The sequence below is a fragment of the Actinomadura sp. 3N407 genome (assembly GCF_052245875.1).
Taxonomy (GTDB): Bacteria; Actinomycetota; Actinomycetes; order Streptosporangiales; family Streptosporangiaceae; genus Spirillospora.
The window spans coordinates 111,841-167,287 of the sequence record NZ_JBQQBP010000012.1 but is presented as its reverse complement, the minus strand read 5'-3'; the positions used below and the strand labels follow the sequence as shown (position 1 = coordinate 167,287).

58 protein-coding genes and 1 pseudogene (2 of these 59 running past the window's edge) are annotated in these 55,447 nt (G+C 69.0%); 29 read left to right on the top strand and 30 right to left on the bottom strand.

From position 1 onward, the window contains the following. From ACTWPP_RS28310 to ACTWPP_RS28220, 19 genes are all read right to left on the bottom strand, one after another. Positions 1–410 carry the 5' portion of a hypothetical protein gene (locus ACTWPP_RS28310; protein WP_443107432.1) on the bottom strand. It extends 337 nt beyond the left edge of the window, so only the first 410 of its 747 coding nucleotides appear in the window; its start codon is at positions 408–410; the stop codon falls past the left edge of the window. Positions 411–574: 164 nt separating this feature from the next. Continuing rightward, entirely contained in the window at positions 575–1,030 is a 456-nt protein-coding gene (locus tag ACTWPP_RS28305; protein WP_443107431.1) for a DNA methyltransferase, read from the bottom strand. Beyond that, complete coding sequence (locus tag ACTWPP_RS28300; RefSeq protein WP_443107430.1) at positions 1,027–1,416, bottom strand: hypothetical protein; 390 nt, start codon at positions 1,414–1,416, stop codon at positions 1,027–1,029. The genes ACTWPP_RS28305 and ACTWPP_RS28300 overlap by 4 nt, the downstream gene beginning before the upstream one ends. A gap of 23 nt (positions 1,417–1,439) precedes the next feature. After that, positions 1,440–1,961: a DEAD/DEAH box helicase family protein gene (locus ACTWPP_RS28295; RefSeq protein ID WP_443107429.1), complete on the bottom strand. Its 522-nt coding sequence runs from the start codon at positions 1,959–1,961 to the stop codon at positions 1,440–1,442. Between the two features lie 111 nt (positions 1,962–2,072). Then, positions 2,073–3,557, bottom strand: a complete 1,485-nt coding sequence (locus ACTWPP_RS28290) for a hypothetical protein (protein WP_443107428.1) — start codon at positions 3,555–3,557, stop codon at positions 2,073–2,075. Continuing rightward, positions 3,557–4,828, bottom strand: coding sequence for an Eco57I restriction-modification methylase domain-containing protein (locus ACTWPP_RS28285; protein ID WP_443107427.1), 1,272 nt, complete (start codon positions 4,826–4,828; stop codon positions 3,557–3,559). Before ACTWPP_RS28285 ends, ACTWPP_RS28290 begins: the two co-directional genes overlap by 1 nt. After that, positions 4,825–5,748, bottom strand: coding sequence for a hypothetical protein (locus tag ACTWPP_RS28280; RefSeq protein ID WP_443107426.1), 924 nt, complete (start codon positions 5,746–5,748; stop codon positions 4,825–4,827). Before ACTWPP_RS28280 ends, ACTWPP_RS28285 begins: the two co-directional genes overlap by 4 nt. Continuing rightward, a complete protein-coding gene (locus ACTWPP_RS28275; RefSeq protein WP_443107425.1) occupies positions 5,741–6,397 on the bottom strand; it encodes a hypothetical protein in 657 nt (218 codons plus the stop codon). Before ACTWPP_RS28275 ends, ACTWPP_RS28280 begins: the two co-directional genes overlap by 8 nt. Then, on the bottom strand, positions 6,394–7,170 hold the full coding sequence (locus ACTWPP_RS28270; RefSeq protein WP_443107424.1) for a ParB/RepB/Spo0J family partition protein: 777 nt from the start codon (positions 7,168–7,170) through the stop codon (positions 6,394–6,396). Before ACTWPP_RS28270 ends, ACTWPP_RS28275 begins: the two co-directional genes overlap by 4 nt. 60 nt (positions 7,171–7,230) lie before the next feature. Continuing rightward, entirely contained in the window at positions 7,231–8,466 is a 1,236-nt protein-coding gene (locus tag ACTWPP_RS28265; RefSeq protein WP_443107422.1) for a DUF5131 family protein, read from the bottom strand. Then, the gene (locus ACTWPP_RS28260) at positions 8,466–9,260 is read right to left on the bottom strand and encodes a hypothetical protein (RefSeq protein WP_443107421.1); all 795 of its coding nucleotides are present in this window, start codon (positions 9,258–9,260) and stop codon (positions 8,466–8,468) included. Before ACTWPP_RS28260 ends, ACTWPP_RS28265 begins: the two co-directional genes overlap by 1 nt. Then, entirely contained in the window at positions 9,260–9,667 is a 408-nt protein-coding gene (locus tag ACTWPP_RS28255; RefSeq protein ID WP_443107420.1) for a hypothetical protein, read from the bottom strand. Before ACTWPP_RS28255 ends, ACTWPP_RS28260 begins: the two co-directional genes overlap by 1 nt. 53 nt (positions 9,668–9,720) lie before the next feature. Further along, positions 9,721–10,971, bottom strand: a complete 1,251-nt coding sequence (locus ACTWPP_RS28250) for a DUF4326 domain-containing protein (protein WP_443107419.1) — start codon at positions 10,969–10,971, stop codon at positions 9,721–9,723. Between the two features lie 3 nt (positions 10,972–10,974). Beyond that, positions 10,975–11,259, bottom strand: a complete 285-nt coding sequence (locus ACTWPP_RS28245; protein ID WP_443107418.1) for a hypothetical protein — start codon at positions 11,257–11,259, stop codon at positions 10,975–10,977. Between the two features lie 267 nt (positions 11,260–11,526). Continuing rightward, positions 11,527–11,988: a DUF6248 family natural product biosynthesis protein gene (locus tag ACTWPP_RS28240; protein WP_443107417.1), complete on the bottom strand. Its 462-nt coding sequence runs from the start codon at positions 11,986–11,988 to the stop codon at positions 11,527–11,529. Next, a complete protein-coding gene (locus ACTWPP_RS28235) occupies positions 11,985–12,953 on the bottom strand; it encodes a DNA cytosine methyltransferase (protein WP_443107416.1) in 969 nt (322 codons plus the stop codon). The genes ACTWPP_RS28240 and ACTWPP_RS28235 overlap by 4 nt, the downstream gene beginning before the upstream one ends. Beyond that, positions 12,950–13,198, bottom strand: coding sequence for a hypothetical protein (locus ACTWPP_RS28230; RefSeq protein ID WP_443107415.1), 249 nt, complete (start codon positions 13,196–13,198; stop codon positions 12,950–12,952). The genes ACTWPP_RS28235 and ACTWPP_RS28230 overlap by 4 nt, the downstream gene beginning before the upstream one ends. Beyond that, complete coding sequence (locus ACTWPP_RS28225) at positions 13,195–13,764, bottom strand: hypothetical protein (RefSeq protein ID WP_443107414.1); 570 nt, start codon at positions 13,762–13,764, stop codon at positions 13,195–13,197. Before ACTWPP_RS28225 ends, ACTWPP_RS28230 begins: the two co-directional genes overlap by 4 nt. Continuing rightward, the gene (locus ACTWPP_RS28220) at positions 13,764–14,096 is read right to left on the bottom strand and encodes a hypothetical protein (protein WP_443107413.1); all 333 of its coding nucleotides are present in this window, start codon (positions 14,094–14,096) and stop codon (positions 13,764–13,766) included. Before ACTWPP_RS28220 ends, ACTWPP_RS28225 begins: the two co-directional genes overlap by 1 nt. 360 nt (positions 14,097–14,456) lie before the next feature. Here ACTWPP_RS28220 and ACTWPP_RS28215 point away from each other — a divergent pair, with 360 nt between their 5' ends. Next, positions 14,457–14,657 (top strand): hypothetical protein, encoded by a 201-nt coding sequence (locus ACTWPP_RS28215; protein WP_443107412.1) that lies wholly within the window; start codon positions 14,457–14,459, stop codon positions 14,655–14,657. Between the two features lie 330 nt (positions 14,658–14,987). Here ACTWPP_RS28215 and ACTWPP_RS28210 read toward each other — a convergent pair whose 3' ends face one another. Beyond that, the gene (locus tag ACTWPP_RS28210; protein ID WP_443107411.1) at positions 14,988–15,569 is read right to left on the bottom strand and encodes an NUDIX hydrolase; all 582 of its coding nucleotides are present in this window, start codon (positions 15,567–15,569) and stop codon (positions 14,988–14,990) included. A gap of 84 nt (positions 15,570–15,653) precedes the next feature. Here ACTWPP_RS28210 and ACTWPP_RS28205 point away from each other — a divergent pair, with 84 nt between their 5' ends. Both ACTWPP_RS28205 and ACTWPP_RS28200 read left to right on the top strand, forming a co-directional pair. Further along, positions 15,654–16,220, top strand: a complete 567-nt coding sequence (locus tag ACTWPP_RS28205; protein ID WP_443107410.1) for an IS607 family transposase — start codon at positions 15,654–15,656, stop codon at positions 16,218–16,220. Continuing rightward, a complete protein-coding gene (locus ACTWPP_RS28200) occupies positions 16,217–17,437 on the top strand; it encodes an RNA-guided endonuclease InsQ/TnpB family protein (protein ID WP_443107409.1) in 1,221 nt (406 codons plus the stop codon). The genes ACTWPP_RS28205 and ACTWPP_RS28200 overlap by 4 nt, the downstream gene beginning before the upstream one ends. A gap of 88 nt (positions 17,438–17,525) precedes the next feature. Here ACTWPP_RS28200 and ACTWPP_RS28195 read toward each other — a convergent pair whose 3' ends face one another. Continuing rightward, positions 17,526–17,927: an ATP-binding protein gene (locus tag ACTWPP_RS28195; RefSeq protein ID WP_443107408.1), complete on the bottom strand. Its 402-nt coding sequence runs from the start codon at positions 17,925–17,927 to the stop codon at positions 17,526–17,528. A gap of 18 nt (positions 17,928–17,945) precedes the next feature. Then, the gene (locus ACTWPP_RS28190; RefSeq protein ID WP_443107407.1) at positions 17,946–18,434 is read right to left on the bottom strand and encodes a hypothetical protein; all 489 of its coding nucleotides are present in this window, start codon (positions 18,432–18,434) and stop codon (positions 17,946–17,948) included. Between the two features lie 198 nt (positions 18,435–18,632). On the opposite strand from ACTWPP_RS28190, the gene ACTWPP_RS28185 reads away from it, so the two are divergent. From ACTWPP_RS28185 to ACTWPP_RS28160, 6 genes are all read left to right on the top strand, one after another. Next, on the top strand, positions 18,633–19,406 hold the full coding sequence (locus ACTWPP_RS28185; protein ID WP_443107406.1) for a sigma-70 family RNA polymerase sigma factor: 774 nt from the start codon (positions 18,633–18,635) through the stop codon (positions 19,404–19,406). 6 nt (positions 19,407–19,412) lie between these two features. Beyond that, positions 19,413–20,246, top strand: coding sequence for an integrase (locus tag ACTWPP_RS28180; protein WP_443107405.1), 834 nt, complete (start codon positions 19,413–19,415; stop codon positions 20,244–20,246). An 8-nt stretch (positions 20,247–20,254) separates the two neighbouring features. After that, positions 20,255–21,097 carry a sugar phosphate nucleotidyltransferase gene (locus ACTWPP_RS28175; RefSeq protein ID WP_443107404.1) on the top strand — a complete coding sequence of 281 codons (843 nt, stop codon included), beginning with the start codon at positions 20,255–20,257 and terminating at the stop codon, positions 21,095–21,097. Between the two features lie 136 nt (positions 21,098–21,233). Next, positions 21,234–21,662 carry a hypothetical protein gene (locus ACTWPP_RS28170; RefSeq protein ID WP_443107403.1) on the top strand — a complete coding sequence of 143 codons (429 nt, stop codon included), beginning with the start codon at positions 21,234–21,236 and terminating at the stop codon, positions 21,660–21,662. Next, the gene (locus tag ACTWPP_RS28165) at positions 21,659–22,939 is read left to right on the top strand and encodes a hypothetical protein (RefSeq protein ID WP_443107402.1); all 1,281 of its coding nucleotides are present in this window, start codon (positions 21,659–21,661) and stop codon (positions 22,937–22,939) included. Before ACTWPP_RS28170 ends, ACTWPP_RS28165 begins: the two co-directional genes overlap by 4 nt. Positions 22,940–22,977: 38 nt before the next feature. Continuing rightward, positions 22,978–23,394 carry a hypothetical protein gene (locus ACTWPP_RS28160; protein ID WP_443107401.1) on the top strand — a complete coding sequence of 139 codons (417 nt, stop codon included), beginning with the start codon at positions 22,978–22,980 and terminating at the stop codon, positions 23,392–23,394. 359 nt (positions 23,395–23,753) lie between these two features. Here ACTWPP_RS28160 and ACTWPP_RS28155 read toward each other — a convergent pair whose 3' ends face one another. After that, a complete protein-coding gene (locus ACTWPP_RS28155) occupies positions 23,754–23,900 on the bottom strand; it encodes a hypothetical protein (protein ID WP_443107400.1) in 147 nt (48 codons plus the stop codon). A 783-nt stretch (positions 23,901–24,683) separates the two neighbouring features. On the opposite strand from ACTWPP_RS28155, the gene ACTWPP_RS28150 reads away from it, so the two are divergent. The 8 genes from ACTWPP_RS28150 (at position 24,684) to ACTWPP_RS28115 (ending at position 35,002) form a co-directional block, all read left to right on the top strand. Next, positions 24,684–25,607 carry a hypothetical protein gene (locus tag ACTWPP_RS28150; protein ID WP_443107399.1) on the top strand — a complete coding sequence of 308 codons (924 nt, stop codon included), beginning with the start codon at positions 24,684–24,686 and terminating at the stop codon, positions 25,605–25,607. A gap of 219 nt (positions 25,608–25,826) precedes the next feature. After that, a complete protein-coding gene (locus ACTWPP_RS28145) occupies positions 25,827–26,132 on the top strand; it encodes a hypothetical protein (protein ID WP_443107398.1) in 306 nt (101 codons plus the stop codon). Beyond that, on the top strand, positions 26,129–27,298 hold the full coding sequence (locus tag ACTWPP_RS28140) for a conjugal transfer protein (RefSeq protein ID WP_443107397.1): 1,170 nt from the start codon (positions 26,129–26,131) through the stop codon (positions 27,296–27,298). Before ACTWPP_RS28145 ends, ACTWPP_RS28140 begins: the two co-directional genes overlap by 4 nt. Before the next feature lie 58 nt (positions 27,299–27,356). Beyond that, on the top strand, positions 27,357–27,671 hold the full coding sequence (locus tag ACTWPP_RS28135) for a hypothetical protein (protein WP_443107396.1): 315 nt from the start codon (positions 27,357–27,359) through the stop codon (positions 27,669–27,671). 3 nt (positions 27,672–27,674) lie between these two features. Next, the gene (locus ACTWPP_RS28130; protein ID WP_443107395.1) at positions 27,675–28,409 is read left to right on the top strand and encodes a hypothetical protein; all 735 of its coding nucleotides are present in this window, start codon (positions 27,675–27,677) and stop codon (positions 28,407–28,409) included. 18 nt (positions 28,410–28,427) lie between these two features. Beyond that, positions 28,428–30,974 carry an ATP-binding protein gene (locus tag ACTWPP_RS28125; protein ID WP_443107554.1) on the top strand — a complete coding sequence of 849 codons (2,547 nt, stop codon included), beginning with the start codon at positions 28,428–28,430 and terminating at the stop codon, positions 30,972–30,974. Between the two features lie 5 nt (positions 30,975–30,979). Next, the gene (locus ACTWPP_RS28120) at positions 30,980–33,469 is read left to right on the top strand and encodes a type IV secretion system protein (protein ID WP_443107394.1); all 2,490 of its coding nucleotides are present in this window, start codon (positions 30,980–30,982) and stop codon (positions 33,467–33,469) included. A gap of 1,215 nt (positions 33,470–34,684) precedes the next feature. Continuing rightward, a complete protein-coding gene (locus ACTWPP_RS28115; RefSeq protein ID WP_443107393.1) occupies positions 34,685–35,002 on the top strand; it encodes a hypothetical protein in 318 nt (105 codons plus the stop codon). A gap of 277 nt (positions 35,003–35,279) precedes the next feature. On the opposite strand, the gene ribD is transcribed toward ACTWPP_RS28115, so the two are convergent. Next, entirely contained in the window at positions 35,280–36,146 is an 867-nt protein-coding gene (gene ribD, locus ACTWPP_RS28110) for a bifunctional diaminohydroxyphosphoribosylaminopyrimidine deaminase/5-amino-6-(5-phosphoribosylamino)uracil reductase RibD (RefSeq protein ID WP_443107392.1), read from the bottom strand. A gap of 32 nt (positions 36,147–36,178) precedes the next feature. Next, complete coding sequence (locus tag ACTWPP_RS28105; RefSeq protein WP_443107391.1) at positions 36,179–37,321, bottom strand: helix-turn-helix domain-containing protein; 1,143 nt, start codon at positions 37,319–37,321, stop codon at positions 36,179–36,181. 203 nt (positions 37,322–37,524) lie between these two features. Between ACTWPP_RS28105 and ACTWPP_RS28100 the strand changes: the two genes are divergently transcribed. Next, positions 37,525–38,100: a hypothetical protein gene (locus tag ACTWPP_RS28100; RefSeq protein WP_443107390.1), complete on the top strand. Its 576-nt coding sequence runs from the start codon at positions 37,525–37,527 to the stop codon at positions 38,098–38,100. After that, a complete protein-coding gene (locus ACTWPP_RS28095; protein WP_443107389.1) occupies positions 38,097–38,480 on the top strand; it encodes a hypothetical protein in 384 nt (127 codons plus the stop codon). Before ACTWPP_RS28100 ends, ACTWPP_RS28095 begins: the two co-directional genes overlap by 4 nt. 82 nt (positions 38,481–38,562) lie before the next feature. On the opposite strand, the gene ACTWPP_RS28090 is transcribed toward ACTWPP_RS28095, so the two are convergent. After that, positions 38,563–38,805, bottom strand: a complete 243-nt coding sequence (locus tag ACTWPP_RS28090) for a hypothetical protein (protein WP_443107388.1) — start codon at positions 38,803–38,805, stop codon at positions 38,563–38,565. 401 nt (positions 38,806–39,206) lie between these two features. Between ACTWPP_RS28090 and ACTWPP_RS28085 the strand changes: the two genes are divergently transcribed. The 3 genes from ACTWPP_RS28085 (at position 39,207) to ACTWPP_RS28075 (ending at position 43,229) form a co-directional block, all read left to right on the top strand. Then, complete coding sequence (locus ACTWPP_RS28085; protein WP_443107387.1) at positions 39,207–41,645, top strand: hypothetical protein; 2,439 nt, start codon at positions 39,207–39,209, stop codon at positions 41,643–41,645. Positions 41,646–41,655: 10 nt separating this feature from the next. Continuing rightward, positions 41,656–42,621 carry a replication-relaxation family protein gene (locus ACTWPP_RS28080; RefSeq protein WP_443107386.1) on the top strand — a complete coding sequence of 322 codons (966 nt, stop codon included), beginning with the start codon at positions 41,656–41,658 and terminating at the stop codon, positions 42,619–42,621. A gap of 185 nt (positions 42,622–42,806) precedes the next feature. Then, positions 42,807–43,229 (top strand): hypothetical protein, encoded by a 423-nt coding sequence (locus ACTWPP_RS28075; protein WP_443107385.1) that lies wholly within the window; start codon positions 42,807–42,809, stop codon positions 43,227–43,229. Positions 43,230–43,546: 317 nt separating this feature from the next. On the opposite strand, the gene ACTWPP_RS28070 is transcribed toward ACTWPP_RS28075, so the two are convergent. The 4 genes and pseudogenes from ACTWPP_RS28070 to istA form a co-directional block, all read right to left on the bottom strand. Beyond that, positions 43,547–44,053, bottom strand: a complete 507-nt coding sequence (locus ACTWPP_RS28070; RefSeq protein WP_443107384.1) for a helix-turn-helix domain-containing protein — start codon at positions 44,051–44,053, stop codon at positions 43,547–43,549. A 25-nt stretch (positions 44,054–44,078) separates the two neighbouring features. Next, positions 44,079–44,402 carry a hypothetical protein gene (locus ACTWPP_RS28065; RefSeq protein WP_443107383.1) on the bottom strand — a complete coding sequence of 108 codons (324 nt, stop codon included), beginning with the start codon at positions 44,400–44,402 and terminating at the stop codon, positions 44,079–44,081. A 3-nt stretch (positions 44,403–44,405) separates the two neighbouring features. Next, on the bottom strand, positions 44,406–45,221 hold the full coding sequence (locus ACTWPP_RS28060) for an ATP-binding protein (RefSeq protein WP_443107382.1): 816 nt from the start codon (positions 45,219–45,221) through the stop codon (positions 44,406–44,408). Between the two features lie 206 nt (positions 45,222–45,427). Further along, a pseudogene (istA, locus tag ACTWPP_RS28055) lies at positions 45,428–46,972 on the bottom strand (IS21 family transposase); the annotation flags it as partial. 295 nt (positions 46,973–47,267) lie between these two features. Between istA and ACTWPP_RS28050 the strand changes: the two are divergent. The 7 genes from ACTWPP_RS28050 to ACTWPP_RS28020 all read left to right on the top strand — a co-directional run. Next, positions 47,268–48,557: a ParB/RepB/Spo0J family partition protein gene (locus ACTWPP_RS28050; RefSeq protein ID WP_443107381.1), complete on the top strand. Its 1,290-nt coding sequence runs from the start codon at positions 47,268–47,270 to the stop codon at positions 48,555–48,557. A gap of 242 nt (positions 48,558–48,799) precedes the next feature. After that, the gene (locus ACTWPP_RS28045; RefSeq protein WP_443107380.1) at positions 48,800–49,666 is read left to right on the top strand and encodes a DUF4417 domain-containing protein; all 867 of its coding nucleotides are present in this window, start codon (positions 48,800–48,802) and stop codon (positions 49,664–49,666) included. 8 nt (positions 49,667–49,674) lie between these two features. Then, the gene (locus ACTWPP_RS28040; protein ID WP_443107379.1) at positions 49,675–49,998 is read left to right on the top strand and encodes a hypothetical protein; all 324 of its coding nucleotides are present in this window, start codon (positions 49,675–49,677) and stop codon (positions 49,996–49,998) included. Then, positions 49,998–52,574 (top strand): hypothetical protein, encoded by a 2,577-nt coding sequence (locus ACTWPP_RS28035; RefSeq protein WP_443107378.1) that lies wholly within the window; start codon positions 49,998–50,000, stop codon positions 52,572–52,574. The genes ACTWPP_RS28040 and ACTWPP_RS28035 overlap by 1 nt, the downstream gene beginning before the upstream one ends. 2 nt (positions 52,575–52,576) lie before the next feature. Continuing rightward, positions 52,577–54,769: a hypothetical protein gene (locus ACTWPP_RS28030; protein ID WP_443107377.1), complete on the top strand. Its 2,193-nt coding sequence runs from the start codon at positions 52,577–52,579 to the stop codon at positions 54,767–54,769. A 27-nt stretch (positions 54,770–54,796) separates the two neighbouring features. Beyond that, positions 54,797–55,273 (top strand): hypothetical protein, encoded by a 477-nt coding sequence (locus tag ACTWPP_RS28025; RefSeq protein ID WP_443107376.1) that lies wholly within the window; start codon positions 54,797–54,799, stop codon positions 55,271–55,273. A gap of 114 nt (positions 55,274–55,387) precedes the next feature. Next, on the top strand, positions 55,388–55,447 hold the 5' end (the start) of the coding sequence (locus tag ACTWPP_RS28020) for a hypothetical protein (protein WP_443107375.1). Its footprint extends 444 nt past the window's final position; the window shows 60 of its 504 coding nt (coding positions 1–60); it begins with the start codon at positions 55,388–55,390; the stop codon falls past the right edge of the window.

Below are 55,447 nucleotides of genomic sequence, written 5' to 3'. Positions count from 1 at the left end.
GTGTGCCGCGCCACCGTCGTCCAGTAGGCGTGGAACCGCGGCATGTCGGTGCGGCGTGCCTCCGACCGGTACCGGGGGATGCCGTTGTCTTCAAGGGTCCAGCGCGTGAGCGCGTCGGCTGCCTGTTTCGCCGCGCTGATGAGGGTGTTGCGGTGGGGCCGCTCGGCGGCGGTCAGCAGTGTTTCGACGGCGGCGTGCCAGCCGCACGCGTACCGTTCGTCAGCGTCCCGGCCCTGATACATCGCCCGCCACGTGATGGCGATACGGGTGATGTGATCAAGGTCGCGTAGCGTGTACCCGTACCGGACATTGCCAGCTGGGGCCTCGCCGTCATCCGCGCAGGCGGTGGCGGTGGTGTCAGCAGCGCTGTGCAGTGCCACACCTGGCGGATAGTAGGTCAGTTGAGTCACGGGCCAGTTCCTTCCGCAGCGGCGCTGTCGCTGCCGAACAGGAGCACCTGGTCTGCGGGAGTGCTGGTGAGCGCATCGCGTTCGGCCCGGTTGCGTTTCCGTAGCGTGGCGGCGACCTTCGGATCGTCACCCTCGATCGGTGTGAACGCGGCGTCCGGGATCCCCTATGCCAGCAGCGCCGGGGTGGTTCCGAGCAGGGCGTTGCCGTGCTTGATCCGGTGATCCAGGAGCGGGTTCGGTGCGTTCTGGGCGGCGGCCTCGGCGGACAGGCACAGGCGGGTCAGGTCGACCGCGACAGGGTTGAGGTCTACGCCGTAGATCTGGTTCGTGGCGACGTCGCGGCGGGCCCGCTCCCGCTCGCCAGTGGACGGCTCCTGCCTGGCGGCGCGGACGGCGGCGACCCGGGTGGCGATGCGGCGGGACGCGCGCACCAGGAACACCCCGGCGCCGCACGAGGGGTCGCACACCGTCAACTCCAGCAGCGCCCGCTCCGGATCGGGGGCCTTCACGGCCTCCTCGATGAGCGGATCCAATGTCGAGTCCAGGAGCGCGTCGACCAGGGTCAGCGGCGTGTAGTACGACCCGGACGTCTTGCGGTCAGTGTGCCGCTGCTTGCTCATGGACGGCCCTTCACGGTGATCTGGGTAGCGGACGCGCACAGGCGGTGCAGCGCACACCAGTGGTGGCCGGCGAAGGTGATCCCGCCGGGCTGCAACGCCAGGGCCGCCACAATCTGGGCCAAGGCCGGGAACGCATCTTCGCCGGCGTCGCCGCCCGCGTACTGGAGGCGGTCGGCGCCCTGCGCGAGAACCCACACGTTCTCGTCCAGGAGCGCCTTACGGCCGGTGAACGGCAGGGCCAGCATCCGCTCGGCCTGCTCGTCGACGGCGTCCAGCAGCCGCTCCGCCAGGCTGGCTGCGGCGGCGCGCTCCTCGGGCTCGGCGGCGGCGTACAGGTCCCGCCACGCCTCCAGGTCACCGAGGACCGTGACGATCCGTGGGCCCACGCCGAGGCCTTCCTCCGGTCCGGTCACGTGGGACCACCGCCATCGAGGTGAAGGCCCTCAGTTTCGGAAGCAGCCCAGTCGAGGATGTAGCGTCCCGAGCCGCGCCAGCGCTCCCGGTCCATCAGCGCGGCAAGCCCGTACGTCGGCGCCTCATCGAGCCGGTACCACCGGTGGCACCAGGTGTTGCCTAGGTGTCCGTCGACGGCGCCGCGTTCGGCGGCGCCAGCGCTCGTTGAGGGGTCCGAGCACACCACCAGCGCCTCGAATGCCGGCCCGGACGCGCGCCGCCATTCCCGCAGTGTCTGTGCGACCAGCGCCAGCGACGGGCACAGCACCAGCGTGACGTCGGCGGCTATCGCAGCGGCATGCCAGCGGCCCACGAACGTCTTCCCGGTGCCGCACGCCATCCGCGTCTGCATGCGGGCGTGGCCGGCGGCGTGCCCGGCGGCGAGGGCGTCCAGCGCATTCTGTTGGTGCGGGCGCGGCTGAGGCCCTGCCGTCCACGCCTCCGCCGCGGATCTGACCTCATCGAGCAGCGCGGTCATGAGTTTTCCTTTCCAGGGAGTGGCCGCCACCGCAGGGGTCGGCGCTTTCGTCGTGTGGGGGAGTGACGCAGGCCTGCGTGGATGGCCCGCGCCAGTTCGGGCGCCGCACCATCAGGTGCCCTGAGCGGCGAACACCGCTCGCAGGCCCTCGGCGGCGTGCCGCAGGTAGGAGCCGAGCAGCGCGTTGATGTGTGCGACCGCGTCGCGGCATTCCGCGCACACCTCGTCAGGGGTCCGGCGGGTGCAGACGACGTCGGCGACGTCGGCGAGGCGGGCGCACATAAACCAGGTCCGGGACGGTGCACTGCTGAGAAACGCGCCATCGGTCAGGTGGTCGGTGGTGGGGTCAGCGATGTGCCAGACCGGATCGGGATCGTCCAGGGTCCCTGCCACGGCCTGCTGGGCGGCGTACACGACCGGCATCGCCAGCTCCACGGGAGACCAGTCCACCGGGGCCGGCGGCACCCACGTGGCGGCGGCCAGCCGCGCGGCCTCCATGCACCGAGCGTCGCGTGAACGGCCCCGCGCATTGTCGGTCGAGCCGGTCGAACCGGCGAGGTAGGCGCCTGTCACCAGGTCGGCGAATTGCCCGCCGATCTCGGTGATGAGGTCCGTGGCCGTCTGTACGATCAGCGTTTCGACCGACCCGGGCTGCCGCTGCTTCATCTTCATCAGGTGCCGTGTGGCGACGGTGGAGCAGGTCGCCACGTGCCGGGGGTAAGCCACCAGCGTCGGGTCACCGGCGTGGAGGTCCTTGCCGCGCTCGGCCTCCAAATGCATCCAGGCGAGCTGTTGCAGATTGGTGATGCCGAGCAGGGAATCCCCTACGGTGAACTGCCGGTCGAGCAGCAGATGCGGCTGCTCCCGGTCGAACGTCACCAGCCACAGCGCCACCTTCGCCAGCTGTACCGCGGGCGCGTTGATGTCCGCGCCGTGCACGCACCGCAGCACCGCCCGCCGCGCCGTGAGCAGGTCCCCATCGACGCCCTCGGTGGCCCAGGCCTCCACCACTCGGTCGGCGAGATACCGGACTGCGGCCAATGGGAACACTCCGGCACCCACCGAGATGTCACCGACGTTGAGCGCAACGATGTCCGCGGACGACTTCAGCCGCCACTTGGCACGGTCACCGGTCTGCAGAGGCCCGGGTGCGTACACCAGCGGCTCCAACGCGCCTTCCGTGACCTGCTCAGCGAGGGATCGCGGAGTGTAGACCGCGCCCGACGCGGCCTGTCCGGGCACCCGCATCTCCATGCCGCCGCCGGGCCCGGGGCAGTCCTGGTGGGAGGCGGTGCACCAGTGGCGGCCAAGTGCGGTGACCCCGCCGGGCGCCAGAGCCAGAGCCGCAAGTCCCTTCGCCAACGCCTCGGCGACCTCGGCGAGAGTGGGGTCGTCCGGCTGATCCTGCGTGTCTGACGTGCGGCGCCGACGCGGCTTCGCAGTCCGGTACCACAGCAGGTCGGCGCCGCCAGCGATAAGGTCAGCCATGTCCTCGCATGCGGCGGTGAGTTCCTCCGGTGCCCAACCCGCGATTTTCTCGACCCATGTGGGGACGGCCGCGAAGACCTCTTCCAAGGTCGCGGTCGGCTGCTCCATCACCGCTCCTCACCGATGAGTTCACGGACGGCGGCGAGGGAGAGCCCGGTCTCTTCCGCGAGCCCTTCGATGTCAGAGCCCGCTTCGACCGCGTTCATGAGCCAACGTCGGATCCAGGCGGGGTCGGTGGCGGCGCGCCACTGCAGCTCGGTCATTCCCGGCGGGGCCTGTGGCGGGGGCGGCTCCTGCCCTGCCCGCGCGGCCCGGAAATGGGTCGTGAAGACCCCGATGGCCAGCGGCGTCTGCACGTCGGGGAAGAACCGTGTCTCCTTCGGCGGCTGATGCCCTTCGGGGGACAGGTCGATGATCCAGCCCTCCCGCGCCGTGACGCGCAGGTGCTGGCGCATCCCCGCGTACGCCTCCGAGGTCAGGTACGCGGACGGGGTGATGAACGCGACCGTCCCCGCGTACTCGCGGACCTCCATCGCCTTCCACGTCGCCCACCGCCAGAAGAACGCAGCGAGGTTGGACAACTTGCTCTCGATCCGCCCGTTTCCCGGCAGCCGGAACTCGTCCATCGACGGCCGCGGCACGAGTTCCTCGGTGCCGGGCTTGCGGCGCTGCTCGATCCACGGGGCCGCGCCCTTGGCGTTGTCGCGGTAGGGCGGGTTCCCCAGGATGTACAGCGGGTCCGGGTCGGCTTCGAGGCGGTCCGCGAGGCGCTTGGGAATCTCGTCGGTGAGGGGGTCGCCGACGATGATGTTTTCGTCCATGAATTGGAAGTCGGCGGCACCGCCGGTTTCCAGCCAGCACGCTGCGCGCGCCAGATCCACTGCGACAGGGTCGACATCGACCCCGTACACGCACTGGGTCAGGACGGTCGGCATGACCGCATGCACCGCCCATGCCGGTGGCGGCGTGAGGCCAGTGCTGGCAGCGGCGTACCGGACGGCGATGTCGCGGGCCGCGGCGATGAGGAAGATCCCCGATCCGCACGCGGGATCCAAGGTCAGGACCCGCAAGGTATAGCCGGGGGCGTCGTACCCGGCCGGATAGGAGGTGATCGACAGCGCGAACCGGGCGATCTCGGCGGCCAGCGTGGTCGGGGTGTACCAGATCCCGCCGTCCGCGCGGTCCTCGTCGGAGGCCAGCCCTTCCCGGATCGCGCCGAGCTCGGCAGCCCCCCAGCTGGCCAGGTCCCCGTCGGCCAGTGCGTCGGCGACCCATTCCGGCAGTTCCACGTCGTCGTCGGGCCACGGGGCGTCCAGACCGCGGGCATCGGCGACCCGGTTCACCACCGACCGGGCGACCTGCTGCTCCTCAACTGTCACGACCGGTCACCCGGCCCGGTGGTCGCGCCGTCCTCACGTCCGGTGAGGTGGTCCAGGTCGGCGGCGGCGCGGGAGACGGTTTGGTGGAGGCGGCGGGTCACGCGGTCCACTTCTGCGGCGCGGCGCTGCAGGACGACATGGTCGCGGGTGTACTCGGCGAACGCGGTCCCGACCTCGTCGACCGACATCGTGGACAGGGCCGCCCGATGGGGCCGCGGCGGCGCCCACAGAGACAGAGTCGCCCCGAGCCCGGCCTCGAGCCGGGTAAGAAGCTCCAGGCGTTCGGCGGTATCGGGGTCGGTGTGCCGGGACGCGGCCTCGCGCTGCCGTTCCTTCAGCCGGGCGGTGACTTGTTCACGGACCAGGACGTCCCGTTTCCGGTTCAACTCGATGATCTGGGTGAGGCGGGCGTTGTCGACCCGCCGCACGATCTCGATCAGCAGCTCGATGCTGATCTCGGGGGTTTTCGTTGGTGCCGACTTGGCGACCCGGAACCGGCGGTGCCTGCGGTTGGTGGGTGGCACCATCAGCCCCCACCGGTCCGGGACCTCGGCCGGGTCGATAAGCCCGGCTGGGGCGACGACCCAGAACTGGTGGCAGTACGGCCACCACGCCTCGGCTTTGGCAGGGTCGTCGAGTTCCTTCAGCCAGTCCGACCGGGACACCTTCAGTTCGTGGACGACGATGTGCTGCCCACGCGATGGCCACACCCCGATCCGCATCAGGTCGCAGCGGCGGCTGCTGCCGGGTGCGGCGACTTCCTCGATGAGCAGTTCGGGGTCGGTGTCGCCACGCCGGTCACGGTCCTTGGCTGCGGCCGGGTTGTAGTGGGCGCGGAGCGCGGCAAGCAGTTCGGCCGTGCTCATCTTCGACGCCGGCGTCGCGATCGCCATCTGGTCACCCGCCGCCCGCTCACGCATCAGTGGTCCCCGTGCCGGGCAGGGGCGGCAGGACCCCGCCGGGCAGCTGCGTGACGACCTGGTCGAGCACGAGCGGCGGGACTTGCCAGAACATCAACGCGCCCCGGCACGGCACCGGCTCGGCGAGCGGCATCACGTCGGCGAAGGTCAGGTGGATCGTGCCGCCGTTGCGGCCAGTCGCCCATTTCGAGCAGGTGTAGCGGCCTTCGGGGTGCAGGTGCGCGAGCCGCCCGGTGCGGACGCAGGCGTGGGAGCCGTGCGACCCGATGAGCCGCGCCACCGCGACGATCTTCCCGCGGACCTGGCCGCCGGCACGGACGACGGCCGCGTCCAGGCCGGACAGCTCGACGACCATGTCGACCTGGTCGTCGTAGTTCGGGTACGGCTTCAGGCTCGCGTGGATCGCGGTCCAACCGCGCCAGTTACGGATGTTGGTGCGGTTCTCGATGTCCTTGCCGCCGTACGTGATCGCGAACGCGAACGGCTGCTGCACCGACAGGCCGCGGATCTGCGGGCGGCGCAGAGGAGGCCGCACCAGCCGCACGCCCGCGGCCGCGGTGCCTTGGAGGGTGCTGGTCATGGCGGGAGCCTCCTGGCCCGGGTCGGGGTGAGTCGCGGTCCTGGACGGGCGCTGGGCAGGGCTGGTCATGCAGCCACCTCCGCACCGGTCTTGCCCTGCTCGTCGGTCGCCAGTTCGGCGAGGATCTTGGCGCGTTCGTCGGCGCGGATCGTGTCCTCCCAGCACGCTCCGCACGCGGTCTTCCCCACCCGCCGCCGCGTGTTGTGCTTGCGGGACTCGCACAGCGTCTTGGCCTTGCCCGCGAGTGGGTGCTCAGACGCCAGGTGGTCGGGTTCCCACTTCCACGTCGCCGTCGACCCCCGCTTGCGGCGCTCGGTGCGGCGGGTGCGGCGGACGGCATCCACGGCCTCCGAAGCGGTCAGCTCGCCGGCGTGGACCTTTTCGCGGGACGTCTGGTCCAGCTGCAGGAGCGTCAGGTGGTACGACACGCTGCCCAGCGGGAAACCGGTCTGTTTGGCGATCTCGGACGCAGTCATGCCGCGATGGACCAGCGCCTCCAGCGCCTCGGCCTTCTCCATCGGGGTGAGCTGCCGGCGCTGGCAGTTCTCGATCAGCATCAGCACCAGCACGTCGGTGTCGGATAGGCCGTAGCGGATGTCGATCTCGACGCCGGTCCGGCCGGCGAGGCGCGCGGCTTCCAGGCGCCGCTCCCCGGCGATGAGCTGGAGGTGCCCGCGGCGGTTCGGGTGTGGCTGCACCACGATCCGCTCCAGGATTCCGTGGGACCGGATCGAGTCGGCGAGTTCGGCGATCTCGGCGCGGTACGCGGGAGAGGTGGTGTCTTCCCGGATGTTGGCCGGGTGCGGATGGATCAGGTCGATGTCGACCATCGAGCTGGGCATGACGTGGGCTCCTTCGAGGATTTGGGCCGCTGACCCAAAGAGACGAGGGGAGGGGGATTGTCAGGTACGGCCGGCCGCCACGGCGTTCAGCTCGCCGCGCTGCCGGGTGGCGGTGGCGCGGTGGGGTTGGTGGAGGCGGTGGCTGTCTGGAAACTCCTCCAGCCTTACACCGTTAAGGAGGTTGCCTGCGTGATGCCCGGCATACCTGCGAACTGCCGCCTGCCCCGGCGGCAGGGTCGTCCGCTCGATGCTCCACGGCTTGTGTGGCGGCCGGTGGAGCGGGTGGCCGTGCAGGTGCGCGTCGGCGGAGTAGGTGTGGGTCGCGCCGCTCTTCTCCGCCGCCGCCTTCGCCACGGCGAGCTGCTCGCCGCCGCGCCGGATGATGGCGGGGTCGATGGGGATGTGCCACGGCGCGGGCGCCCACGCACCCCATTGCTTAAAGAAGACGGGGACGCCGGCGTGCTGGGCCTGTTCGATCCCGTCGGTGAGCCAGGTGATGTGCATGGGGCGGGCGCCGTGCCCGGACTCGCCGCCGAAGATGACCCAGTCGACCCCGGTGGACATGGGGGACTGCCAGCGCCCTGGGACGCCGTAGCGGCGGCCCAGCACATCCCACACCATGTCCGGCTGCTGCTGGGAGCCGGCGGCGATGCGGGTGAGGTCGACCGGCCCGATCATCGGCTCCACGGAGATGAACCGGACCTGCGCGGGGACCCTCATCAGGACGGGGACGAACTTGTCCGCCGAGGCTTGCGATCCGGCCGACACCCCAATCCACACGTTCGGCAGCGGCCAGGTGAACGCGGCCTGCGCGGCGCGGATCCGGTCAATGCCGTCGCGGCGGATCTTCGACAGGCGCCCGGAGCGGGTGTCGGCGAGCATGTCGACCAGGGTGGGGATGAGGTGGCGGACTTTCTGCGGGAACGCGGGGTGGTTGAGGCGCCGCTCCAGCACGTGCGGGCGTTTGGTGAGGACCTGCCAGTCGTTGGTCTGGTCGGCGGCCATCATCGCGAAGATGAGCGCGAGGTCGTCGACGCCGATACCGGGGTGGCCGGGGTCGCTCATGGAGGACAGGAATGCGCGCTGACCGCCGCGGACGCCGGGGTCCAGCCACGGCAGCAGCAGCTTCGGACGGACGAGGGCGGGCGGCTCGGAAGTGAACGCTCCGGCTCCCTCGAACCGGTTTGTGTGGGTTTGGGCGTAACAGCGATCGCATTCATCGGCGACGGGTTTGCAGCGGTGGGTGAGGACGTTGGGGGTGGAGTCGGTCCATCCGATGGACGTGGTGCCGGCCATCACGCTTCCTTCCCGGACGTGGCGGGCTGGGTGCGGGAGACGCCGTACCGGTCGGCGACGGCGTGCAGGACGCCGCAGGGGGCGCCGACGGCGATGTCGAAGTCGCCCTCCCATTCCCCGGCCCACGGCCCGGCGATGACGCTGCACGCGCCGCACGCCGCTTGCGCGGCGGGAAACTCGCAGGTCCAGTCGGCGGAGTCGGGCAACTCGGCGGGCCGGTGCCCGCACCAGCTGGAGTCCTCGCCGCACTCCTCGGGCACGAGCAGCTCGGGCCGGTGCGCGGTGACGGTGCCGAGCAGCGCCACGATCCGCGGATCGGTGATTTCCTCGGCGTAGCCGGTGAGGCTGCGGGTGATGATGGCGCGGCAGATCCGGGCAGGCAGGTCGGCGTCGACGCCGAGCTCGCGTCGCAGCGCGGCCGTGGTCGCGGCGGGCGGCCCCCACGCGGCCAGCTCGGCTTCGAGGAGGTCGCGGTCCGGGGCGGCCGCGCGGGATGCGGAGTGCGTGGCGACGTGCCAGGTGCAGGTGGGGCACAGCCGCGCCCACGCCGGGGCGGTGGCGTGGGCGAAGCGGACGGGCTGCAGGAGGACCCGGGCGAGGGGCCCACCGCAGGGCGGGGCGGCGCGGCCGGGCACGATGGCGCGGTCGCTGAGGGCCTGGGCGGCGGCGGTACGGGTGACGGCGTGGCAGTCCCGCGCCCCGAGCCCGGGCGCGGCGAGTAGGTACTCCGCTGCCGGACTGGTGGTGGCGTCGCCTGGAGGGGCGGGCTCCAGCGCGGGTTGGGTGTCGGACATCAGAACTCTCCGATCGTGACGGGCAACGCTCCGGGTGTGGTGGCGGTGATGTCGGCGCTGCGGCGTAGCCACCACACGTCGGGGTTGGGGTCGGTGTCGTGGTCGGGGCACTCTCTGAGCCCGGCGGGGGGTGCGAGGCAGATGCATTTGGGGAGCCGCACCACCCAGCTGTGGGTGACGCGGCGGGTCCAGTCAGCGACGATCCAGGGGAGCCCGTCGGTGAGGGCACGGCCGGTGGTGGTGCGACAGATCCGGTTGCATGCGGCGATGAACCGCAGCGCCGCCACATGCCCGTGGGCGATCATGTGGCCGTTCTCGCCGAACCAGTCGAGCTGCACGCCGTAGGCGGTGTGCGCAAAGTGGGGCGGCACCGGGTGGAACCCGGTGGTGCGGCCGGTGGCAGTCACCCCGTCCTGGTGGCGGCGCGGTCGAGCCGCTCGCCCCCATTCGGCGGTGCCGCTCACTGCGCTGCGCCTTCCCGTGCTGTGAGCGCCGCGATGACGATCTGGGTTTGGGCGCTGAACCCGGCACCGCAGCCTGGGCAGATGCCGTATCCGTTGCGGCGGCCGCGGGTATCGACCGGTGTGGTGTGCCGGCAGCGGGTGAAAGCCTGGAAGCGGCGCCACGCGTCTGCCTCTGCGTCGGGGAACGCGGCGCCTTCCCCGCGCAGGAACGTGGCGGGGGAGGCGGGGAACGCCTCCACGTAAGCGGTCTCGTAGGACCCGTCCGGGGTGAACACCATGCCGTTCTCGCCGCCCTGCAGGACGCAGGTCGCTGGCCAGGGTTGCGCGGCGACTCGGGGGCCGCCTCGGGCGCCGATGATGCGGGGCCGCCGCAGCGCCGTCCACGGCACGGTCAGAGTGTTCCCGTCGCCGGTGGTGACGGCGACGTCGCGGAGGGCCCCGACCGGGTAGGGCGCGCGGGGCAGTTGCCGCCGCGCCGGGGCGGACGTCCGGGTGGGAGGTTCCCAGCCGAGCACGGTGACCGGGGTGCGGGCACCGTTGCGGCGCAGCACCATCAGCTGTCCGGCGAGCGGGTCCCGCCGCGCCATCCAGGTGGGGGAGCGGACACAGCGGGGGCAGGTCACAAGGTCCAGTTGCTCGCCGCCCTGGCTGGGGAATCCGGCATCTCTGAAGGGGCGGCCGCACAGCGTGGCCGGCGCGAGCTGCCGCCAGAACGGCCCGAACACGTCCGTCAGATGGTCCGGTGTCGCCTCGACGGAGACTGCGATGGCGTGGGTGAGTTGCGGCGCGGGGGTCCGCACATCGGGGATCAGCGCGGCGATCGTAGCGGGCAGGGGCCGGGTGGGGTTGGCCAACTCCAGTAGCACGTCGACGTGGCACGGCCACCACGCCTCGGTGGTGGTGGGGCGGCACCAGCACGCCAGCGGGATCTGGGCCAGGTGGGGGAGTGCGGACCACAAGACGGCGCGGCGGGCGTCCGCGTCGGGCCCGGTCCACCACCGTGACGCGGGGTTGGTCAGCCAGGACCGGAACGCGGCGACAGCGAGGATGTGGGCCGTGCGGGGGTCATTGGTGTACCCGGCGTCGATCATCTGCTGGGGGCGGAACGGGTTGCCCAGGACGGTGGGGCGGCCGGCGTACCGGACGGGCCCGGTGTAGCGGTCACCGGCGGCGGTGAAGTAGCCGCGGCGGGTACGCCGGATCCGCGGCGGGTGGCCGCTGATGTGCGGGTCAGGTGCCGGCGGCATCGGTCACTTCCCTGTGGCGTGCTGGACGGTCAGGGTGAGACGGACGTCGTCGCCGCGGTGTGCGACCGCGGCGTCGGCCTCGTCGAACACGCCGCGCAGCCGCGCCAGCGCCGACGCGTACACCGACCGGGCATGTGCGACGTCGCCGCGGGATGCGCCGGGGGCGGCGTTCAGCGTGACCGTGACCGTGATCGCGGCGACGGTGTCCTGGCTGTCGGTGGCGTCCTGCCCGTCAGGCGGGGTGGCCGACGGTGGCTGCATGGGACGGCTGGTCATCGGAATGGTCACCAGGACACTCCTTCACAAGGAGCCGGGTCGCTTACCCGGCGCATTGCCGAGTGTACACCGATATACCTTCTGATGCAGGTGCTGGCGGCGGCATCCGGTGTGTCGTTCGCCCTCGCCTACCGCAGTACAGCGCCAGACGCCCGAACTAAACCGGGCCTCTTCCAGTCATGCAATGGGGAAGCGGTGAGGTGCACTATTCGGCGGGGGAGGAACTACCCCGCGCCGGTGATGCCGATGACCTCAGCTCGGACGGGGAGAGGCGGCTGATCACGTCGCTTCCGCAAAGATGTCGAGCTGCTCGCCCTGGAGACGGGCGAGCTCGTGGCGGCGGCACGCGCGTTCCTCGGTAAGCGGTGGCGGCCCGGCCGCGAGCGGGAGAGACTCGGCTGGCTCGGCGGCGGGATTGCGGCAGGCACAGGTGCAGACCCACCCGGCGCACCGCTGGCTCTCGACCGCGTACAAGCGCAGGATTGCCCGGCCGTCCAGGGTGACGTGGCTGTCCCACCGCAGGGGCCAGCGAGGGTCTCCGCTGGTCTCGCCCTGGCAGATGCATCGGTCGCAGCGACCCATGTCGCAGGCGCCGCACCGGCGCATCTCGCACGGGCTGATCCGGTAGAGGAAACAGCCACGGCCGTCCGGGTAGGAGTCATCCATCTCGCGCATCTGCGCCGTCCAGGCATTCGCGCGGATCCACGCGGCGGCCTCGGGCGACATGATCGGCGCCGTCATGCCTCGACCTCGAAAATGTCGAGCTGGGCCTGCTCGTCGCCGTCCTCCTGGCCGTCCTCCTGGCCGTCCTGCGCGGTGGCCTGCTTGGGCTGCCCGCGGACCCCGGCGCGGCTACCGGGCGTCCCGGTCATCGCGCGCTTGAGCGCCTCGTACGTGGAGTACCCGCCGTCGGCGAGGATCCGGCAGAACATGTCCACGACCGGTGGGCCCTCGGGCGTGGTCATGCCGAGGATGCCGGGGACGTTCTCCATCACGAACGTCTGCGGGTGGATCTCCAGGATCAGCCGGGCGTAGTCGAACACCAGGCTGTTGCGCGGGTCCATCACGTCGCGCCGACCGGCCATGGAGAACCCCTGACAGGGCGGGCCGCCGATCACAGCGCCGACCTCACCGCGCTCCAGGCCGAGCGCGGTGAGGATCTCGCCGCCGGTCAGCTTCCGGACGTCGGCGATCCAGAAGTGCTCACACGGTGCGGCGCCGACGCACACCGCGCACCCGCAGCGGTCCGGGCCCCAGTGGCACGACACGCATTTGTTCGCGCCGGCGACCTCGCTGTGGGTGTCGATCGCGCGGCAGTTGCGGTGATCGGAGTTGGCGATCCACCCGGTCCCTGCGCGACCGAACCCTTCGGATGCGCCGGCCTTGACCCAGCGGCGCTGCTCGTCGCCCTGGAGCTTCTCCCAGTTCATGATCCGGTCGGGCTCGTCGATATGGACGACGGTGTCCGGGCTGCCGAGGTTGCACAGGTAGGTGGCCGCGGCCGCCAGGTCCCATTCGACCGCGGCGGCGACGTGCCAGCCGGCCTCCTTGAAGCCGAGGGAGAACCCGCCACCGCCGGCGAAGAAGTCGATCGCGATCGGCTTGGGCGCCGGCCTTGGGTGCCGCTCGGCCTGGGTGTTGGGGACCAGGAGGCCGGAGCGGCGCGCTGTCCACCGGTCCAGCGGCGGGGAGGTGAGGAGGATCATGCGATCAATCCGTTCGCGTACCCGTACCGGGCCAGGCCGCGGTAGGCGGAGGCCAGGTCGGTGGGGATCTTCGTCTCGTCAATCCAGGTGAACCCGTCGGGGTCAGTGCGGACGGCGCCGAGCTGGTGGAGCATGGCGTTCATCCGGTCGAGGTCCCGACCGAAGAAGTCGATCGGTCCGGGTGCGGCTGGTTCGGCGGCGATGTCGGTGGCGGCCGGGTCGCCCCACCAACACGAGGTCGTCACGGCACGCTCACCCCGTCACCCCAGGTGCTCGCGGACAGCCGAAGGCGCGGTGTTGCCTCCAGCTTGGTGATCGCGTCGGTGCACATCGCCTGCACCGCCCGCCATGCCGCGATCCGCTCGGGCCAGCCGGGATGCGCGTGGTCCCCGGTGATGTAGGACGGGTGCCACCCCTCCGGGTCCGGCCACAGCTCGTGCGGCCGCATCCGCTCTCGCCACGCCGGCTCGGCCAGTGACCCTGACCAGCTGACGATCGCGGGTCGGCGCGGGTCGGCGCCGATCAGGCCGGCCAGCTCGTCCCAGGCGAGGCGAGAGGTGAGCTTGTGCGGCCACCCACGGCCCGATCGCTCGCCTACTCGCTCGAAATGCAGTCCGTCCTGGCGGATGCCGTACCACCACGCTCCAGACCGGCTCACGTTCAGTCCCGCGCGGGAACGCCATTCCCGCAGGTGCACAACGGCCTCGAGCGCCTCGGGCACGACGTCGCGCAGGGCAGTCAGGCCGCCGACCCGGCGACAGACCTCGGGGTCGCCACCGAACAGGTCGAGCTGCACACCGGCGCCGGTCATCACACGCCCTGCCGGGCAGCAGCGAGCTCCCGCAGTTCCTGCTGATAGCGGCGGGACTCGGCATCCCACAGCGTCTCCCACGCCGCGTCGGCGGCCGCGGCGATACTGGCGGCCTGCCCTTCAGGCACCTTGCCGCTGGCGACCAACTCCTGCGCGGTCTCCCTCAGCTGCCTGATGAACGATTCCAGCAACGCAAAGCCCGCCCCGTCATCGGCGGCGGCGAGGAAATCCTCCGCGAGGCCACAGCGGTCTTCGTGGGTACGCGCACCCACCGCCGTCATCGAGCTGCGGCCGCACCCGACACAGCTGTAAGCCTGCTTTCCGAACTGCATCAATGGTCACCTTCCTGAAGGGGCGGGAACGCTGATCCCGCCTCGATGCGGCACCTCCCGCGACACTCCCAAGGGGGCCACCGCCCTCCTACTGTAACCCGGCCGCATAGGAATACCGGTGTACGCTTTAAAGGTCTCGTGGACACAGCGAATCCCAGCTGCTGGACCAGCTGCCGCGGCGATGATCACCAAGACGACGGACAGGCCGATGACCATGCCTGACCGCTGCGATCGCGCGTCACGGCGGCCGGCCCCAAAGGGGCATACCATCGGCCAGCTCGCCGCCGCACAGCCAATAGACTCCGACAGCAGCAGGGCGGCCCTTCCCCGTCGCCACGGTGACGAGTGGGGGAGAGGCCGATGCGCGTCTACGTGGAGCTGCCACCCGAGTGGGGACCCGGCCAGGTGATCCTCGCAGCGTGGATCCGCGCCGGATACCACGTCGACGAGGTCCGATCCCTCGGAACCGGCGAGCGCCGCATGGTCGTGCACGGTGGCTCCGCCGCACGCGGCGCAACCGCGATGTCGCCGACCAACGCCCAGGACCAGACCCGTAAATAGGCAGCGTATGGTTGGCGGGAAACACCGAAGGGCCCCTTGCGGGGCCCTTCGGGCGTGGTGAACATGTTTCAGTTCTTCGGCGGCTACTAGGAGCCGCCCCATCGGCGACGCCACGACACCACCTTGCTTCTAGGTTAGCGAGAACCTTGCCGGCTGGTGGCCGATCAGGCGTGACCAGTGATGTTCCCTTCCAGGACGCGGGCCGCTCACCGACCTCTCGGGGGTGGGCACCGGTCAAGCACCGAGGGGTCAAGCGTGAGCCCCTGACCAAACGGCAGTGGCCCGGAACCATCCGGTCCCGGGCCACAACCACTCCGAAGCGACAAGCGGCTACCCACCGGCACCCACCCGAACCCCCTCATCGAGAACAGCCTCGATCTCCTCCAACTCGTCGGCCGTCACGGTCACCAGCAGCCGGGTCAGCGCCAGCCACCGCACCCACACCAACTCCAGCCCCGGCCGGTCCCGCCACTGCCCATCCGTCACCTGCCCGCGGGCGAAGGCCAAAGACCGCTGCGCAAGATTCTCCACCTCGGCGGGCCCAGCCCACCGCGTCGCGGTGTACCGCCCGGGGTCAACGCGCATGCGGCCGGTGGCCAGCGCCCGGTACAACGTCCAGTGGTGCCCCGCCCCCAAAGGGCCGTCACCAGGGGCGCACCGGTCCGGCCGCCACTCGACCGCCACCTTGATCAGTTCGGTGACGAACAAGCCGACCTCCTCCCGGACCTCGGACCGCGCAGCATCGTCCGGGCTGGAGCGCGTGTCGTAGACGTGCCCGGCGATAGGGGCCGCGCCGGCGCCGTCGGCGCGGTCGCCGAGCAGGACACGTCCGCACCGGTCAGTGATGATCACGCCGACGGTGCGGCCGTCGCATTGCTTGCGGACCGTGGGGGAGGGGGCGGGGGAAGGCACCGGATCAGTCCTTTCAGGCACGTCAGGTGGGGCTGTTAGCTGAACCATCAGTGTTTCTCTGTTTTCATCTGGGATGATCAGTGGGTGAAGCTTTCGGAGTGGGCGCGGCGGAACGGGGTGCATTACCAGACCGCGTGGAAGTGGGCGCGGGACGGGCAGATGCCGGTCCCGGTAGTGAAGACCGCGACCGGCCGGTACCTGGTCCTGGAACCCGCCCCGGCCGAGGAGCCGCGCACGGTCGCGTACTGCCGGGTGTCCTCGGCCGACCAGAAACCCGACCTGGAACGGCAAGCGGGCCGGGTCGTGGCCGCAGCGACCGGGATGGGCCTGCCGGTCGCGGAGGTCGTGACCGAGGTCGGGTCCGCGCTGAACGGGAAGCGCCCGAAGTTGGCCCGGCTTCTGGCCGACCCGACGGCCGGGGTGATCGTGGTCGAGCACCGCGACCGCCTCACCCGGTTCGAGTTGGAATACCTGTCCGCCGCGCTCGCGGCGTCCGGCCGCCGGATCGTGGTGATCGATGACACCGAGGCCGAGGACGACCTGGTGCGGGATATGACCGAGGTTCTCACCTGGTTCTGCGCGCGGCTGTACGGGCGGCGCTCGGCCAAGCGGCGCGCCGCGGCGGCCCTGGATGCGGCGGGGGCGGCGTGACCGTCCGGCAGGGCTACCGGATCGAGTTGGCCCCGACTCCGGCGCAGGCCGCCCGGCTGGGGCAGCACGCGGGTCTGTCGCGGGTGGTGGAGAACTTCTGCCTGGAGAAGGTCAAGGCCGCCCTCGCCCAGCGGGAAGCCGAGCAGTCCTACGGCATCCCAGCCGGGGAACTGACCGCCGTGCCGTGGTCGGCTCCGGCGCTGGAGCGGCTGTGGCGCACCGAGCACGCCGACCGGTACCCGTGGTTCGCCGCCGAGGGGCTGTCGTCGCGGATCCCCAAGGAGGCGTGCCGGGTCCGCGCCGCCGGGTTCAAGAACTTCTTCGACTCCCGCAGCGGCAAGCGCAAAGGCGCACGCGTCGGGTTCCCTTCGTGGCGGAAACGCAAGCACGGTTCCCGGTTCCGCTACGACTCCGACCGCGCCCGCCCCGCCCATCACCGCGCCGTTCACCTGCCCGGGATCGGGAAGGTCCGCACCCGCGAAGACATGACCTGGCTCACCGGCCGCATCGCCGACGGCACCGCGCGGGTGATCGGCGCGACGGTGAAAGGGCAGGCGGGCCGCTGGTGGGTGTCGTTCCAGATCGAGACCGACCGCACAGAGGTCAACCGCGCGCGGCAGGCCGCGCAGGACGCTCCAGCGTGCGGGATCGATGTCGGGGTGAAGACGTTCGCAACGGTCGTGGACGACGACGGCACCGTCACCCATATCCACGCCCCCAAGCCGCTCAAGGCCGCGTTGCGCAAGCTCCGCCGCGCCAACCAGGCGCTGTCCCGCACGGCTAAAGGGTCGGCGAACCGGGCCAAGGCCACCCGCCGTGTCGCCAAGCTCCACCTGGACGTCGCGCACCAGCGCGCCGACTTCCTGCACAAGACCACCACGACGCTCGCGAGAACCAAACGAGCGATCGCGGTGGAGACCTTGAACGTGGCAGGCATGACCCGTAACCGGCGCCTGTCCCGCGCGATCGCTGATCTCGGGTTCGGCGAGTTCTACCGCCAGGTCGCCTACAAGGCCGACTGGTACGGGGCCGAGGTGTGGGCCGCCGACCGGTGGTTCCCCTCGTCCCGGCTGTGCGGGGACTGCGGGGCGGTCAATGCGGCGCTCACCCTCGCCGACCGGACCTGGCAGTGCGGCTGCGGCACCGTCCACAACCGTGACGTCAACGCCGCACGCAACCTGCTGACCGCCATGCAACGAGACCAGCAAGCCGCGTGACCGCACGTCGCCGGGCAGTTCCCCGGAGACGTCAAACGCCTGTGGAGGCGATGTAAGTCCCCGGCCCGCCGGGGCAGACGCCAGCGAATCAGGAACGAGGATCACTGAGATTCTCCGAACGGTGATTGGTGAAGTCCGCCCAGAACGTGTGACCGTTCGGCCCACCGGCCAGGCCGCAGTCGTGGACGAGGGAGTGAATAAGGGAAAGACCCCAGCCGCCGTGACGGCCGGGCTCGGGCTCGGGCGCGTCGGTGTCGCCCTCGTCGGTCACGGCGACGCGGACACCACCGTGCGGCAGCGCCCGAATCGAGACCGTCACCGTCCCGCCCACCAGCCCGGACCGCGAATGCCGCAACGCGTTCGTCGCGGCTTCGGTTACGACCAGCGCGGCGTTGTCAGCGAACTCTGCCGGTACGTGCTCCACGGTCCACGCACGGATCTGCGGCACCTGCGCGGCGTCGCCGGGATACCGCCGGATCAGAGTGGTCATCGGTCGTGCTCCCGTCCGTTACGCCACCGCGTGCGGTGTCGGGTTCGGCATGGGGTTGTTCGGCATGGGGTTGGAGGCGGGGTTGAGAAGTTTCGACGCGGCCACGAGCGCGTCGTACGCGCCCGCTGCATGGTCGGCCATTTCCTGCCACCGCTCCGCGGCGGCCGGGTCCTCGGCGTTGGCGATCGCGATGTCGGCGGCCGCACCGACCCCGTCTGCGAGCGCGCCGGTGGCGCGGCTCAACGCGGGCAGCAACCGGTCGTAGCTGCCGTCCCAGCCCTCCAGGCCCGCACGAAGCTGACGCGCGTCCTGCGACAGACCCACCGCGATCTTCACCGGGCTCGTCGCGCGCCGGGCCTGCCCCACCTCCCGGGCCAGGAACGAATACACCGCGCCCGGCACGCACTGCGCCGGCAGCATCGAGATCAGCTCCTGAATGCCAGCGACCACCGACACCGCTTCGTCGTGGCTGAGGGTGGGGCGGGGTTTGGGGGCGGCAGCTCCCATTGGTCCTCCTCTGCTTAGGGGGCTAGCATCAAGTAAGCGCGGGCCCGGTAGGCCTTGTCAAGGCCCATAGGCGAGTAGATGCTAGGGGACTAAGCATTCAGGTAGCGCCAGCAGTCGACGACCGGAGAGGAAGGCAACTTGGACGAGCGTGTGAGAGATGTCCGTGACATCTCCGACCCCCGCGTCCGGCTGAAGGAGGTGACCACCCTCCTGGCCTCGTTCCAAGACGCCACCACCGAGCTGGCACGGATCCGCCGCGAAACCCTCGGCGAGCTCAAAGGCCACGGCCTCACCCAGAAGGAGATCGCCGCAGTGGCCGGTCTGTCTCGCGGCCGTATCGGCCAGCTCGCGCAGGCCGGTCCACGCCCCGAGCGCGTGTTCCTCGGCGACAGCTGCCTCACCGTCGCAGTGGCCCGCAAGCGGCAGGAAGGTCGCCTCGAGCCGGTCATCGCCGAGGCGACGGTGCACGCGTCCAAGCGACTCACCGACCTCGCAGCTACCTACCAACTCGAGGTCGAAGTAGAGCCGATCTCGCCTCCCGGCATCATCGACCTGAATCGCGACAACCTGATCGTGATGGCCGGGCCTCGCATGTTCCCGATGGTCGGGCAGATCCTCAGCGGAGACCCCAGCGTGGCCTTCATTCAGGACGACTCCGGAGGGTGGTCGATCAAAGATCTCCACACTGGGCAGGAATTTCGCCCGCACACCATCGAGGGCAAGCACCACGACTTCGCCTACTTCGGGCGGCTACCGCGCCCCGACGGGAAAGGCACGTTCCTCTGCATCGCAGGCGTCCACGCAACCGGCACCCAGGGCGTCGTCGCCTACCTGGAGAAGGCGGTCGCCGAGGTCTACGCCGAGGTGAAGACCCGCCGCTTCTCGATGATCGTCGCCTGCGAGTACGACCCCGACACCTTGAAAGTCACCTCGGCCGAATCGGCCTCGCCCATCTACCGACGCGGGAGTTAGCCCATCATGGACGTCACCTTCGCCAGCCGACCGGGTCTGAAGACCCTCAACGAGGATTTCGTTGCCGCTACCAGCCAAGCCGCCGTCGTCCTCGACGGCGTCTCCGTCGCCAACGGCATGGACACTGGCTGCATCCACAGCACCAGCTGGTACGTGCGGCAACTCGGCGGCAGGCTCCTGCGCCGAGTGACCGACGACCTGCTGACGTCACTGGCCGACGCTCTCGCCGACACCATCGCCGAAGTCGCCAATCTCCACTCTGACACCTGCGACCTCACCCACCCGGGTACGCCCGCCGCGACCGTCGCGGTCCTGCGCACCACCGGTCACGTTGGCTACCTCGTCCTGTCCGACGCGGTCATCGCGCTCGACACCCGCCACGAGGGCGTCAAGGTCGTCAACGACGACCGGGTTGAGGCCACTGCCGTCAGCCACGCCCAGTCTGTCCTCGCCGCCCCGGCCGGCACCGCCGAGCGCCAGGGCCTGCGCCGCGAGATGATCCGCGAGCGGCAGATCCTCCGCAACACCGACGGTGGCTACTGGATCGCCTCCGCCTCGCCCGAGGCCGCCCGCTACGCCGTTACCGGCTCCCTGCGGCCCGGGCAGGTCCGGCAGGCCGCTGTCCTCACCGACGGCGCCGCCCGCACTGTCCAGTTCGGGCTCGACACCTGGACCGACGTGTTCACCACCCTTGATAAGGACGGCCCGGCCGAGTTGCTCAAGCGGGTCCGCCGGGCCGAGCGCGCCGACGCCGACTGCGCCGCTTACCCCCGCTCCAAGCCCTACGACGACGCGACAGTCGCGTACTGCCGCATCGACAACATCGACACCGAATGGTGAATCCGCGAATGATCAACAAGGCCGTTATCGCTGTTGCCGGCTACGGTTCCCGCTTCTTCCCGGTCGCCAAGACCCTCAACAAGTGCATGCTCCCGATCCTGGACCGGCCCGTCCTTCATCTGGCCGTTCAGGATTGCGTCGCGGCCGGTGCCGAACAGATCGCCATCGTCACCGCACCCGGTGACCTGCAGGTCCGGCACTACTTCACTCGCGACCACGAGCTCGAGCGCCACTTCCATGAGCGGGGTTGGGGCAACAAGTATGAGCCCATCGCACGGCTACACGACCTCGCCGACTTCACCTTCCTCGAACAGCCCCGTGACGGCCGCTACGGCACAGCCATCCCCGCCATGGTCGCCCGCGACTTCGTCGCCGACGACGATTTCCTGCTTCTGTCCGGAGACGACGTCCTCCTTCGCGACGATGGCGGTTCCGACCTCGCCGACCTCGTCCAGCACCGCGCTGCGGCCGGGACGGCCGCAGCGATCGCTGCGGCCACGGTCCCCGGCGCCGACGCCCACCGCTACGGCGTGCTTATCGAACGCCCCGGCCCGCTATCACTCCTCGACCACCTCGAAGAGAAACCCGCCGACTACACCGGTCCGACCGCCCACGTGAACATCAGCCGCTATCTCCTGCCCGGCTCATTCAGTACTTACCTGGACAAGGTCCGACCCGCCGGCAACGGCGAGTACCAACTCACCGACGCCATCCATGACCTCGCCCAGGACCACGACGCCCTCATCCATCCCATCCACGGCACCTACCACGACTGCGGCGATCCCGCCGGACTGCTGTCCGCTAACCTGGCCGCCGCGCGCATCACCGGGCTCACCGGCCCTGGCCTGTGAGGGACAGGCGATGGGTGGTCGTCATGGCCGGCGGGATTAGAGCGGCCCAGCCCCCCGGGTGGTTGGTGCGTCGCTGGCGTACTGATCGCTGAAACAACCCAGACAGCACCACTCCTGTCGCACGTTCCCCCCTCGGATGTCGCCGCTGGTCAGTACGGTCGACGACGACATACCCCCTGTCACATCGAACCGGAGCGATCCTGTGCCCCAGACCCGCAACGACGCCCATCTGTGGGCCAGCATGATCAGTCCCTTGAAGGCCGCGGGTGTCGAGGATGCCGAGACACTCGCCCGCGTCCTGGTCGCCGTCGTCCGGCGCGAGCAGACCCCGGGCGCAGCGCACTTCGGTCCCGGCGAGGAGATCCCTTCCGACGTCGTCGCCGTTTCCGATCTGGACGGCGATGTCTGGGAGCGCCAAGCCACTGACCGGACCAGCGGGCAGCGCGATCACTGGAGAATGCGCGACCACGACCCCGACGAGCACGACAGCGCCGCGGCCGGTGTGTACGTCACGCCGTCCCTGCTAACCGCCTACGGCCCGGTCACCGCCATGCATCCGCAATGAGCAGCGAGACCGAGAGGACGCCCGGCGCGGTCCCGGCGGCCGAGGCGCCGCCGTGGAAGGCGCCGCATCCGCGTGAGCTGCCCGAGTGGCGGCTGAAGCTGTTCGAGCACACCGGCAGCGAGGACTTCCTGCGGCAGATGAGCGCGTCGGTCAACGCCGGGCAGTGCACGATGCTGCCCACCGTCGACGGGACGCAGGAGTACACGCCCGGCGCGATCGCCGCGCAGTTGCTGGCCCGGCAGGAGTTGGCGCGATTGTCGGAGGCGCGGATGTATCACGTGTCGGCGGACATGACCGCGCTGGCGTGCGCGGTGGCCGCCAAGCCGCCGATCGAGCCGGTGCTTCAGCGGCGACTGCCCTCGCCGGCGGGGTTGATGGTGTTCGAGTCGCCGATCGGAGGCTACGTCCAGGACGTCGCCGAGGTGCTGCGCCACGGCGTCGGGGACCTGGAACCCGCGTGCGAAGGGCTGACGGTCACCACGCCGATCGTTGCGGTGTCCTGGTCGCTGTGGGACCCGCAGGCCATCACCGTCAGCGACCCGGGTCACATGGTGCGGTGGTGGCACCAGGCCCGCGAAGGCGATCTGACGCCGGTCTCGCTGCACTTGCGCGGGGTGTGGCTGACCTTCTACACCTGCAGCGAGGACCGCTGGGAGCTGTTCCCGCCCGACACTGCCATCGCCCACGCCCCCAACGGCGACATTCTCACCGCCGGACAGATCTCGCAGTGGAAGCAGCACGCGCCCGCCCCTTTGGTGTGGGACAACGAGATGGTGCTGGCCTTCGGTGCGCCGTTCGCCGAGCGGCCGCGCGCCGACACCTCCCAGCAGTGGGCCCAGGTTGTCTACACCGCCTGGCAGCTGATCACCCAGCAGTCCGGCAAACGGCCGGTCGCCGAGGTCGACGAGTTCCCGCGTAACCGAGCCGGACGCAAACGCGACGACCGGCGCGGCGTGGCCGACGGCACCGTGCGCGTCATCAACGTGCACGCGCCTCTGCGCCCACCGTCCAGGGCCCGCGATCGGGACGAGGCGGACTCCAGCGGCCGCCGCGCGCCCGTCTACACCTGCCGGTGGCCGGTCCCGCCGTACCGGCGGTTCACCTGCCTCAACCCCCGCAAGCACACCGCCGGCGAATGCGACCACGAGGACCAGATCGTCGGGTTCTCCATCCGCGGCCCCGAAGGCGCGCCCCTCAAGCTGGACGGGCCCGTGCGCGTCTGGGACCACCAGCCCGACAACGGGGAGGCCAACCGTGACGGGCAGGAGCTTGAATGATCCCGCACTCGGGTGACCGGCCGCCTCGGTGGTGCGGGGTGGGCAATCGCGGCGACGTCCCCTACGTCGAGGCCCTGGCCTTTTGGGGGTGGGCCGTAGACGAGCGCCTCGTGCCCCGCAGCTACGCCCTGGGCGTGCTGTGCGAGCATCCGCTGATGTTCAGCCACATGTGGTGGGGGGAGCCGCTTGCCGACCGGTGGGAACGCCTCTGCCAGGCCGCTGACGATCTGGCCGACTGGGAGAACATCGCAGTCGCCATGGCGATCGTCGAGGGGCAGGACTTCTGGGATTTCCTACAATCTGAGTGGGACATCCATCAGGAGCTGTCATCCCTCCCGGTGAAGATCGCGTTCTGCGACGAGCGGCTGGAAGCCGAGCAGGCACTGCAACCCGCCGCGACTCGCGAGGACCCAGTAGACCCGCCCACCGGCGACGGGCCGGACGCGACCTTGTGACCACCATCCCCAACGTCGTTGACCAGGCCGTGTGCGGCGTCCCCGAGCCGCCCCGGGAACGACTCCAGCAGCTTCAACGCGGCACCGCCAGATGAGCGAGAGCCCGGCCAGGTGGTTCCGGCCGGGCTTTCGGTCCCTGTCACTTGCTGCCGGCGCCCTTCAGCCAGCTGCGCATGGCACGTTCGACGCGCTTGCGGTCGCGGTGCTGGATCCGGATGGGGGCGCCGACGTCGGCGGGGGAGCGGGGCCCAGTGCTCGGCGTTGTGGATCCCGATGGGTCCGAGCCCGGGGACAGAGCCGCCGCTGAGTCGAAGCGGAGGGCCGTCCACATGCTGTATCCGCGTAAACGCCAGCGACAGCTACGCGAGCTCCTCCAGCTCGCCTGGCTCGGCCTGCACTGCGGCGGGCATGCCGGGGTCGACCCGCATCGGGCCGGTAGCCAGCGCCCGGTACAGCGTCCAGAGGTGCCGCGTCGGCACCGGTTCGGCCGCATCACCGAGCCCCACACCGTCCTCAAGAGCCCCTCAAGCCCGCTCACAACAAGGACGGCGTGAAGTATGCTCCCCAGCCGCTCCAGCGCCCCATCAGCGATCGTGCGGACCGCCCGCACGATCGGACGGGGCCGTGCAGGTGCGCGTCATCCGTCCTCTCGCGTTCCGGACGTGAACGCGGATGCGCCCACAAGCGCGGCAGCGGAAGTCCACATCGGGATCACTGTTGACAGGGTTCGGCTGGCACCGTCCCCCCTTGACAGACCCTGGCCACACTCTTGCCGGAACCTCTTGGGGGCAGCCTCCGCAAGGTAGATCACCGCTTCTGGGTGTCACCCCTCCCCGGGGGGCCGAGACTGATCGGATCCGGTTCACCCGCCTCCCCCAGCCCGCCATGGGCGGCGTCCTGAGCCCGCCCTGATGTCCTGGGCCGGGGGGTGTACCGCGCCAAGCGGCGCGTCCCGGCGCACCGCTCTGCGCATCACCCAGCGACCCAATGCGCGCCTTGAACGCGCTCACTCACCGCGCTCAAGGCGCGCACGTTCCATTGCGCACGCCGGTGTGTCGATCTCGGACGTGCGGTGCGGGCGCGCCCTCACAGGCGCGCCCGGTCGTGAGGCGCGTGGTTGCGGGCATCCTGCGTCCGCATGTGCCTGTGCCCGCCCCTTGCCGTGCGCGTGCGGCCTCTTGCCTCACATGGTCCTTTTCGGATCCGTGGCGGCCGAGGCGCTCAAGGCAAGGATCCAGTCAAGGGCTGCTCAGCAGCGTGGACCCCAACACCGCAACAGGGGAGTCCACATGGGTCTGACCAGCTCAAACACCGACACGAGTCCGGGGAGTCGACGCAGTGAGGCGCGTCCGCCCTTTGGAGTGGTCGGACAGTTGAACCGCGAATGGCTGGCGCTGCGCAACGATTCGGGTGCTGCTGCAGTCGTCCGGTCTTGGGCGCGACACGAGCCCGCGCTCGCGGACATCGCGGATCTGGAGGAGCTGGAGGCGCGCGTGCGCGCGCTCCCCAGCGAGGAATGCGACGCGCTCCTGCTCGCATTGATCAGGCGCGCGCATGCCGAGGAGCACGCGCGTGCGCGTGACCTCGCCACGCGCACGCTCATCCAACTCATGCTGCCGAAGGCGATCAGGATCGCGCGTTCACAGCTGAACCGGTTCCGTGATCACGACGAATGCTTCGCCACCGTGATCGGCTGCTTGAGCGAAGTCATCCGCTGCTACCCGCTGCAGCGTCGTCCGGCCCGGGTGGCCGCCAACCTCAGCCTCGACACGCTCAACACCGTTCGGCGGGTATCGCTGAGCGCCGTCGAGATCCCGATGGCGCCCGACGCCCTGGACCATTTCCTCGCCGGCGCGGAGGAGCCCGCCGAGTGGGCGCCCAAACCGCGGGCCTCCGTGAACCTCTTGGTCGAGGCGCTCGACTTGCGGATCGTCGAGTCCGACGACGAGTTCGTCGAGGAGACACTCCTGGCCGCAGCAGGGCCGGACAATCCGCGGGAGCGTCTGGTGCATCTGCTGGTGTGGGCCGTGGAACAGCAGGTGATCAACGCCGAGGACGCAGCTCTGCTTGCTCGCACCTACCGGCCCTCGGCCACCGGCGATCACGACCTGGCCACCGAACGGGGATGCCGCATCAATACCCTCCGGCAACGCCGCCGCCGCGCGATCCAGCGCCTGAGTCGCGCCGCGGAGACGTTCCCCGGGGCGGCCTGACAAGACGCTCCTGAGGAATCCGCGTCGGCCTGTCACTTTCTGCTGCCGTGACGGCACCTCTGTGAGGTGTCCGCCCCGGTATCGACAACGTGCTGCACATCTGCGGTGACAGGTCTTGGAGATCGTGTGAACGACGCCCGGCACTCCCAAGGAACATCGCCTCTGCCCACCCACCCACCCCTGAACGACGACGAACTGTGCCTGCTGAGGGCTCACCGAATGACCCGAGACCTGGCCGTCCGGTTGCTGGCTCGACCCCACGCCCCCGAGACCAATCAAGCGCTTCAGGAGTACCTCTCCGGGCCGGCCGGCGAGGCCGCAGCAGCCTTCAGCGCGCTGATGGAGCAAGGGCCTGAACAGTTGCAGCAGCGGATCAACGAGATTCTGCGAGCGTCTTCCAACCTCTCAGGGTTGCCCTGCCACGAGGACGATGATTCTCGTGAGACGTCCGGCAGCGAGGAAGACCAGCCGGTCCCTGAGCACGATGGTGGAACCGGCGGCCGATCGCCGGGGACCGGCGCATGACCACGCGCCGGCGCGGAAGGATCCCGACGGCAGGCACCCTCGAAGCCACCCAAACGGACCGAGCAGGTGCTGCCCGCCGGGCAGCGTCGTGGACGCCACCGGCCACCAAGGCGGCCCTGTTCACCACTCTCGGCAAGGTTGCGATTTGGGGGATGCTCGGCTGCGGGCCGCTTGCGTTGATCACTGCGGCGGTGGCCAGCCCGAATCCCGCATCGACCGCGACCTCCACCGGCCCTCCCGCCCGATCACCGCTTGCCCCGGCTGGGTGGGCAGAGCTCTATGTCGCCGCGTACCTCCAGGCTGGCGATAACAGCACGGCCGTGCAGCAGTTCTTCCCCGCCGCACCCCCCTCCTTGCGTGCCGCAGGGCGCCGCCAGGCGACCCGGACGGTGACCGTCGCCGCCTCGGAGGTCAACCCCGGGTACTGGAGCGTCACGGTCGCCGCCGATGTCATGGACACCAGCGGCCCCACGACCAAATCCGCTGGTGTCCACTACTTCATGGTCCCGGTCCTCGCCCTGGGAGGGCCGGAATCAGGCGGCACGGGCGCCGCTGGACGGCGTCCAGGATTTGTCGCAACCGCTCTTCCTGCAGAAGTGGCCGCGCCGAGTGTGAGCGGCGCTCCGGAGCTCGGCTATGACGGCACCACTCCCATCACACGGGGACCGCTTCAAGACACCATCAGCCAGTTCCTCAACGCCTACCTGGCCGGCAGCGGCGACTTGGGCCGCTATCTGTCACCGAGCACTCAACTGCATCCGGTGACTCCCGCCCCCTACCGATCCGTTCAGGTCACCAGCATCAACGCGAAAGGTCAGCTCGCCGACGCCGACTCCTCGGTCCCGGCCGACGGAACGGTCACCCACGTGTTGGCCACCGTGGACGCCGTCGACGGTGCCCAGCAGCGGTGGCCGCTCACTTACGCGCTGGCCCTCACGGCACGGGCCGGGCGCTGGGAGGTCACCCGCATGCAGAACGCACCCGCGTTGGCCCCGTCGACCGACCCCCGAACCTCGACCGACCCGCGAACCTCGCCGCCGATCACTTCCCCGAGCCCGGACACGCCTGCAACCTCCAGCCCCGCAGCTCCCGTTCCGGAAACCCCTGCGCCCGACCCCACCCCACCGCCCGCAACCGACCCCACGCAGCCGCCCACCTCACCGTGAGCCACGCGGAAACGCCTTCCCCAGATCCCGTTCCACGCCACTAGAAAGGACACGCCCCATGGGAGTCCTCGACTGGTACGAGCAGAAGCTTCAGGAAATCAACAACCTGATCGGCCCGACGCTGATGGTTATCGCCCTCGCGTTCGTGATCTTCGCCTATGTGTCCTTCCGCAGCTGGAAGAAGGCGATGATCGCCGGGATCGGCGGAGCGATCGTCCTAGCCGTCGTCACCAAGATCAGCGGGTTGTCGGAGCTGGTCGAAAACGAGTTCTCCTCCGGCCAGCCCCAACAGCCGGGGGTGGTCCTGGTCGTTGACCACGCTTCCGTCGACCCACGTACCGCCGGTGGCCGGCCGGACCACCCAAAGGCCTGAACGATGACCTCCACCCCGGCGTATGACGGCGCTGGGTCAGCGCGGGTCGGCCGGTCCTACACGCGGGCCAGGCGGTTCCCTTGGGTCGTCGGGAAAATCCAGGGCTGGCAGATTCCGTTCGGGCCCTACACCGCCACCCAGCTCGGTGTACTGATCGCCGGGATCTGGCTTCTGGTGCAGACCTTCTCCTTGTGGAGTCGTCTCGGTGCCCTTGGTCTGGTGTTCGTCGCCGCACCCCCCGCCGCCACCTGGGCTGTGCGGCACGCCAAAATCGACGGCCGCACACCGATCCGCGCGCTCGGCGGCTACGTCGCCCTGCTCCTGGAGCCGGCCGGTGGCCGGATCGGAGGGCGGCAAGCCAGCAGTCCGCGGCCAACCCTGATGACCGGCAAGGTCCGCCTGGACGCGCCGCCCCGCACTCAAGCTGCTACCGGCATCACCACGGAGGGGCGGCCGACGCGCAGCGCCCAACGTGGGGCTGCACGGCCGCCCGCAGCGCAGACGGCGGTGCGGCACGCCTCCTCGGCGGACTCCGGCTCGGCGGACTCCGGCCCGTTGCCCCCGCGGGCACGCACCGGAACGGCGCGTCCAACGGGGCCTTCCCGCTCCGCCGCCGCGGCCAATAGCAATCCCGGCGAGGACACCGGCTCGGCGGACTCTGCCGCACCCCGACCCGCGCCCGCTCCCACCGGGCTGCAAACACTGCTGTCCGCCGTTGAGAAAACACCCGAACGCTGAAGGAGACGCCCCGTGCGGATGCCGTTGCGGCACTTGGTCGGCAACCTGGCATGGACCATGTCGGGCACCGTATGGGCCGTCTGGCGTGTCCAGCCGGTCTCATATGCCCATGTCAGCGCACGGGCACGCGACGAGCTGCACGCGGCCACGACCGCCATCCTCAAGCGGCTCACCGGAGAGCCGATGCTGCTCAGCCTCTGCGCGCAAGTCAACGCCGGCGACGTCGTCCAGAGCATGATCGACAACGTCGACTTGGACGACCACCCGGAATGGATCGAGGTCGCCGACGCCGCCCTGGACTGGCTGGGAAACCTCGATCTGTCCGAACGGACGCACTGGCTGGCCGTCCCACTGTCTGCGGACAAACAGCGGCTCACCCTGCGCACCGGGCTGGACTCGGCGCTCACCTCGTTCACCGACGCCTTGGGCATCGCACCTCCCGCAGTGACAGCGGTAGAGGTGGCCGCCTACGAGGCCAAAGCAACTCGGCTTCAAGGGCAACTCGCGGGCGAGCCCGACTTCCGGCCAGCAACCCCCGCAGAAGTGCTGTGGATCTTCTCCCACGCCTTGTGCCGCGGTCTCCCCGAGCCGCTGTTGGCCGACGCAGCCGACGACGCCACCGGAGGCGCCCGCATCATCAACGGCATGCTGCGCGGTCCCAGTCTCGCCGCGCTCGCCCAGGCGCGCCTGGCCGAAGGAGGCCGCCCCGGCACCAGCGGCCCGTGGTGGCGGTCGGGCGGTGTTTCACCGCTGCGACGCCGGTGGCTGCAGATCGAAACCGAAACAGGCACCTCCTACCAGGCCTTCCTCACGTTGGCGGAGATGCCCACCACCTTCCGGTTCCCCAACAGCGAATTCCTTGCCGGGTTGGACGGGTTCCCCTTCGGGGTCGATTACGCCTCCCGGCTGACCGTGGTGACCAACGCGGAGGCAGAGGCCAAGTCCCGCCGCAAGGCCCGGGAACTCGTGGCACTCACCGAGGAGTACGAGGGCGAAACCGCCGGCATCCCCCAAAGCCTCATCGACGCGGCGGCCGACCTAGACGACCAACGGTCACGCCTCCAGGCCTCCTCCACCGAAGTCGAGATCCAGTCGGCGACCGTGCTCTGCGTGTGGGGCACCACCCCCGAAGAATGCGAGAGCCGCGCGGAGCTGGTCCGCTCGGCCCTCGGAGCCGCCGAATACCAGGCAGTGAGGCCTGTCGGTGCGCAACGGTCGCTCTTCGAGGCGATGCTGCCCGGCTCGGCCTCTCCCAGCGCTTTGAAGGAATTCACCCAGTTTCAGCTCGCATCCGACTACGCCATGGCGATGCCCTGGGCGTGCGCCGATGTCGGCGACCCCACCGGAATGCTGCTGGGTGTCAACCTGGACGGCGGCGCCGACCGGCCCGTTCTGCTCGACCTGGCAAACGCTCCCCGGCAGGACGCGTCAGCCTCCCTCGGCGCCGTGGGGGAACTGGGCGCCGGGAAAAGCGTGCTTCTCAAGGTCATCCAAAGCAGCATCCTCGACCGTGGTGGCCGCGTCATCGCGGTAGACCGCACCCCGGTCGGTGAATGGGCGCACTTCGCCGAGGCTGCCGCTGCAGGCCGCCACCAGATCATCCGAGCCGACCAATCCGCCGACCTCACACTGGACCCACTGCGTGTGTTCCCGCCGGCGACCCGCGCCCGCTACGCCAAGTCCTATCTCACCCTGCAGCTGGGAGTTGCGCCCATGTCGCCGGCGGGCCTGGCGCTCGCTCAAGCAGCGGATGCCGCGGCCACCTCCAGCCGCCCCCACATGCGGCAGGTCATCGACGAACTCGACGCCATCGCCCGCACCGAACCGGGCACCCGGCGCGGCGAGCACGCCGCCGAACTCGCCGACCTCTTGCGGATCGTGGCCACCGACAAACTCGGCCAGATGGTCTTCGGTGACCAGCCGCCACTGCGGCTATCAGGGGACTTCTGCGTCTTCCACACCTCGGGGCTCACGCTCCCCAAGAAGGAGGTATTCACCTCCGAGTACCACATGTCCCGCCAACCCTTGGAGACGTTGATCGGGCGTGCGGTCCTCTACGTCATCGCCGCGATCGCCCGTGAAGTGGCCTTCGCTGATTCTGACCGGTTCGCCGCCGTGGCACTGGATGAATGCTACTGGCTGACCGGAAGCACCGAGGGGCAAGACCTGGTCCTCGAACTCGTCCGCGACGGCCGCAAGCACGCCGCCGGTGCACTGTTGGGCAGCCACGACCCCGACGACTTCGGCAACGAAACCATCCGGGGCCTGCTGTCGAACCGGTTCCTTCTCCGCCACCGCGACAGCACCCTGGCCCGCAAAGGCCTGGACTTCCTGAACCTGAACGCCGACGACGCTCATCTGCTGGATCTCGTCACCACCGAGTTGTCACCGCTGAAGGACCAGCACCGCAAGGGCGAGGCACTGTTCATGGACACCCGCCGCCGCATCGGCCGGGTCAAGATCCTCATTCCGCCGGTGCCGCGGATCACCGAATCGATTCTCACCACCCCCGGGGCGCCCGCGCACGGCGGCGAGGGCAATCCTGTGCCAGCGGCAGACGGGTGACGCCTGTGAAGGCTCGCCTGGTGCCCATCCGCTGCCGCACCGCGCGCTGGGCCGCAGCGACACTCCTCCTCCTGCTGGCGCTCATCACGCTGCTCGGCACCTCAGCTCAGGCGGAACCCTCCCCCACCCCCCAGCCGAGCGCCACGAGCACACCTGCGCCCACCCCGGCACCGGATCCGGACACCAGCACCGCACCACCCCAGACGACCCCCGCCGAACCGCCCGGTACCGGCCCTGCCGCGCCCGGTGACAGTGACCGTCCGCCAGCATCCGACGGGCAAGGAGTGCTGGGGCCGCTCACCGCGACCGACCCCGACGGGGTGCCCCTCGACCATTACGACATCACCGCCGACCACGGGGCCTGGAACGAGGTCGACCGCAAACTCCTGCTGTGGTTCACCAACGGGCTCTTTTCACTGGTCCGCGTCCTTATCGGGCTGGTTGCCTGGCTGTTGAACTGGGGATTCCAGTTCGGCCCCGCCCATATCGGGATCGAGCCAGCCCAGCAGGTCGCCGATGCCTACCAGACGCAGGTCATCGACCGTCTCGGCCTGCCGGTCTTCTTCCTGACACTGGCAGCGGCCTGGTGCGGCGTCATGTTCCTGCGCGGCCGGAAAGGACGGGGGGCGGGAGAGCTCGGGATCACCCTGCTGATCTCAGCGCTCGCAGCCACACTGCTCGCCCAACCCACCCAGGTGCTGCTCGGCGACCACGGTGTCCTCGGCCAGACCCACGACACCTCGATGGCCATCGCCTCCATCACCGCCACCGGCGGCCGCTCCGCCGCGACCGACCCCAAACAAGCATCCAAGCCCCTGACCGACACCCTCGTCACAACCTTCGTCGTCGACGCACATCAGATGCTCAACTACGGCGAGGACCTGGACGCCCCAGGCAAGCCGAGCGAATGCCTGTCGACCTACAAGAAGATCGTTAAGGAGGGGCCGTGGGGCGGAGACGACGAGCCCCGCAACTGGATGAGCCAGGCCGGATGCAAGAAGCTCGCCGACTACAACCACGACCCGACCTGGGACCGGCTACTCGGCGCCCTGCTGCTGCTGATCGCGGCCCTGCTGATAGCAGTGCTCATCCTGCTCATGGTGGGCATCCTGCTGACCGCAACGGCGGCCCTCGCCTTCTACGCCATGCTCGGCCATGCCGTGTTCGTGATCGCCCTGCTCCCCGGCGGCGGCCGAGGCGTGCTGTGGCGTTGGGTGGGCGGCATCATCAAGGTCGTCCTGGTTCTATTCGCCGTCGTGGTCTTTCTGCCCCTGCTGTCGATCTTCATCGGGGCATTGGTCAACTCGACCGAAGGGCAGCCTCTGGTCGTGCGTTTCTTCCTCATCGACGTTGTCGCCGCCGCCGGCCTGGTCTACCACCGCAAGCTGGTCACGTTCGGGACCAGAGCCGGCTACCGCATCGCCCGCCGGTTGGAGCGCTCTCGGATCGGTGGATCACTGGGCGGCGGATACGGGTACGGCGGGTACGGCGGCGACGGGTACGGCGGATACGGCGGGTACGGGTACGGCGGCGGCATGGGGATGGGATGGCTCGGCAGCGGAGACCCCAGCGGGCTGAGTCCCGTGTCGTTCGGTGCACTCCACACTGGCGCGCGCAGAGAAATCCATCGGGTTACCGACCCGGTGACCTGGACAGCGCGAACCGCCAAACGTGCCTGGGTAGGGCCGGCCAGCGCCACCAGCAAGGCGCAACGGCGACTCCCCGAAGATGCCAGTGAACTCCGCAGCCGGATGTATCGAACCCGCGCCGGACGAGTCGCTTGGCGCGGCGGCAAGAGCGTTACCACTGCGGGCCGACTGGGGTTTGAGTACACGCTGGGCTTGCCGGTCACCCTCGAACGCGATTACACCACGGCGCGCGGCGCCGCCGCCGACGGCGCAGAAAAGGCAAAGGACGCCGCGGCGGTCGTGTGGGACCGAGGCCGAGCGGTCCGCGACTACAGTGCCCACTGGGCCCGGAACACCGGCATGACCGCGGCGGCGCGCGCGGCGGCGGGAGGCGGCCGCGCGGTCGGCGATCAGGTGAAGTTCGTGGTTGGCTCGACTCCCCAAGACAGCGCCCGGGCCGCCCAGCGTGCGGCCCAATCGGGCAAGGAGGAGCTGCAGCAAAGAATCGGCCTCGCCAAACTCCGCAACGCATTCGACCCTGAGACCGCCCGCCGCTACCTTGACGAGCGTCCCTCTCCCAGCGGCAGCAGCCACCGGGTGCAGATGCAGCCGGCCACTGGGGACAAACTCAAGGCAGGTGCCGCCAGCGTCGGCAAGCACACCGGCCGGGGCGCGTTCAGCGGTTCAATCAAGGGCGCGGCAAAGGGCTTCGCCACAGGCGGCACCACCGGCGCCAAGATCGGGGCCCAACGCGGCGCCATGGAGGGCGCCCGGGAGGGAGCCCAGAGAGGCGCCGACCCAGCCCAGCTCGCCAAGGAACTTCAGGCCCGCATGAAAGCCAAGAAGAAGCCACCACCCTCGACCTGACCCGGCTCTCATCAACCAAAAAAGCAAGCACGAGGGTCGCAAGCACGAAGTCGGAGGTGCCAGGGGCAAGCCCCGCGACCTGGCCGCAGACTGCCGGGCCGCAGGCTGTCAGTGCGGAGACCGCGGCGCGCGTTGATGACCGAGGCATGGAACGCGGCTGTCAACGGGGGGATCGGCAGGCCGCCGAGGTCCTGTCATCTGAACGGGGCCAGCCAGACCTCTTTCGTGGAGAACCCGATCTCACCGAGGAGGTCTCCTGTGGTCAGCTCATTCGAATCCCAAGCCAGCGCCAGCGCTTCCGGACGCCACGGCCGGGGTGGCCCCTGCCATGGTCCCAGCCACGGGCCCGCCCACAGCCCCAGCGAGAGCCCCACCCGCGGTCCCTCCGGCACACTCTGCGGGACGGGGCATATCCGCAGGTCAGCAGGCTGCGGCAAGGTGCATGCCGGGGGCCGACTTATTCTTCCGGTCGTCGGCCCGTGGGCCGACTGGGAAAATCCTGCGCCGAAGGCGCTCGACTGGCTCGAAGCGGTCGCGATTCCGCTAGCAGTGACCATCGCGGTCTGTCTGATCGCGGTCTGGGTTATCGGACGGATACGGATCAAACATCATCTACGCCGCCGAGTCTCATACGACCTGCTTCCCGCCACCTCCTTCGAAGCGAAGCCAGAAGAGATCTTGCGCTTCGCCGCCCAGCTGGCGCGCACCCGGCCGCAAGCATCGCGACTCATCCCCCGCCGGGCGGCGTCGGTGCGGATCCGGTGGTACACCGACGATGATGGCCTACTTCGCATGAGAGTGGAGGGGCCTGCCAACGCCGCGTCGGTGTTGCGGCATCGGACCTACCCCGATGTGGAGATCCGGCAGCCCTCACCGGTGGGAAGACCAGGCGAGACGACCCCTGGGGAGGATTCGCCTCCCGGTGCCGGCGGTGACGTTTCTGATTGGGGCCGGCCCGGCTGACGCTCTCCCTGGCCGGCCAGCGGGCAGACCAGCCAGGGAGAGTCCGCCCCGGGCCAGCGCCGCCCGTTGCGCCGCGGCGATCGCACTGGAAACTCGGATGCCCTAGGCGGCGCAGCGGCAACAGACTCACAGCTGAGTCACCGCCTGGTCTGCCTTATCGCCTCACACCTCTTGCCGATCATCTTTGACCGGTGTACACTTTAGAGTGTACAGCGGGGCAAGCGACCCCGGCCCGCCAGCGAGGGGGATGAAATGACGAGGACCTTCTCGGCCCGCACCATCCACGAGGCGACCCAGACCGTCGAGTTCATCCACACCGTGATTGCGCGCGGTGCGGCTCATCTGATGGCCAAGGACGCCCGCATCCAGCCGGGCGGGGCGGTCACCGCCATGATGCAAGGCACCTTCGAACGAATCCGCATCGAGCGGCCCCACGTGATGGCGACCTACTGGCGCGCCCTGGCGCTGCTGGGGATCGGGCGGGGCGAGATGACCTACCACCGGTTCCTCAGCTACGTCGACCCCGACATTCGACTCCGCCTCACCACAGACCGAAAAGTCGCTGGCTGACCACCAGTGAGGGATAGATGGCCTCCCCCACGGGAGGGAGAGAGCCCCGCCGTCCGAGCGGGGCTCTCTCGGCGTTTCTGCCGCGTTCATGGCGCACACAGGTGACATGGTCGGAGGAGAGATCACCCCGAGGGACGAATAGCCCGAAAGGGGGAATCCTCCTCGTCTCCGACGAGATCGAGACTCACCCCCGGTGTCACCTGCAAGCCCTGACCCCGCGCCTCTGTTAGGCGAACCGAGTCGTTGCTACCACGCGCACAGGAGGACAGATCGACTCTCAAGCATCGGCCGCAGGTCCGGCGACCGCACGGACGGTGCCCGCCTGGCGGCTCGTCTCCACCAGTTTGAACCCGGACGGCAGTACAAGAGGAAGCAGGCTCGCGTTCCCCAGCGAGGACGGCCCGGGATCACGGATGTGCACGACGATCCAGTCGACCAGGCCCGCCGCGGCGAACACGGCGCCGAGCGTTACGTCACCCAACAGCAGCAGCGACCGGACACCCCCACGGTGGAGCGCCTGAACCGCCGCCGCGGGCGCGGCGGGATCGACGTCCTGCAGGCGCAGGATGCCGGGGCCGTGTGTGTCTCGGACGGCCTCGGTGACCCGGCCGTCCTCGGCCAAGATCGCGTCGGCATGCGCCCGCAAAGCCTCGGTGGCGAGCAGTTCGCCGGTCAGCGTGCCGGCGGCTGGGCCAGCCGAGCGGAAAGCCCACGTCACGCGGGGACGACCGGACACGGTCGCGGCGAGCCACGTGCCGAGCACCGTGAGCGCCTCGTCCTCAAGCACGCCGGTCACGACGTCAACGCCGGCGGCGCGCAGGACGGCGGCGCCGCCCTCACCACGCGAGGTCGGGTCCATGGCCGCGATGAGCACGCGGGAGATCCCGGCGTCCAGGAGAGCCTGCCGGCACGGCGGGGTCCGGCCAGTGTGGTTGCAGGGTTCGAGGGTCACCGCCGCCGTACCGCCGCGCGCGCGGCACCCGGCCGCGGTGAGCGCGTTGACCTCCGCATGCGGATCCCCCTTGCGCAGGTGGTAACCCTCACCGGCGACAGCGCCGTCGGCGTCCAGGACCACGCACCCGACCGGCGGGTTAGGGCTGGTGCGACCGAGCCCGAACGCCGACACCGCGATAGCGCGGCGCATTGCGGCGACTTCGCCAGGGGTGGGCGTGGGCATCATGCCTGCTCGAGTTCGGCGAGCAGTTCAGTGACCGGATCCAGGTGGCGATGCGGCCGCAGGCCGGCGGCGACGGTGGTGACCATGCCGCCGATTCTGGCTGAGCCGCTGCCCTGTGCGATCGTCAGGGCCTCACCCGCGGCGACCGCGGCGGGTTCGGGCTGGTCGTCGGCAAGGTAGGCCGCGGCGAGCTCGGCGTGGGCGACGCCGCGGTCGCGCTGGTAGGCGACCGGCAGCCCCGAAAGCGCGGCCGCGAGGGCGGGGATGGCGCGGTCCGGGCGGCCGAGCCGCGACAAGCAGCGCCCGCGCTGCATATCCAGATACGCCGGCGTGCAGAACGCCCCGTGGCCGGCGGCCGCGTCCGCGGCGTCGTCGGTCGCTGCGAAGGTGCGTGCCTGCTCCAGCGCCGCGTGGCAGGCCGTCTCGTCGGAGTCGAGGGCGTGTCCGTGCGCGGTCTGCTGCAGGATCGCGGCCAGCATCAGGGACGGTTCGTCGCGCTGTTCTCGGCGTGCGGCCTCGGCGAGTCCGAGCATCTCAGCCGCGGCGTCGGCCTGCTGGCTGCGGCGGAACAGCACCCAGGCGACCATGTGGCGGTCGCCGGCTTCCACCGCCCAGTCCATGGCCTGGCTGGTCCACCTGCGGGACCGGGAGAGATTGCCGGCGTCCTCGTGCAGCCACGCGGCGGACTCGGCGTAGCGGGCGGCGAGCCGCAGCACCCGCTCGCGCTGCGAGGGCCGGGCCGCCGCAAGCAGCGGCGTCAGGATGCCCAACTGCAGGTTCACCCCGTCCAGAGCATGCCGCGGGCCGAGGAGGTTGTCGGTTCGGACCAGCGCGTGCCACAGCTCGCCGAGGTGCGTCAGGACGGCGTCCATCCGCGCAGGCGTCATGTACTCCATGCAGCGCTCGACCGACATCGCCGCCAGCGGGCGCGGCGGCCGGGGCAGCAGCGCCACCAGGGTTCCGCCGGCGTTGAGCAGATCGTCCAACCGTTCGGCGATCGTCTCCCGCGGGGTCCGCAGGCCGTTCCGCACCCGCGATAGGTACCCGGCGTTGCACGGCACCGCGGCGGCGAGGCTCTGCAAGCTGACGCCCCGCTCCTCCATGAGCTGACCGAGCGACTCCCCGAAGGTCCTTTGCACCATTTGATCCCCGGTCTTGCCCGTTTCGTCTGCGACTGTCCGATTGCCTATTTGTCGTGAGCCCATCAGGCAACAGGCAATGACTTCCACGCTAGGTCGCCGCGCGGTCAAGTGGAGCGGTAACCGCGCCACAGGACACAAAGGCGGCCCCGGCCGGCGGGCAAACGCCGTGATTCCGGGGCCTGACCGGAACTGGAGATCCGGCTATGGAGAACGTACTCGGCTCACCGCCCCCCGGCATGGTCAGTGCCGAAGATATGGCGAAACTGGACGAGCTACGCACCGCCTTCCCCGCCTGGACCATCGGCTGGTCGGCGGGCCGCAACCCCTGGTACGCCAGGCGCAAGCGGGGCCCGGGCTGGCGTGGCGGCGCATGGGCGCTGGAGGCCGAGTCCCAAGAAATGATGCGCGACCTGCTGGGCGGGGTGGAGGCAGTCAACACCACTCACGCGGCGGCGTCGGTCGCGGCCGCGGCGCGGAGGCGGCTGGGCGCGCTCGCAGAGCGCCTCCGCGGGCACGGTCTGATCGTCGACCTCACCACCGACCTGGACGTCGACGACGACCGCGAACTGGACGGCGGCACGGCCAGGGTTGCGCTGACGGTGGCGGTGGCCGCTGGCGCGCCCGTCGACGTCATCACCTGCCAGGCCCGCGAATCCGACGAGGGCCGCCTGTGGTTCTACAACGGCGCTGGCGAGCCGATCGAGCAGGCCTCCCACGTCGTCGACGCGACGCTGGTCATTACGGCAGCGGTGACCGCCGATGCCGAGGTGTCCCGGTGAGCCCCGGCGCCCCGAGCGACATCGGCGTGCCCGCCGGGATCGAGGAAGCCGAGAAGGTGAACGTCGACGACCTGCTGCGCAGGCTGAGCGTCGAGTTCCCTGACTGGCGCATCACCAGCGTCGGCGGCCGCTGGTTCGCCGTTCTCGGCACCCTTGTCAGCGAGAACCTCAGCAGGCGCACGCTCGTCAAGGCCGATAACCCAGCCGAACTGTTCCTGCGGCTGGACGGGCGTCGTCGGCCACAAGCGTCCGAGATGAAGTTGGCCCCTGCCGCTGCCGAGGGTCAGCGGGGAGCGTCCACCCGGCAGTCGGCGCGGTCAGGGCTGGCTGGTGCGGGCGACGCGAAAGGCCACGGCTGTGTTGAGAACGGAGACCGGTAGCGGCACGACGATCTGCGTGAGAAGTGCCGTCATAGGACCAGCAATCGTGGCGGGCCCGCTGGCGGTCCGCCGTGGGCCCCCGTCATGGACCGGACCCGGACTGGGGCTGTTGCCATAGACCCCAGCCGTAGTCCGGGCTTCCCAGGGTGCCTCCGTCGGGGAGGGAGATCAGGACCCAGTTGGCGCGGGCCCCGCAATCGACACATTCCAGTGCGCTGGGGAGGCCGCTGTAGATGCCGCCAGGGTCGATGCTCCCCTTGACGCGCACGGTGCGCTGGCCGCAGTGCCAGTACGGCTGCGGGTTCTTGGAGTGGACCTGCCGCATGATTGCGCTCGCTTTCCGAGTCCGCTCTTCTGTCTTGTGCGACGGTGGAGCAGCAGCCGTTGCTGCTGGTGCCGCTGTGATTCGCCCCGGCCAGGGCGCTCATGTGTTCACCTTCAGTGGGGTTGGGACGCTCACCCATCCCCCCTTTAGACTGTATACCGGTCAAGCGTCCGTGAGCAAGGCTTCGAGTGAATTCGAATGCGACTACAGAGGGTCCCGTCGAGCGTGGAGAGCCTTGGCGGACCCGAAAGGGACATGATCGGCCCCTGCAAGGACATGCGCCTCCGTCGGTAGATGCGCACGGCACCAACGCCGTCTGCCCTCAAAACGATGTCACCTGCAGCAGCGCCAGCGCACCTCTCTTGGGCGAACCCGGCTCGTAAAGCTAAGGACGCTCAGGCATGCGGCTACCGTTCGGCAGGGCAACCGGCCTCTCCCCTCGCAAATCGTCGCTGGCGGCGGCGCCTCTCGATGAGTCGGAGGAGAAGCCGCCCGCTGATCCGCCGCCTTCCAAGCACATCGCACGAGCTGAGCTGACGCTGGCGGTTGACGACTCCCGCCCCCTGCGGGATCTACCGCCCAAGCCCGATCCAGCTCAGGCCCTGGCCGCGGCGGTATACGACGTTCGACAAGATCTCGGAGAACGCGTCGACGTGTGTCTGGATCTGCTGCCCGCCACCTCAGCGCATCTCGCTCATCGGCGCAGGCAACTGCAGGAAGCCGCCCACCGAGCCAAGAAGGGCGGTGACAGCGGTGACGGTCTACTGGGAATACTGGCCGGCGAACTGAAGGAGCTGTTCGCTGAAGTCGCCAGCGAGGTCGGTTCCCGGGGAACGTCTGGCCGTACCGCTCGCCGGCGGCCCACAGGCCCCGCTGGCGGCGCCGGCCTCAACAAGGCTGAGGCCACCGCCGCGCTTGGGAAATTCGCCACCCCGAGCCCAACCTTCTACGTCCAGCTCCTCATCCGGGTCGAGTCGGAGATACCGGGACGCGCCGAGGCCCACCTGCACCAGATCTTGGCGGCATTCGACCAGTGGCAAGAACACAACTGGTGGCGTGTCAACGGCAAGAACCTGGGCGCGTTCCACGTCGGCTCGGATTTCCGGCTCTTCCGCCGCAGGTTCGACCGGCGCTTCACCAAAGGTGAGTTCGCCCCCAGAAACAAGGCCCTGGTCACCGCGGGGGAACTCGCCGGGCTACTCAAACCACCCACGGCATCATGCGACCTGCGCAACGTCGCCCGGTCGGGTGGAACGGTGCCAGCGCCACCCCGTGAGCTCCCCACCTATCAGGGCCAGCCGAACCTCCTGCCGTTGGGATACGTCGCCGGCAGCGACGGCACAGACCGTCTCACCGGCGTCCCCTTGGGCGACTCCTTGTTCGGCCTGTTCCTAGGCAAGTCCGGATACGGCAAGACCGAACTCGGGCTGGTGCAGGCCATCGCCTTGGCGCACGCCGGCCACGGGGTCTGGTTCCTGGATCCGCACGGCGACGGCCGTCTGCGAGCCCGCCCATACCTCGCGCACCCCCATGTCATGGATCGGCTGTGGGAGATCGACTTGACCACCCGGGACCCGGAGGAGATGACCGCGGGCTGGAACCCGCTCAGCATGGAGGGCCGCTCCTCCGAAGACGTCCAGGACATCGTCGGCGACATCGTCAATGCGTTCGCCTCCGCCCACTCCTGGGGCGACAGCGCCAGCCGGGCCCAGACCATCCTCACCAAGGCCTGCGAGACCCTCGCCGAACTGTCCCTCTTCCTCGTCCAGCAGGGCCGCCCCGACCTGCAGCCCACGATCTTCCAGATCCGCACACTGCTGACCGAAGAGGACTGGCGCGAAACCATCCTTGCAGCGCTGCCCGATCCGCTGCGCCGCTACTGGCGGACCACGTTCCCCCAGTACCCGCCCGCAGCCATCCCGGTCATCACCAACATCATCGACCGCATCGACGCCTCCACGAGCCTACGTGCCTTCCTTGGCGCCAGCCGCTCCACCTATGACGTCCGCCGCGCCATGGACACCGGCCGCATCGTGTTCGTTTGTCCCGCCGGCACGGGGCCGACCGACCGGCTGATCAGTTGCCTGCTGATCTACAACCTGTTCAGCTCCGGGCTCTCACGCCGAAACATCCCACGTGACCAACGCCGGCCCTACTTCGCGTGGATCGACGAGCTCACCACTGTCGACGGCGCCAGCAAGGGACACCTCGCCGCGATCACCGAACAACTACGCAAGTACGAAGTCCGGCTGATGGCGATGACGCAGATGGCGCAACGTCTCACCCCCACCACCCGCCAAGCTCTCCTGCAGAACCTGTCGATCCTGTCCACAACCGCCGCCGACGTCGACGAGGCCACACTGGTGACCCGCAGGTGGGCCCGTCTCGTGGAACCCGAAACCGTCACTCGGTTGCCCCGCTACCACTACGTCATGTCGGTCACCCTGGCCGGGCAGCCGACCACGCCGTTCCGCGTCCGCGGCGCGGCGGTCGAAGAAATCCACGCCGAACTGCACAGCCCCGAGAACGTCGCACTCATGGACGACGCAGTCACCGCGAATCTCGCCCGGCAACCAGTCCGCGACATCCTCGAGCACCTCGCAGTCCTCGACGAGGACATCTGCGATTTCCTCCTGGACGGCATCACCTCCCGGCCGCCCCCGCCGCGCAACCACCAGCAGCGGCCCACCAACAAGCCACCGCGACCAAGACGGGCGATCGGAGCGACCACCGAAATCCCGCACCCAGTCGGCGCCGACGACCCACCCGGCCAGGAACCTGACAACGTCCGCGAACTCCGCCCCCGCACCGACGACGCCTCCCGCCTCGACTGGTCATGAGGAGAGGCACATGACCGAACTCCTTCCGCCCTCACCGACGACGCCAACGGCGCCCTTGTCCACCCTGCAGCGGACGGCGCTGACTTGCCTCTATCAGCACCGGCTGTTGTCCACTGGTCAACTCAAACGGCTGCTGCTGGCCCACACCGCACCCCACGACACCTCATACCTGCGGCGGCAGCTACGAGGATTGCGCGGTCGTGGACTCGCCGACTCCGTCCCTGCCCCCACGACCGCGCACCAAGCCCTGTGGTTCGCAACCGCCGATGGTGCCGTCCAGGTGGAGCTCGCCGGCGAGGTCCCCACCCGCGCCTACCGCATGACTGCGGAAACCGCAGGAGGTCCGCTGCAGCAGCACACCCTCGCGGTCAACGAGGTGGGGACCTTGTTCGTCGAAACGGCCCGCGCAATGGGACACGAGTGCTCACCGCTGGACTGGACCCCCGAAGTCGCGCACCGCATGCGCGACGGTGCCGGCAAACGCGCCGACTACGAGTACCTGATCAGCGATGCGGTCCTGCACTACATCGTGGTCGAGCCCCACAGCCGGATCCAGACCCGCATGTTCGTGGAACTGGATCGCTGCACGATGACTGTGACCCGGCTGGCCTCCAAGGTCTCCACGTACGCGCGCTACCACGCATACGTTCCCGGGCCAGCGGTGCCTGGCCGGCCCCCTGCCGGGACGCTGCCAGCTTGGCGGTATCGCTACCCGCGGTTCCCCACCCTGCTGGTGATCCTGACCGGGCTCCGGACCGCGGCCCTGGAGGCCCGGATCGCTGATCTGCGGGCCCTCTGCGCCGAGGACCCGCTGCTGCGCCGCGTCAGCGATGAGATCACCGCTGGGGCCACCACTCTCGACCAACTCCGCGAACGGGGCCCGTTCGCCGACATCTTCACTCCGATCCTCGGGCGTGACCCCACACCAGTGGATCTGTCCATGCGGTCCGCACGCGGCCACCGGGGGCCCCGGTGACGCCCTCGTCCGTCCCCCTGCGGATGCGCCCGGATCCACCGGAGACGATGCGGCCCGGCACCAGTTTGACCGTGCCGACAACACGACCCCCGCGTCATTCATCTGCACTCGCGGGATAGCGATTCGGAGATCAGGCCATGGAACCACAAGTGCACGCCAAAAGAACCGCTTTGGACCCCGCTGCCGTGATCAGCGACATCGAAGACCTCATCGCGGTTCTCCCATCCGATTGCGCGCCGATCGCAGTGCACAAGTACCTGCACCGCCTCTTGGAGAGCATGCAATCCCGCACCGGGTTCCCGGCCAACCCCATCCGCACGGCCGGCCTCTTGGCAAGCGACGCTTACCTCCTCGCCGCCGCCTTCTCGGGCTGGGACGGCGACATCGCCGAACTGCTCAGCGCCTTGGGCCGCACGACCGAAGCCCTGGCCGAGAGCATCGGCGCAGCAGCCGACATCGCCATCCACCACGCCAGCGACCCGTCCGCGCCGCAGGCATGGGAAGACCTCGCTGATCAGGCAGCCGCCGCTTACGACGCGATGATCAGTGCGACGGCGCTCCTCACAAGCCAGCAGCCGTGCATCAAGGTCGGGGTCGTGGCCAGTTAGCTAGCCCGCTCGCCAGCCGGAAATCTACGCGGTCACCACACCCAGCCCCGCAGCGGGTCATTGGGCCCGATCGAGGCCGGTCACCTCGACAACTCGTCATCTGCGCGCTCCCGCTCCACCACTATCGCGACGCCCTCATTCATTACCCCACTGGCCCGTTGGCTCCGCCGAGTGTCAGCAGTCTCGTTATTGAGCCGATCTCTGATCACGAAATCGAGCCGGTCACCAGGTGCGGGAGGCGGTGAGCTTCCCGCATCGTCCATCCGATTTGTGACGGAGGGCATGGTTCGATCGGCGTTGAACGCTCCTTGGGCCCTTCACGGTCCAGCCTTGGCCGGGGACCCGCTGGGCTCTCGGGACTTGAGGACGTCCTCCAGGAAAACATCCAGCGGCGGTGGTTCGGGGCCAGCCCACCTTCGGTGGACGAGCACGAGGAGCCGGTGCCGTACCGTCCAAAGATGTCGTAGGAGGTGCGCTTCCTCCTGGAGGAGCAGTTCCACCTCGTCAGCGACACGTTCGGGGACGGGCCGGTCTGCTGGCGGTGTCGGCCAGAGTGGGACTCCGGTGCTGTGTTCGAGAAGCGCGAGAGTCCGGAGATCGGGCCACTTGGCGCCGTTCAGTAGGTTGGCGATCGTCTGCCGGTTGACGCCGGACTCCTTGCCGAGCCGTTTCAGGCTGTATCGATTCTCGGTCCTCCACAAGCCCAGCCGTCGGGCCACCTGTTGAGCGACCGCAGCAGGATGATCTGCGCTCGCCGTCCCCTCCGGCCAGTCCCCGGTCACCAGGTCTCGGGGAGGCGTTGCGCGCGACGTTCCGGGTGCCATGAGGTCAGATCTCCAAGCGGCTGGCTCAGTCTGGCCGGGGCATCTGGTGGACGCTTTGAACGACCATGAAGACTCCGCTGTAGTGCGGGGAGCCGTTGACCAGGATGTTGCCGCGCCCGTCCAGTTCCAGCCGGAGTCCGTCGATGGTGGCCAGGACCTCGCTGCCGTCGGGGCGGCGTTCGATGACGCCGTCGATCGTCTGCGGCAGGTCGGTGCCCTGCCCGGTCACATTGCCGGTTTCGGTGTCGGTGAGCCAGGTCTCCTCCAGCGGTTGGAGGAACTCTTCAGTGATCTTCCCCGCGTCGACCCAGATCCTGCGGACGTAGCGGTTCGTGAAGGTCTCAGCCACTGGTCAGGCGACCTTCCGCGTCGTCTTGCGGCCGGGCTGGGCGGCTTGGTCGGTCTTGGTGCCGGTCGCGCGGCCGGGGCGCTGCTGGGAGCGGTAGCTGGGGCCGTCCATGAAGACGTGGTGGCTGGTGTTGACCAGGCGGTCTAGGAACGCTTCAGCGAGTGCTTTGTCGGTGAAGAGCTTGTACCACTCCTTGGGCGGCCGTCCGGAGGTGACGATCATCGACTTGCCGGGGCGGGCGGTGATCAGCTCGTAGAGGTCCTGGGTTTCGGTGGCGGTGAACTCGCGGACGGCGAAGGCGTCCAGGACGAGGACAGCGGGCCGGGCCAGGGCGTTGAGGCGTCGTTCCCACAGGCCCTTGGCGCGTCCGTTTTCCAGGTGCCGCAGCGCGTTGTTGGTGTGGGTGAAGCGGACGTCCTGGCCGAGGCGGATCGCCAGCTGGCCGAGGCCTTGGGCGACGCGGGACTTGCCGGTTCCGGTGGGACCGTGCAGCACGATCGATTCTCCGGCAGCCTGCCAGCGCATGGCGGTCAGATCGCGGAGCTTTCCGGCGATCTTGCGGCGCTCGGATGAGTAGCCGTAGTCGAAGTCCTCCAGGGTGACCTGTTCCTCGAACTTGGCGGCGCGGGTGCGGCGGGCGATCGCCGCGGTGTCGCGATGCTCGCGCTCGTCGTCGGCCAGTGACTGCACCAGGTCCCGGAACCCCAGCTCCCCGGCGTTGGCCTGGGCCAGCCGGGCTTGCAGGGTGGTGGCCATGCCCGGCAGCTTCATCTCCCGCAGTTGCAGTTCCAGCGGGTCATTGTCGATCTTGGCGGCCATCGGCCGTATCCTCTCGTTCGTATCTCGATCGACCCCTGCGCTCAACAGTCCCTTGCCGCGCAGGGGTCGGCTGCTTCGCGGCCTGCTCACTCGGCCTGTGGCCCTGGCCTCCTGGTTCAGGAAGCCCTCGTCCGCGGCTGCAACGCGATCACGTTGCCGGCCCTGTCGGTCTCGGCGCTGGTCTCTCCGGGCGAATCTGCGGCCAGGTCTTCGAACAGTGCGTCCGGCCCGCGCAGGTAGGCGGGCGCGTCGCCGGCGTCACGGTCGTCGCCGGCGGAGGGCACCGTCTGGTCGGTGGCCGCAAGAATCCCCTTGATCGTCCGATACGACGGGTCGCCGGAGGCGAGGGCCCGGCCGCAGGCCGATTCCAGCGCGCCTGGCCGGTGCTTGTCGGCCAAACCCAGGACGCCCTGGGCGGCGCGCAGCCGGTGCAAGGTGTACTCGCCGCCGAGGAGTTCCTCGATCACGGCTGCGGCGGCGGGGCCGACCTCCGCGGCCCGCTTGCGGCACCAGGCCGGGGTCCGCATGAAGAACGCGATCTTCTCCGGCGGGTAGTCCTCGAAGTCGGTCTGCTTGCCTCGGGGTTTGCGGACGTGCGTCTTGATCAGCTCACCACCGGAGTAGATCTCCACCAGGTCCTGGGTGGATCGGGCGTCGACGGTCTCGCCCATGTGCTTCCACGGGACGCTGTAGATCGTCTTGCCGACCTTGACGTGGATGTCCGGGCCGACCTTCCCGCGACTCCACGTCGCCAGCTCGAACGGCTGCCCCGGCAACGGCTTGAGCCGGTGCTGCTCGACCGCCTCGAACACCGCCAGCGGGGCCGCGCCATCCAGCGGGCGACACTCACGCCGCCCTGCTACTTCCAGGCACCATCGCATCGCCTCGGCCCGCATTTGCTCCAGGCTGGTGAAGGTGTCGCCGCGGCCGCGCCAGAACGAATCTCGGATGTAGGGCATCGGCCGCTCGACCTGCGGCTTATCCTTCGGCTTGCCTGAGCGCGCCGGGTCGATCAGCACCCGGTAGTGCGCCCCCAACTCCCCGTACGCCTTGTTGATCTTCGGGTCATACAGATCGGGCTTGTCCACCCCGGTCTTGAGGTTGTCGGGCACGATCCGCGCTGGGCAGCCGCCGAAGAACTCGAACGCTTCTAGATGCGCGGCCGTCCACGCCTGCTGGTCCATCGTGATGACCGGCCGGACGAACAGGTGCCTGGAGGCGCACAACACCATCGCGAACGCCCACACCGTGCACCTCGCCCCGGTCTCCGGGTCGGTCCAGCGGCCCAGCTTGCCGTAGTCGACCTGGGCCTCGGCACCCGGCTTGGCAGGCTCGGGCCGCAATACCGCGACCTGCTCGCGCCGCGCCTCCTCCTCGGGCAGATTCGCCGCCACCCACCGGCGTAGCGACGACGCACTGCACGCCAGCCCGTGCTCATCACGCAACCGTTGATGGATCGTCGCCATCGTCACGCCCTGCCGGCGCTGGTCGACGATGTAGGCGCGGTGCCGCTCGATGACCGGGGCCGTCGCCTGCCGCAACCGGGTGTCGGTCAGCTCCGGAAACCACACCCGGATCCGCTCGGCCCACTCCGTCCCCGACAGCGGTGTCCCACCCCGCTCGATGCCCGCCCGCTCAGCCGGCGCCACGTACTTGGCGACCGTGTTGCGCGACACCCCCAGACTCGCCGAAATCTCCCGCGACGACCGACCCGCCTGCCAATGCGTCAAGATCTCCGCGATGTCGACCATGTCGAACGATCTCCTCGCCACCAGCTCCCCCCGCTGCCCCTTGAGGACCACAAAGAGGATCTTGGGCCAGGGGTGACACAGTCCACCCGACACGCCACGCAGAGTGATCCGGCTCAGTTACGTGACAGCCGCACCAACAGCCGGCTCAATTCCCTGCTCACCAGTCCCTGAACTGGCTCAATAACGCGACCGTCGACAGCCGAGGATGGATGTCACTTTTGGCCGCTGCTGCCGCACCTCTGTTGAACAACGGGGGCAAAACCGCCCCACCTCGAATTGTGGAGGTCCTCCGCCGGTGTCGATCATCAGCATCGCTCCAGATGGGGCGCCCGAAGGCGACCTCGATACGCCCCTTCACCTTGTTCGAAGCATGGCGACGTCCAAGATCCGGCGGCGACGTTTCGAGACGCTCCCCTTGCGGGGGCCCGGCGCCGCCTTCACTTCCCCGCAGGGGCGGGCCCCCAGCGACACCACCACACCAGCAGAGCTGTCCGACCTGATCTCCTCCATTTCAGAAATCGGCGTACTTCAACCAATCCTCGTCGAGGAGACCACCGATGACGAAGGCCCGGCCCAGCGTCTACTCGTGGCCGGCGAGCGGCGTCTGAGGGCGTGTCGCTGGGGCGCCGTGCACCTTCCCGATAACCCTCATTTCAACGAGATTCCCGCGATCATCTGCCCGGGACCGCTCAGCGACGAAGAGCGCCGAATCTGGCAGCTGATCGAGAACCTCGCCCGTGAGCCGTTGCGGCCCGGCGAACAGGCTGCGGCGCTGCTCCTTCAACGTTGCGCCATCCTCACAGGCAAGCTGCTTGGTGCCGGCAAACCCGTTCCTGCAGAGGTCTACGACCTGGCCGACCCAGCGGAGCGGTTCGCCGCTCTGGAACACATCCGCGCCGGCGACAATGCTGCCGCCGCCCCCTGGTCAGAGGTTCTGTCCCGGCTCGGCCTGCAACTCACCCCCCGAAAGGCACGGGAACTGGTCCGAGCGTTCAGCGCCATGCCTCGCGGCCTGTCGGAGGAGATGGACGAGCAGAAGATCGCACTCCACACCCGGATCCGTTTCGCGAGACTTCTGCAAGGCCGCCAAGCCGCCGCCGAGCAAATCTGGGAGGCAGTCAAGGCCCGTCAGCGCCCTGACCTTCTCCCTGGCGCGCTCCATGTGGCCGATGAGGCTCCCAAAATGGAGGCCGATCACGTCCTGGACGAGGCCGCAGGGCGCCAGGCGGTGGCGAACCAGTCCCGGGCTGAGAAGCTGTCCACCCGATCCTCACCCCTCCACGAGAACCTCCCGGCCGAGGACGATCGGCAGCCGAACCAAGACGAAGACACGGACGGGACCGCGCCCGGCGGAACGGTCCGTGGCGGGCGCCAGGCCGAACCCCTCAGCGATCTCACCACCGTCCCGCAGGCTCCGACGCCGGACGGAGCCGTGGCCGCCGACGCCGCGGCCGCCCTTCATGCCCTCCGCGCACTCGCCGCGCAACTGCGCGGCGGCTCCCAGCTGACCCGATACGACGCCGGCTCGCTGCAGCTCGTCCTCCAGGAGCTGGATGACTTGATCAAGAACGGACCCACTGGATGACTATCATCCCGCTGCCGCTCGCGACGCCGCCACTGCCGGGTCGAGGGTGCGCCTGCACCGAGTGCGCCTTCTGGGCCGGCACCGACGGCACAGGCGGCCCCGCCACCCTCGAGCCCCTGTGCTCGGGCACCAACGCCGACTGCTCCTACTGTGGCTGCGCTCATTCGGAGGCGGCGGCCCCAACGGACGCCTGCATCAGTTGCCCGATCCGCTGCCCCAGCCGCATCGACATAGCCTCGTGGATGGCCGATGTCGGCGGCACCCTCGGCTTCGACGACATCGCCATTGATGGCGTCCTGCCGCGCGATCTTCCCCCGTTCATTCCGCAGACCGACGGGTCGGCCGTGACTTCCCTCGACGAGCATCTGGCCTGGCCGGCTTACGCTGTCGGCCTGCGCCGGGTCTTCTCCCCCACCAGCCACACCCTGTTTCCGCGGTTCGAAGACGCCGGCGCTCATGGCGCCCTCGCGCTCAGCCCCAGCCAGCGCGCAGTCCTGGTGGGATACGGCGAAGACCCCCTCGTCGAGGGGTTCTGGTCTCGACGCACACGCGACCGGCTGGTCGAGCGGGTCGCCGCACAAGGATGGGACCTCGTACTGGCCTGCAACTTCTCGATCTACGGGAACTGGCCACGAGTCGAGCACCTGCTGAACATGCGCCGCTCTCTCCTACTTGCGCAGGAGTTCAGTGAGGCCGGCGTACCGGCAGCCCCCAACCTCTACTGGTATCGCCTCGAGGATCTGCGGCGCTGGGCCGAATGGGCCGCGGACGCCCCACCCGCCGCGGTCGCCATCAACGCCCAGACCGTGCGCGAAAACGCCAACTGGGACTCCTGGCTGCTGCCCGGTCTGTACTGGCTCGCCGAGAACCTGCCCGCCGACCTTCCCATCATCATCACCGGGCTGTCCCGGGCCGACCGCATCACTACCACCGTGGAGTTGTTCGGTTCCCGTCTCACCGTCATCAGCCAGAACGCTCACCAGTACGCGCTTCACGGTGCGGTGATGGGGCCCAACGGACGTGAGGACCGGCATGCCCGCATCCCCGACGCCTTCCGCGCCACCGTCCAGTACATGGCTTCTCTGCTCCCTGCCCGGAGGCCGCAATGAGTAACCCCTTGCGACTGTTCCTCATGCTGGTCTGGCATCCCGCATTCGGAGCGGCTGTCGACCCAGTGGGGGTTCTCGGCGTGGATGAGCGCCCAGTGGCGGTGCCCAAGACCTACACCGCCTGGACCCCCATGACCTACGACCGTGCCGCGCCCTGGCGCCGCAGGCTCGCTACTCCGCCGACGCCATCACAGATCGAGTTGTGGCTGGAAGAAGACAACGCGCTCGCCCTCGAGGAGATAGAGGCTCCAAACGGGGGCCGGCTGCCCGACGCCGCGGATGCCGCGCTCGACACCGTCCTGGCCACCGTCGTTCCGTTGCTGGGGCGTTGATGGGTTTCAACTCTAAGACCACACATCAGGCTTACACAGTTGCGCCAGCCCAGGCGGAGGAGGACTCCTCCCCGGCGGTCAAGCCGCTCGTTGGAAAGGCCGCTGAGGCTGTCGCGGAGGAGATGTGGGTCCCGGGCACAGGACCCGATCTCTACGACGCGATCCACACCGCCGATCAGGCATACCTCGTCGGCGCGAACACACAAGATCCCGTCGAAGATTTTGATCATTTCGCGAGTCTCGTTACCGACGCCAGAGACTATCTGGACGCCGCAGAACAAGCAGGCGTCGACCCGGCAAAGTTGGAGAAGCTACAAAAGTCCCTAAATTTGATCTCTCAAGACTACTTGAAGAAACTCTCACCTGAAGAGCTGCAGCAACTCGCTGGTTCACATGGGTTCGAACATCCGGCTCTCGTCGGCCTGTCCGGTTCGGATGCCCACCCATTGGCGCACTACCTCGACCCGGCATACGATGCGGACTCGCCGTCGAAAGCCAAGATCCAAGCGGCCGCAAACGAACGCTACGCCAAGCTGTGCGCCGGTGAGACTGTAGGCGGGATGACGCTCGCCGACCTACAGACGATCGAAGGTGCCTCCCCAGCCAACGGCACCGTCCCCATGACACCGGACGAGTTCAACCAAGCTGCGGAACGTGCAGCGGATGCCGCTGTAGCCGTTAGCCAGGCGCATGTCATGGGGAACGCCGACAAGGGCGAGAAGCTCGCCGAATTCATCCAGGCGCACAATGAGCTGGCGGCGGCATATTGCACGGTTGACACCGAGGGATATGAAGCCTTCAAAAAGGGCGCGAGCCTCGGGTTTGGCGGCATGATTTCCGCGGCGGACATCACAGCTACCGATCTCGGGCCATCGATCCAGGCAGGTATTCAAAACGGCCACATCACCGCTGACCAGGCGCAGGTGATGACGCCTGGAGAGACGCTGGCCCTGCTGCAGCAGATGACTCCCGGCAGCGAACGTCAGGCCATCGCCAGCACCGCGGCGCAGCGTCTCGCGGACCTGGCGCACTTTCAGGGTGCGCACGCAGCGGTCGGTTCTGTGTACGATCCCGGCACCGGCAAGGTCGGGCTCCCCGCCCTCGACGGCCCGAATAAGGAACACGCAATGGCGGCCGCCGGCAACTTCGCCGCTGAAGCCGCAGCACTGGCTGCAGCGCAATCCAACGTCGCCGGGTGGGCCTCGGGCACACCGGCAGCCGGCGACCAGCCACCCACGATCGCGCCTGGAGAGCTGACCAAGGGCTTCAATGCCTGGGCCAAACAACAGAAGATCGGCGATCTTCGTGCCCTCGCCGAAAAGGCCGGCCTGCAGGACGCTGACCAGGCGAGCCGCGCGCAGGCGAACAGTTACATTGCCGGCGCATGGGACCCTGACCGCGACAGGACTCAGATCCAGGAGAAGGTCACCGGCAAAAAGCTGCAGAGCATGGCTGTGGCAGCGTCGGCTCCACCAGATGCCACCACCCTGGACAGCGCCGCCGCCGCGGGTAGCGCCCCTGCGGCCGCCGGCGCGAACGGATCCGCGCCCGCTCCCGGTGCCGGTCCCGCGAAGCCCAACGCCAATGCGAACCCGACGATCGGCACCGACACCTTGGCCGCGATCGCCACGATGAAAGCCGATACCGGGTTCGCAGCTAAGCACAACGATCTTCTCGCCGCGCTGCGCAATGTCCAGGCGACCGCATCGGACGTGCCCCAACGGCTCGATCCCGCCGCGGTGGCATCGTGGGACTTCGGACCGGGCAAGGCTGCTTCTCTCGGCGGTCAGCACACCAAATCAGTGCACGTCGGGCCTGACGGCGGCGACTGGATGTTCAAACCCGACAAACACAACGGAGGCGCGCGTGGCCACGCGGAGGCGGCTGCATCCGACGTCTTCCACGCGGGCGGCATGGCCGCTGTCCCCGTGTACAGCGCCAAGATCGGCCATCACAAAGGGGCCGTGCAGCCCCTCGTCAAGGGCGCGAAGACGCTGTCCAGCTCACCAAAGTCCTGGAGTCAAGCGGAGGTCGACGAGATGGTCCGGTTCCACGTCGCCTCCTGGCTGGTCGGTAACCACGACGGGCACGCCGGGAACGTGCTCTCGACGCAGTCCAAGGGCGTACTCCAGATCGACAATGGGGCGGCGTTCAAACACTATGGTGCCGACAAGCTATCCCTGGACTTTGATCCGCATGGGTGCGGGCCCGTCTACCAGCAAGCCTACAAAGCACACCAGAGCGGCAAACTCGCCCCCGGGGTGAAGGTCAACCCGGCGGTGGCCCATCCCGTGATCAAGGCGTACGAGCAGATGCCCGACTCCCAGTGGCGGGCGATGCTCCACACCACTGCCCACGAAGGGGCCCGGAACAACGTCGCCTGGGTTCAGCGGATGCGGGACCGCGCCGCCACCCGGCACGGCATCAGCGCCAGCAAGGTCAGCGACCAGCAGGTTGCGGAGGAGTTTCTCCAGCACGCCTGCGAGCGCAAGGCCAGCCTCCGCAAGGACTTCGCGGCCTTCTTCACCAACCAGCTGAACCTGCCCACGGGTGCTCTGCTGAGACACGGGGGCTGATCGTGGGGTTCAACTCGAAGACGGGACATCAGACCTACACGATCGCTCCTGCGATGTCTGTGACCGACGATGATTCCGGTGCCGCAGCCGCCGCCAACTACACCGAAGCGGCGACGGAATCACTGCTCCCGGCAGAAGCGGGAACCGAGCCGCCGGCAGCGCCGCCGACCGAGTCGGCAGAAGTCGCAGCCGCGACGCAACAAGTAGCCGACTCGGCCAGCCTGCCCTCCGAACCGGCCCCGGACACCGGTGAGGAGAACCCGGTCCTGCTGAAGGACACAGAAGCGGCTGCCGAGCCAGAACCGCCAGACATGGCCGCGGCTGACCAGACCACAGTCACTGAACTCGAAGAGCAGTCCGGTACCGAGCAGAAGGCAGACCCCCAACCCGGTGTCGACCAGACACCTCTCGATCGCTGGCCCGATGCGCTCATTGCGGTGCCAGAAGCACCGCCAGAGGGGCTCGCCACCGGCACCCCCGTGCTGATCGGCGGGGAGGACCTCAAGGACTCAACGGCAACGCTGATGGCGTACGTCTCTGACGAAGGCCCGCGCGAGGTGCTCCTCGCCACCGTTTCGGAGGAGGCCGAGGCGAAGATCTTCGATGCCCTCAGTGGGTCGGTCGGCAAGACCGTTCCGGTCACCGTGCAAGAACCCCTTGACGGCCGACTTCCGGTCGATGAGGAGGAGCAACTGTATGAGATGACAGCCAAGGCTGCCAAATCCGTGAACCACAAGCTCAGCGCCCAGATCGAGATTCCCGAGCACACTCAGCAGTACGTCACCAAGGCAACCCAGGCCCTGGACGGGGTGATCAACAATCCCGAAAGCACCGACGACGAAGTAGCGATGGCCAAGCACTACAAGCAGTTCACCGAAGCTGCTCAGAAGGTCATCGACGGTGAAGACACCAGCAAGGTGTCGTTCGTGACGCCGCATGAGGTGCACGGAACGGTAGCCGTCACCAAACAGGTGCCAGCGCCCCCTGAAGACGGAGGCCTGCAAGGAACTCAAAGGAACGCCACGAGAATCCAGCCCAAGCTGGATCCCGTCACAGGGATATCGTCATGGGATGGCGTCGCGCGCTCCCAGTCTAACGGCCCTGAGTACGCGATCGATCTCGGGGAGGGCTACACAGCCGTCTACCGGCCCCATGCCGGAAACGGCAGCCACCACGAATACTCGATCCGGGGACAGTTGGAGATCCACGCGCCCCAAGGAGCCGGTCACGGTCACGAACTCGTTCAGCGGCTCGGGCAGATTAATCTGGTCAACCGGCCCATGACGGCAGCGGAAGGAGAGTGGACGTACCTGCGCAACAACATCACCGCACAGGGGTTGGAATCGACCCCCCACGTCAACGCCGCAGTTGCCAGCGCCCGGCACCTGGAAGACATGCAACTGCAGGAGATCTTCCATGCCCGATCACGCGAAGCCGTCGGCATGGACCAGGCGGGACTGCAGAGGCTGGCGAAGGAGTTCCAACTGGAGGCGGCCGCGCGCTGCCTCCCCCAGAAGGTCAATCTCGTCAGAGACGCAGTGGCCAAGGCCACCGGGTACACCTCTGGTGCCGAACTCGCAGCGCACCCCGGCTACGAGCCCGTTCCACGCAAGACCGCCGGCTGGCTGACCTGGGGACGTTTCGACGTCACCACCAAACAGGCCGCGGTCGAGAAAGCCTTCGCCGGCAAGGGGCTGAAGCACAGCATTCACGAAAACAACTTGGTCGACATGTTCAACACGGGGGTGCTGGCCTCGACTGAGCGCCGTGCGACGATGGGCGTGGAGCCCGGAAAGGGGTGGAGCGAAGACGCTGACAAGAACTCCGGCGGAGCCAATTCGGTGTTCCTCCGCGTCCACAAACCCCACGATGGCCAGCAGGAAACCGGGCTCTTCTGGGACAACCCAGCAAAGATCCTCAACCGCAGTGACTTCTACGCCTACAAGTCCGACATGTACGGCACAGCAAAGAGTAACTCGGTTCCCCCTATCCGTGACCCCTTCGAGGCCGCGAAACTCAACAAATACTCCAGCAATGAAGTGATGATTCCGCACGGTCTCGACCTGCTGGGTGCTGACGCGCCCAGCAGGATCGTCACCAACTCGTCCAAGGTCAAGAAGCGGCTGCTCGACATGTTCGCATCACGGGGGATCACCCACCTGGGCGCCAAGCCGGTGGCTGAGGTCGTCCAGTAAACAGCGAATAGCGAAGGAGAACACACGATGACGGACCCTTGGCAGCAGCGCCTGGTCGAGCTTCTCAAGGGAGAGCACGACACAACGAGTCAACCCGGTGCCGCAGGCGCGGAACTGATCGTGACCGATGGTGAAGGGCAGGAGGTGTTCCGCGCCCCCCTGGCCCGCCACCACCGCTTCGACAAAGAAGCCCACGATCTCGTCTGGGTCCGACCCATCGCCGGTGGCTACGCACCCGTGGACCCGGCCACCGAAGCCGACTACCTCTTCAGTCTCAACACGATGCGGCGGCGGGCCCTGCACTACCAGAGTGCGCGGTTGGAGGACGGAGAGGTCCTGCTGATCTTGCATACGGGGCTGACCGCCAGAATCACGCCAGCCGCCGGGGCCGCACGCACGCACCTGTGGCTGTGGGACGAGTTCTGCGCCAACGAACTGGACTCCGGCGAAACGGCCGCGCTGGCCGACCTGCAAGAGGATTCCTGGCACGGCCCCCACGCGTAAGACACGCTCCCGTCTCAGCCGCCGGTAACCGCCACCCGGCAAACTCGGCGATCCCGAAGCGGCCGGTGCCCCGCTTCGGTCACCTTCACCCCCTCACGGCTCCCTCTACTTGGCATGAAGCGCCGGAGCCAACAACGCCGATACCGGGAGATCGAGCGTGCCCTCGCCGAGGTG

Excerpts from the sequence above, each read along its gene's own strand:
- ACTWPP_RS28305 (WP_443107431.1), bottom strand. The coding sequence starts at position 1,030 with ATGAGCAAGCAGCGGCACACTGACCGCAAGACGTCCGGGTCGTACTAC.
- ACTWPP_RS28295 (WP_443107429.1), bottom strand. The coding sequence starts at position 1,961 with ATGACCGCGCTGCTCGATGAGGTCAGATCCGCGGCGGAGGCGTGGACG.
- ACTWPP_RS28290 (WP_443107428.1), bottom strand. The coding sequence starts at position 3,557 with ATGGAGCAGCCGACCGCGACCTTGGAAGAGGTCTTCGCGGCCGTCCCC.
- ACTWPP_RS28280 (WP_443107426.1), bottom strand. The coding sequence starts at position 5,748 with ATGCGTGAGCGGGCGGCGGGTGACCAGATGGCGATCGCGACGCCGGCG.
- ACTWPP_RS28275 (WP_443107425.1), bottom strand. The coding sequence starts at position 6,397 with ATGACCAGCCCTGCCCAGCGCCCGTCCAGGACCGCGACTCACCCCGAC.
- ACTWPP_RS28270 (WP_443107424.1), bottom strand. The coding sequence starts at position 7,170 with ATGCCCAGCTCGATGGTCGACATCGACCTGATCCATCCGCACCCGGCC.
- ACTWPP_RS28265 (WP_443107422.1), bottom strand. The coding sequence starts at position 8,466 with ATGGCCGGCACCACGTCCATCGGATGGACCGACTCCACCCCCAACGTC.
- ACTWPP_RS28260 (WP_443107421.1), bottom strand. The coding sequence starts at position 9,260 with ATGTCCGACACCCAACCCGCGCTGGAGCCCGCCCCTCCAGGCGACGCC.
- ACTWPP_RS28250 (WP_443107419.1), bottom strand. The coding sequence starts at position 10,971 with ATGCCGCCGGCACCTGACCCGCACATCAGCGGCCACCCGCCGCGGATC.
- ACTWPP_RS28240 (WP_443107417.1), bottom strand. The coding sequence starts at position 11,988 with ATGACGGCGCCGATCATGTCGCCCGAGGCCGCCGCGTGGATCCGCGCG.
- ACTWPP_RS28235 (WP_443107416.1), bottom strand. The coding sequence starts at position 12,953 with ATGATCCTCCTCACCTCCCCGCCGCTGGACCGGTGGACAGCGCGCCGC.
- ACTWPP_RS28225 (WP_443107414.1), bottom strand. The coding sequence starts at position 13,764 with ATGACCGGCGCCGGTGTGCAGCTCGACCTGTTCGGTGGCGACCCCGAG.
- ACTWPP_RS28220 (WP_443107413.1), bottom strand. The coding sequence starts at position 14,096 with ATGCAGTTCGGAAAGCAGGCTTACAGCTGTGTCGGGTGCGGCCGCAGC.
- ACTWPP_RS28215 (WP_443107412.1), top strand. The coding sequence starts at position 14,457 with ATGCGCGTCTACGTGGAGCTGCCACCCGAGTGGGGACCCGGCCAGGTG.
- ACTWPP_RS28195 (WP_443107408.1), bottom strand. The coding sequence starts at position 17,927 with ATGACCACTCTGATCCGGCGGTATCCCGGCGACGCCGCGCAGGTGCCG.
- ACTWPP_RS28190 (WP_443107407.1), bottom strand. The coding sequence starts at position 18,434 with ATGGGAGCTGCCGCCCCCAAACCCCGCCCCACCCTCAGCCACGACGAA.
- ACTWPP_RS28180 (WP_443107405.1), top strand. The coding sequence starts at position 19,413 with ATGGACGTCACCTTCGCCAGCCGACCGGGTCTGAAGACCCTCAACGAG.
- ACTWPP_RS28175 (WP_443107404.1), top strand. The coding sequence starts at position 20,255 with ATGATCAACAAGGCCGTTATCGCTGTTGCCGGCTACGGTTCCCGCTTC.
- ACTWPP_RS28170 (WP_443107403.1), top strand. The coding sequence starts at position 21,234 with ATGTCGCCGCTGGTCAGTACGGTCGACGACGACATACCCCCTGTCACA.
- ACTWPP_RS28165 (WP_443107402.1), top strand. The coding sequence starts at position 21,659 with ATGAGCAGCGAGACCGAGAGGACGCCCGGCGCGGTCCCGGCGGCCGAG.
- ACTWPP_RS28150 (WP_443107399.1), top strand. The coding sequence starts at position 24,684 with ATGGGTCTGACCAGCTCAAACACCGACACGAGTCCGGGGAGTCGACGC.
- ACTWPP_RS28145 (WP_443107398.1), top strand. The coding sequence starts at position 25,827 with ATGACCCGAGACCTGGCCGTCCGGTTGCTGGCTCGACCCCACGCCCCC.
- ACTWPP_RS28140 (WP_443107397.1), top strand. The coding sequence starts at position 26,129 with ATGACCACGCGCCGGCGCGGAAGGATCCCGACGGCAGGCACCCTCGAA.
- ACTWPP_RS28135 (WP_443107396.1), top strand. The coding sequence starts at position 27,357 with ATGGGAGTCCTCGACTGGTACGAGCAGAAGCTTCAGGAAATCAACAAC.
- ACTWPP_RS28130 (WP_443107395.1), top strand. The coding sequence starts at position 27,675 with ATGACCTCCACCCCGGCGTATGACGGCGCTGGGTCAGCGCGGGTCGGC.
- ACTWPP_RS28125 (WP_443107554.1), top strand. The coding sequence starts at position 28,428 with ATGCCGTTGCGGCACTTGGTCGGCAACCTGGCATGGACCATGTCGGGC.
- ACTWPP_RS28115 (WP_443107393.1), top strand. The coding sequence starts at position 34,685 with ATGACGAGGACCTTCTCGGCCCGCACCATCCACGAGGCGACCCAGACC.
- ribD (WP_443107392.1), bottom strand. The coding sequence starts at position 36,146 with ATGCGCCGCGCTATCGCGGTGTCGGCGTTCGGGCTCGGTCGCACCAGC.
- ACTWPP_RS28105 (WP_443107391.1), bottom strand. The coding sequence starts at position 37,321 with ATGGTGCAAAGGACCTTCGGGGAGTCGCTCGGTCAGCTCATGGAGGAG.
- ACTWPP_RS28100 (WP_443107390.1), top strand. The coding sequence starts at position 37,525 with ATGGAGAACGTACTCGGCTCACCGCCCCCCGGCATGGTCAGTGCCGAA.
- ACTWPP_RS28090 (WP_443107388.1), bottom strand. The coding sequence starts at position 38,805 with ATGCGGCAGGTCCACTCCAAGAACCCGCAGCCGTACTGGCACTGCGGC.
- ACTWPP_RS28085 (WP_443107387.1), top strand. The coding sequence starts at position 39,207 with ATGCGGCTACCGTTCGGCAGGGCAACCGGCCTCTCCCCTCGCAAATCG.
- ACTWPP_RS28080 (WP_443107386.1), top strand. The coding sequence starts at position 41,656 with ATGACCGAACTCCTTCCGCCCTCACCGACGACGCCAACGGCGCCCTTG.
- ACTWPP_RS28070 (WP_443107384.1), bottom strand. The coding sequence starts at position 44,053 with ATGGCACCCGGAACGTCGCGCGCAACGCCTCCCCGAGACCTGGTGACC.
- ACTWPP_RS28060 (WP_443107382.1), bottom strand. The coding sequence starts at position 45,221 with ATGGCCGCCAAGATCGACAATGACCCGCTGGAACTGCAACTGCGGGAG.
- ACTWPP_RS28045 (WP_443107380.1), top strand. The coding sequence starts at position 48,800 with ATGGCCGATGTCGGCGGCACCCTCGGCTTCGACGACATCGCCATTGAT.
- ACTWPP_RS28035 (WP_443107378.1), top strand. The coding sequence starts at position 49,998 with ATGGGTTTCAACTCTAAGACCACACATCAGGCTTACACAGTTGCGCCA.
- ACTWPP_RS28025 (WP_443107376.1), top strand. The coding sequence starts at position 54,797 with ATGACGGACCCTTGGCAGCAGCGCCTGGTCGAGCTTCTCAAGGGAGAG.